This is a genomic window from Kitasatospora sp. NPDC008115 (assembly GCF_042957205.1).
GTDB lineage: Bacteria > Actinomycetota > Actinomycetes > Streptomycetales > Streptomycetaceae > Kitasatospora.
Genome location: NZ_JBIBHU010000012.1, coordinates 95,480 through 151,383, shown reverse-complemented (window position 1 = coordinate 151,383; position 55,904 = coordinate 95,480). Strand labels below are relative to the sequence as shown.

Sequence of the window (55,904 nt, the reverse complement as noted above, 5' to 3'; positions counted from 1 at the left end):
GGCGGCGACGAACTCGGCGGCCGTGGCGTTCTTGGTGCCCCAGTCGTACCAGGTGCCGTTGAACTCGTGGGCGAAGCTGATCGCGACCGGCACGTTGGTGTTGCGGACGGCCGCCGCGTAGCGCTTGACGTAGTCGTCGTGCTTGCCCGCCGCGATGTCGGCGAGCGGCGTCTTGTAGGGCTCCCAGGCGATGAACGGCAGCGCGCCGCCCTGCCAGGCGTTGGTCACGCCCTGGACGTCGTACTCGTCGCCCCAGCCCGAGTAGTACTCGACGATGTTCGGCCGCTTGCCGATCCGGCCGGCGAACTCGTCGACGCCGGCCATCGAGGCCGGGGCGCCGTCGACGGCCACGCCCAGGTACTTGTTGGCCGGCTTGAGCAGCGGGCGGACGTCGTACGGCAGCGCGGCGTCGGGGGTGGCGGTCTTCGTCGGGGCGGCCGTCGCGGTGCCGGTCCCCGTGGCGGTGGCCCCGGCGGACGGCGCGGCGGCGGGGCCGGCCGCGGCCGCGGGGCCCAGCGGCTTCTCCCCGAGCAGGTCGCAGGCGGCCAGCGGCAGCACCAGCAGGGCCGCCGCGAAGGCGCGGAACAGGGCGGCACGCACCCGGCGGCCGGCGCCGGCGGTGCGGGTGGGGAGGCTCATGCCACGGCGTCCTGGGATCGGGGCTGGATGAGGATGCGGCCGACCGTCACCGCGTAGAACAGGCCCGAGGAGAGCACCAGGGCGAAGTCCAGCGGGTACAGCGTGAACATCCGGTAGACCGCCGCGACCACCCAGACCAGCGCGGTGCCGCCGCCCCAGACGATGACGCCGGTCCAGAACCGCCGCTGGCGGTTCTTGGCCTTGTTGGAGCCGGTCGGCTGCCAGCCGCGCTGGCGGCCCCGGACCAGGTCCCAGACCGCGAAGAAGTGTGCCCAGCCGTACATCATCCGGCCCGCCCAGGCCTCCAGCCGGTACGGCGCCCGGTGCCAGAGCGGGAAGATCACGGTCGCGTACACCAGGCTGGGCAGCACCAGGACCAGGTGCTGCACCTGCAGCAGGTCCGGCCGCCAGAGCAGCAGCATGATCGGCAGCATCGGCAGCGCGAAGGTCAGCAGCGCGGTGTGGATGTAGTAGAGGAACCCGGAGATGTAGCAGAGCCGGGTGGTGAAGTCGAGCTTGGTGTGCCAGAACTTGCGGCTGGTCATCAGCGACATCGAGCCCATGCACCAGCGGTACTGCTGGTTCTGGAACGCGGCGGCGTTGTCCGGGCAGACGCCGGTGGACAGGGCCACCGGGACGTACTGCAGGTCCCAGCCCAGCGCCCGCAGGTCGAAGCCGGTGTGCACGTCCTCGGAGTGGGCGATCAGCGTGGTGCCGCCGTTCTCCACCAGTGCGGCCCGCCGGTAGACCGCGCAGCTGCCGACGCAGATCGCGCCGTCGTTGCGCTGCCGGGCGACCTGCACCGAGCGGTAGAAGAGCTCCTGGATGGCACCGGCGCCGCGCTCGACCCAGTTCTGCGAGTCCAGCACCCGGAAGAACTGCGGGGACTGCACGATGCCCAGCTTCGGGTCCCGCTGGAGGTACGGCAGCACCTCGTGCAGCAGGTCGTGCCGGGGCGCGAAGTCGGCGTCCAGGATGAGGATGAACTCGCCGTCCGAGCGGCCGAAGCCGTAGTGCAGGTTGCCGGCCTTCTTGAACCAGCCGCGGTTGTCCCGCACGCCGTACCGGAACCCGAAGTCCGCGGCCATCGCCTCGACCTCCGGGCTCGCCGCGTCGTCCAGGACGTACGGCATGACCAGGCCCGGGTAGTGCTCGGCCATCTTCCGCACGTACGTCCAGGTGTTGTGCAGCACCTCGATCGGCTCGCCGCAGACCGGCAGGAACACGTCCACCGTCGGGTACTCGGCGGGGTCCCACTTCCGCACCAGCCGGCGGTGCTCCTTGACGTCGAAGTTGGGGGTGAAGCTGTTCACCCGCAGCGACACCACGTAGTAGACGACCGTGAAGAACAGGAACGGCACGCAGAGCCAGAACCACGACCCGAGCGAGTACAGCTCGGCCTGGCTGACCACCAGGCACCCGAAGCTCACCATCGAACAGAGGGTCAGCACCCACTGGTGCCGGATGGTGTAGCTGTACTTCTCCTGCGAAGTGGGCGGCGCCGGCAGCAGCATCGCCGGAACGGGCTCGCCCGTTCCGCGTCTGCGGCCCGCCGCTCTGCGCCGTCTGCTGGTCGCATTGACGGCAGCGCTCACCGCGCGGTACCTCCTGCTCGCTGATTCCCCGTCCGGGCGGCCGCGGGGGGGCACATCGCGCGATCCCTCCCCCGAGGGCGGTCATCCTATCCGACCGCCCCGGGCCGCCCGTCGCGGGCCGTCCCCTCCCGGCCGGCGGTCAGCCGGTGCGGCTGCCGCGGGCCAGCAGGACGTCCTTGGTGCGCTCCGCCAGCGGGCCGGCGGCGGCCGCGGCGAGCTGGTCGCTCTGGTCGGTGCCCTGCTTCAGGGAGCCGGCCACCGTGAAGTAGCCGAAGCGGCCGATCGAGGCGTGCGTCTCGGCGCAGCCCGACTTGTCGGTGACGCAGAACATCGCGACACCGGTGCCGGACAGACCCTGGATCAGGCCCGCGTGCCGGCCGATCGCCCGGTCCGCGCCCGCCTTGTTGTCGAAGACGGCGACGCCGACCGTGACGGCGCTCTCGCCGTTGACGTACGTCGCGCGGACCACCGAGCGGCAGGTGTCGTCGCCGAGCGCGAGGCCGAGCCCGCCGGTGGTCGCCTTGGAGCAGGGGGCGGTCGAACCGGTCACCTGACGGGTCCACACCTTGCCGTCGATGGTCCGGGTCTGGTCCGGGAACAGCGTCGCCGCGTCCACCGGCAGCTTGTCGGTGGCGGCGTCGGAGATGACCGCCAGCGCCTGCTCGGTGGGCGTGGCCGTGGCGGACGGGCTGCCGGCCGTGGTCGGGCCCGCGGTCGGCTTCGGGTCGTCGCCCTTGTCCCGGCCGTTGATCCACACGCCGGCCCCGACGACGCCGCCGACCAGGACGGCGGCCGCGACCACGACGCCGATCCACAGCTTCTTGCGGCGGCGCGACTCGTCGGCGTGCCGGTCCGCCATCGCGTTCCAGTCCGGCTCGTTCGCGGAGAGGGGCGGGGGCGTGGACGGCTGCTGGGACCACGCGGCGAACTGGGCCGGCTGCGGAGGCCCGGGCTGCGGCTGCGGAGGCTGAGGTCCCGGCGGGGGCCCCGGCTGCGGGTACGGCACCGCGCCGGACGGCACGTGCGGCGCCACCGGCGGCTGGCCCTGCGGCGGCACCCCGGCCCCCGGCTGGACGTACGGCGTCGCAGGCGGCCCGAACCCGCCGGGCGGCGGCACCGGCGGCTGCCCCGGCTGCGGCACCTGACCCAGCGCGCCAGGCTGCTGACCCTGCTCCGGCGGCACGGCCCGACTGGCCCACTCCCCCGGAGCGCCCGTTCCCTCGCTCATGTGCCGAGATCGTAGGGCATGCACCCGACGAGCGACCGATCCGGTGACCAATCCGTTTCAGAACGGACGCCTCCACGGGCCCCCGCGGCCCCACCCCGGTACCACCGGTCATCGGAGCAACACGCCACGCTGCACAACATGTGGTGTCGCATCGAGCGAGCACCACTAGATGTATGCTCACTCCTGCTGTCGACGCAGGGGAACCCGGTGCGAGTCCGGGACTGCCCCGCAGCGGTGTGCGGCCGCCTCCCCGAGGGGCTCCGCGAGTCCGAGTACCTGCCGACGGCGTGCCGACGCCTCCCCGCAGGGGCCATGGCACCAGCACCACCATCCGGGCCTCGCGGGCGGGCCGGGGACGACACGCGCGCGACGCCTCCGGGCCGCGCGGCGAGTTCCCCTGCCCCGAACGGTCCGGTGCCCCGAGCCACGCCGCCGACCGCCGCCAGGAGAGAGCGCCTTGACCACCGCTGCCTCAGCCACCCTGCCCGCCCAGGGTTCCAGCTCCGCCCCCGCCGACCCGACGGTCTCCGACCCCGGCGGTGCGCTCCTGCGCCTCCTGACCGACCGCAGCGCCGACCTCCCCCAGGTCGACCCCGGCCATGTCGCCGCCGCCGCGCTCCGCGGCCGCCACGCCGGCTCGGACTTCGCCGAGCTGCGCGGCCTGGCCGTCGACGCCGCCGCGTCGATGATCGCCGAGGACCCGCAGTACTCCAAGCTCGCGGCCCGCCTGCTCGCGCTGGAGATCGTGGACGAGGCGGCGAGCCAGGGCGTGGTCTCGTTCTCCACCTCGATCGCGGTCGGCCACGCCGAGGGCCTGATCGGCGACACCACCGCCGACTTCGTCGCCAAGCACACCGCCGCCCTGGACGCCCTGGTCGACCCGAAGGGCGACGACCGCTTCGAGTACTTCGGCCTGCGCACCGTGCAGTCCCGGTACCTGCTGCGCCACCCGATCACCCGCAAGGTCGTCGAGACCCCGCAGTACTTCCTGCTCCGTGTCGCCTGTGGCCTGGCGGTCGGCGACACCGAGCAGTCGGTCGCCGAGGTCGCCGAGCTCTACCGCCTGATGAGCCGGCTGGAGTACCTGACCTCCTCGCCGACCCTCTTCAACTCCGGCACCCGGCACCCCCAGATGTCCAGCTGCTACCTGCTGGACTCCCCGCTGGACAACCTGGACTCGATCTACTCCCGCTACGCGCAGATCGCCCGGCTGTCCAAGCACGCCGGCGGCATCGGCCTGTCCTACTCCCGGATCCGCTCGCGCGGCTCGCTGATCCGCGGCACCAACGGCAAGTCCAACGGCATCGTGCCGTTCCTGCGCACCCTCGACTCCTCGGTCGCCGCCGTCAACCAGGGCGGCCGCCGCAAGGGCGCGGCCTGCGTCTACCTGGAGACCTGGCACGCGGACATCGAGGAGTTCCTGGAGCTGCGCGACAACACCGGTGAGGAGGCGCGCCGCACCCACAACCTCAACCTGGCGCACTGGATCCCGGACGAGTTCATGCGCCGGGTCAACGCCAACGCCGACTGGTCGCTGTTCTCCCCCGCCGACGTCCCCGAGCTGGTCGACCTGTGGGGCGAGGAGTTCGACGAGGCCTACCGCAAGGCCGAGCTGGCCGGCAAGGCCGTGCGCACCATCCCCGCGCAGACCCTCTACGCCCGGATGATGCGCACCCTCGCGCAGACCGGCAACGGCTGGATGACCTTCAAGGACGCCTCCAACCGCGCCGCCAACCAGACCGCGCTGCCCGGCCGCACGGTGCACTCCTCCAACCTCTGCACGGAGATCCTGGAGGTCACCGACGACTCCGAGACCGCCGTCTGCAACCTCGGCTCGGTCAACCTCGGCGCCCACGTCGCCCCTAGCGCGTCGGCCGGCGACCTGCTGAACGCGATGGACTGGGATCGCCTGGACGCCACCGTGCGCACGGCCGTCACCTTCCTCGACCGCGTCGTGGACATCAACTTCTACCCGACCCCCGAGGCCGGCGCCTCCAACTCGCGCTGGCGGCCGGTGGGCCTCGGCGTGATGGGCCTCCAGGACGTCTTCTTCCAGCTGCGGATCGACTTCGACTCCGCCGAGGCCGCGCGGCTGTCCACGCTGATCGCCGAGCGCATCATGCTCACCGCCTACGAGCGCTCCGCCGACCTGGCCGAGCAGCTGGGCCGCCACGAGGCCTACGGCGAGACCCGCGCCGCCCGCGGCGAGCTGCACATCGACCACTTCCCCTCGGCCGCGCCCGAGTGGGCCGGACGCTGGGACGCCCTGCGTTCCCGGATCGCCGTCACCGGCCTGCGCAACTCGCTGCTGCTCGCCATCGCCCCGACCGCGACCATCGCGTCCATCGCCGGCGTGTACGAGTGCATCGAGCCGCAGGTGTCCAACCTGTTCAAGCGCGAGACCCTGAGCGGCGAGTTCCTCCAGGTCAACCCGTACCTGGTGCGCGACCTCAAGGAGCTGGGCGTCTGGGACCAGCAGACCCGCGACGCGCTGCGCGACGCCAACGGCTCGGTGCAGGAGCTCGGCTGGCTGCCCGCCGAGGTCCGCTCGCTGTACCGCACGGCGTGGGAGCTGCCGCAGCGCGCGCTGATCGACCTGGCCGCCGCGCGCATGCCGTACATCGACCAGAGCCAGTCGCTGAACCTCTTCATGGCCGCGCCGACCATCGGCAAGCTCAGCTCGATGTACGCCTACGCGTGGAAGGTCGGTCTGAAGACCACCTACTACCTGCGCTCGCGCCCGGCCACCCGGATCGCCCAGGCCGCGTCGGGCACCGCCCGCGCCGCCGCGCCGGTGCCCGCCAACACGATCCCGGCCGGCACCCCGACCCTCACCCCCGAGGAAGAGGCCGCGCTGGCCTGCTCCCTGGAGAACCCCGAGTCCTGCGAGGCCTGCCAGTAATGAGCTCCGAAGACCGCAAGATGCTGCTCGACCCCGGCTTCGAGCTGACGCTGCGCCCGATGCGTTACCCGTCGTTCTACGACCGGTACCGCGACGCCATCAAGAACACCTGGACGGTGGAGGAGGTGGACCTGCACTCGGACGTCGCCGACCTGGCGAAGCTGAGCGAGGGCGAGCGGCACATGATCGGCCGGCTGGTCGCGTTCTTCGCGACCGGTGACTCGATCGTCGCGAACAACGTGGTGCTGAGCCTCTACAAGCACATCAACTCCCCGGAGGCGCGGCTGTACCTGTCGCGCCAGCTGTTCGAGGAGGCCGTGCACGTCCAGTTCTATCTGACGCTGCTGGACACCTACCTTCCGGACCCGGAGGACCGCAACGCGGCCTTCGCGGCGGTGGAGAACATCCCCTCCATCCACCAGAAGGCCCAGTTCTGCTTCAAGTACATGAACGCGGTCGACCACATCGACTCGCTGCAGACCAAGGAGGACCGCCGCGCGTTCCTCCTCAACCTAATCTGCTTCGCGGCGTGCGTCGAGGGCCTGTTCTTCTACGGCGCGTTCGCGTACGTGTACTGGTTCCGCAGCCGGGGCCTGCTGCACGGTCTCGCGACCGGCACCAACTGGGTGTTCCGCGACGAGTCCATGCACATGGACTTCGCGTTCTCGGTGGTCGACACCGTCCGCGAGGAGGAGCCCGACCTCTTCGACGACGAGATGGCCAAGCAGGTCACGGAGATGCTGGAGGAGGCCGTCGAGGCCGAGCTCCAGTTCGCCCAGGACCTCTGCGGTGACGGCCTCCCCGGCATGAACACCGAGTCGATGCGGGAGTACCTCCAGGCCGTGGCGGACCAGCGCCTGGCCCGCCTCGGCCTCCCGATCCGCTACGGCTCGACGAACCCGTTCGGCTTCATGGAGCTGCAGAACGTCCAGGAGCTGACCAACTTCTTCGAGCGCCGGGTCTCCGCGTACCAGGTCGCCGTGGAGGGCTCGGTCTCCTTCGACGACGACTTCTAAACAAGAGGACAGAGGACGAACGCAGAGGTGCCCCGCCCGGCTTCACGCCGGGCGGGGCACCTCTGTCATGTCAGCCGCCCGGAAACTCCCCACCCTTGACCCCGGCGACGAAGGACGCCCAAGCCTCAGCCGCAAACACCAACGCCGGCCCGCCCGGATCCTTCGAATCCCTCACCGGCACTGCGCCGGACAACCCAACAGCCACCTCGACACAGTCACTCTGGGCGCCAGAGTATGAGGACTTTCGCCAGATCAGGCTGGCAGCGGCCGAGCTCTGGAGGATGCCACTCATCGCCACACTTCCTTTCGCGATGTGCTTGACGAACGCGCCTGTCGCCCTGCCCGGCGATCACGCCGGGCAGGGCGAGCACCCTTCGACGAGCATCCCTGCGAATGAAGCCAGAGGCGGAGGTGCCCCGCACGGCCTGGCCGTGCGGGGCACCTCCGTTGCTTCAGCCGCTCGGGAACTCCCCGCCCTTGACCCCGGCCACGAACGAAGCCCAGGCGTCCTCCGCGAACACCAGCACAGGTCCGTCTGGATCCTTGGAGTCACGAACAGCCATCCCAGCCGATGCGAGGTGGCCAGCCTCCACGCAATCGTTCGCCTGAGCGCTGTAACTGCTCTTGTACCAATTCCGAACAGCGACTTCCGGTACGGTCATTGCGCTCACACCTCTGTTTGGTCTCGTGCTCACATCTCCGTCGCGATCGCGGAGATCATATCCAGCGAGTTCGCAGGGTTCAGGGCTGATGAGCGAAGGTACTCGAAGACCAGGCCATAGCCGTCCAGCTCCGCTTGCTGCTCCATGTAGTGGCTACTCGTCAGCGTCTCCAGGAAGACCGCCCCAGGATTCGGGGAGTCGGTGAACCCAAACATCACAAACGCTCCGCACGCGCCAGCCGTGGCGCCAACCTCCATTGGAACAACCTGCAAGGTGATGTTCGGAAGCTGGGCAGCCTCTGCAAGGTACTCCAGCTGCGCTCGCTGGACACCCCTACCTCCAACAGGGCACCTGAGCGCAGGCTCCCAGATGATCGCCCAGAATCTGGCCGGGTCCGCCCGGGAGAGAACTTCCTTCCGCTCCATCCGAATCTCGACAAGCTGGTCGATGCGTTCCGGACGGACGGCAGCCGGATTGGCTTCCAGTACTGCACGGGCATAGTGCTCGGTCTGCAACAAGCCTGGCACGACCATGGATTGCCAGGTGCGGATGTAGCGGGCATCCCCTTCAAGCCCCAAGAAGTCCGCATAGGCCAGCGGGATCGTATCGCCGTAATCGTGCCACCAACCGCGCTTCTTGCTCTCCCTTGACAGCTTCTCAAGAGCCTCGCGCTCTCTCCCTGCCACCCCGTACAGATCCAGCAGAATCCCAAGGTCCAGCCGGCGAACACCGGACGCCCCGGTCTCTATGCGGCTGATCTTTGCGCGAGAGCAGGCGAGGGCCTGCGCCGCGTCGTCAGTTCCCTTGCCGACAGCTTCACGCAGACGGCGAAGCTCCGATCCAAGTCGGCGGGCACGGACCGTCGGCCTCAGTTCGTCAGCCATGCGCAAGTCCTCTCCCTGGCGAGTCCCAGTCTGCCTTGTGATGATTCGTCAATCCAGCGTAGCGATTTCTGCATCGTTGCAGACGTTCTGCTTGCAGATTGCATCAGCACGGGTGCATGCTACTTGACGTAGTGAGCTGCACCACACGGAGTAGTCGTGGCGGGCTCACCACCCGGGCATCCCCATGCCTTCTTCAGCCGTCTTCACCCCGCACACTCCGGAGGTGGCTCCGCCATGCCTGAAACCGTCTCCCCACCCCCACCGAGCGGACCTGCTGGCTGCCCCGGCACCGCAAGTCGCCCCGCATCGCCCGTCAGGAGCTCCGCTCCTTCCTCCACCCCCATCCCTCCGGCGAACTCCTCCTCCCCTCCGGCGAGCTGCTGGTCAGCGAGCTGGTCACCAACGCCGTCCAGCACGCCCACGCCCCGCGCGACCGGCTGATCTTGATCCGCTTCCACCTCGCCCCGAACCGCATCCTCCGGATCGAGGTGCACGACGCCGACAGCGAGAAGCCCGCTCTCCGCGCCGCCTCCGACTCCGACGAGGCCGGCCGAGGCCTCCTCCTCGTCCACGAGCTGGCCACCGAGTGGGGCTGCTGCCCCCGCATCAACGGCATCGGCAAGTTCGTCTGGTGCCACGTCTCCCCCGACCGCTCCGCCGCCTGAGCACCGCCCCGCCCGGCGGCCCCCGCCGGGCGGGGCGGAAACCAGACAAACGCGCCGGTGCCCCGCACGGCCGCAGCCGTACGGGGAACCAAAAGGAGGTTCAGCCGCTCGAATACTCCCCACTCTTGGCCCCGGCCAGGAACGAGAGCCTCCTATTCGTACGGCCTGCTCAAGGGATCCAGCCAAGGTACGTGCCAAAGGGGCCATGACGTGATCTTGGAAGTGCCGGTCGGCCTGTAGCGGTCCCGCCCCAATGCCCCCATCGGGTGGCTACCATCTGCTTATGGTTGATCACGAGACGGCGTTTCAGTCCCTTGACGGTACCGCGCTGTTCGGCACGGTCTGCTCGGCGGAGACGCCGGCCGGGATGGCGGTGCTGGTCCACGGATCGGGCGCGACCCGGGAGGAGGGCAGCTTCTTCACCCGCCTGGCCGCCGGTCTCGCCACTGCGGGGGTGACCAGCCTGCGGTTCGACCTGCGGGCGCACGGGGCCAGCGGCGGGCGGGAGTCGGAGCTGACGATCGCCTCGGTGACCAACGACATCCGCGCGGCCGGCGACCACCTGCGCGCGGAGACGCGCCGCCCGGGCCCGGTGCACATGATCGCCACCTCGTTCTCCGGCGGGGCCGCAGCCCTGCACGCCGCCCACCGGCCCGACGACGTCGACAAGCTGGTGCTGCTCAACCCGCGGCTGGACTACAAGGAGCGGTACGTCACCTCCCGGCCGGGCTGGTCTGGGGACTACCTGTCCGGGGACATGGCGGTGCGGCTGGAGGAGCAGGGCTTCACCGAGAAGTCGCCGTTCGAGCTGAACCGGGCCCTACTGAACGAGGTCTTCTACCTGGACACCCCAGCGATCCTGGCCGGGGTGCGGGCGCCGGTGCTGATGGTGCACGGCACCGCGGACACCTTCGTACCCATCGAGTCCTCCCGTCGGCACCGGCCGATGTTCGGAGGGCCGGTGGAGCTGGTGGAGCTGGACGGCGCCCAGCACGGCTTCGCCGTCCACGACGACCCGCAGTACCTGCACCCGCAGTCCCAGGCGTGGCAACGCGAGGTCATCGAGCGCGTGAGCGCCTTCCTCGGTTAGGCGGCGGTCAGCTCGCCGAGGCGCTGGCGGAACTCCCGTACGGCCGGGCGCCGGGCGTACGGCGCGAGAACGTCGGCAGTGCGGTGGAGTTCGGCGAGGGCTTGCCCGAATCGGGCGCCCGCGGCCAGGGCGAGGGCTTCGCACGCCGTGGTAGCGGCCTCGTCCGGTTCGCCGGCAGCGACCAGGGCGCCGGAGTACTGGGCGGTGAAGAACGCGCGGTCGCGCGGCGCGAACACCTTGGTGGTGAGGTACTCGCGGAAGAGGCTGACGGCCAGTTCGCTCTGGCCGGCCTCGCGGTAGCAGATCGCGCTCTGCATCATCAACCGCTGCCTGGTGTAGCCGTCGCCGAGCGGGCCGGTGCACGTGGCGGGGCCGATCGCCGGGTCTGCCTGGTCGAGAGCGGCGTGCGCGCGGTCGAGGACGCGGGTCACCTGGTCGGCGCCGGCGCTGGTGAGGGCAAGCGCACGGGCCTCCTGCTGGAGGGCTTCGGCGCGGGGTCGCGGGGGCAGGGTCCAGGGGCCGGTGGTGGCGGCGCGGGCGAGGTCGAGCATCCGGGCCGCGTCGGTGCGCTCGGTGGCCTGGGCCTGGCGGAGCAGGACGTAGGCGTGCATCGCGCCGTCGCCGGTGAACGTCGCCCACTCCTTCGCCTGGTGATGCCAGTACGCGACGGCCTGGGCGGGGGCGCCGGCGTCGCGGTGGAGCCAGGCGGCCAGTTCGGCGCCCCGTGCGCCGAGGGCCAGCAGCTCGCACCGCAGATCCTCACCGGCGGTACGAGCGGCGGAATTGATCGCGGCCAGGATGCCCAGCACGGTGGGCAGCGCCTCGTGCGGGCCGGACAACCCGTCGGATCGGGCGGCGTCGTCCAGCTCGGTCCGCAGATGTCCCAGAAGTTCACGCTCGCCGTGGCGGCGGGCGCCGTGGGCGGCTGCGGTGAGGTGTTCCAGGGCTGTGAGGTCGAGCACCGGCACCACGCCCGCCAAGCCCGGAAACGCCCGGCGCTGCACGTGCTCCTCCATCTGTCGTCCGCTCCCGCCGGGGCGCCGCCCGGTGGGCCGGGCGGGTCGGCGAAAGCCGAGGTCCTCCATCGAGCAGTCGAACATCGCCTCCAGTACGCGCCTCGCGTCCCGGTTGGGCCAGGTCGACTCGCCCGACTCCCACCGCCTCACCTGCCGCACCGAGATCCTGGCCTGCTCGCGCAGCTCGCGGGCCTTGTCCTCGTACGCGGCGGCGAATTCCTCCTGGGTGTGCCAGCCGCGTTCGACGCGGGCGGCGACGATGCGCCAGTTGGCAACGGCGTGTTCGGGCATGGGCACCCCCGGATTCCAGGACCACCACGGTAGCCATCATGGCCACCGTCAGCGAGAGGCCGGTACCTACCCGTCACGGTGTCCGGTGAAGCGTCCGGCGATCCGGCCTCGACCCTGGCGGCGCGCGGCGGTGAACTGTGAGCACCGGACCGGCCCGCTGGCCGAGTTCCCAACACCCCTTCCACACAAGGAGGACTGCGCCATGAAGAAGGCCACCACCCCGGCGAAGACCGCGGTCACGCTCGACCCGAAGAAGGTCGCCGCGCTCCAGGCCAAGGTCAGCCGGTTCGTCGGCACCGGCGCGCTGGCCGCCGCCCCGCACACCTACCACCACTGAGGTACTCCGGGCGGGCGGGGCGGCTGGGGCCGTCCCGCCCGCCCGGGCTCTCCACTCCCCGGTCCCGCACATCAAGGAGGCAACCTGTGGACACCCGCCTGGAGCTGACGTTCTTGGGCCACCAGACCTGGCTGGTCCAGGGCGGCGGCCACCGCGTGCTGATCGACCCCGTCCTCAAGGAGGCGTTCGGCCTGCCCGGCCGGGCCGAGTGCCGGGTGTGGCCGCCGCGCGCCATCGACCACCGCCTGATGCCCCGCCCGGACGCCGTCGTGCTTACCCACGAGCACCTCGACCACTTCCACCTGCCCTCCCTCGACCTGCTTGACCGCGCCGTGCCCGTCTACAGCGGTCCGCTGCTGCCCGCCCCGGTCGAAGAGGCGATCGCCGGGCTCGGGTTCACCGTGCGCCGGATCGACCACACCACCCCGATCGAGCTGGGCGCCCTGCGCGTCACCCTCTACCCGGCCGGGGCCCGGACCCTGTTCTGGGAGGACCGCGTCGTCCAGCCCTGCCTGCGGGTCGGCGACGGCCCGGCCGTGTTCATCGCGGTGGACGCCGACCCCTCCGACCTGTACCTGCAGCAGGTCGCCGAGGGAGCCCAGCCCGGGCCCCGCGTCGCGGTGGTCTCCAACAACTCCCAGATCGTGCCGCCCGGCATGCCCGCCTCCTCGGTCAACCTGCTGCCCGGCGTGGACGGCACCCGGCACAAGACCGGCCTGAGCGTGCTCAACCAGCTGCTGCTCGAAGTCCTCGCCCCGCTGGACGGCATCCAGGACGTGGCGCTGTGCGGCAACGGCTTCCTGCCCCCGGCCTCCCCGCACGGACCGTTCCTCTACTCCGACCACCCGAAGATGGCCGAGGCCGCCAACGGCCTGCAGAACCTCTTCCACGTCCACGGCCCGCGCCCGGGCGAGCGGCTGACCGTCCCGGCCTCACCGGCGGAGAAGGTGACGTCGGACCAGGTGGGCTGGGTGCGGATCGACGACGACTTCGAGTACGAGGCACTGGTCACGCACGCCGCGTTCCTCGCCGACCCCGGCACCGTCGAGCTCTCCCCGCTCGCCGAGCCGTCCGCCGACCTTGACCAGGCCCTCGCGGTCGTGACGGCGGAGCTGCCGCGGCTGGGCCGCGAACTGCTGGCCACCGGCGCCGGCATGCTGGCGTGCAGCATCCACGAGTACCTCTCCGGCCCGCTCGGCCCCCACCGCGCGGTGCTGCGACTCAAGGACGCTCCCGGCGGCGAGCTCCTGCAGTACGCCTGGGACGTCACCACCGCCGACTTCGTCCAGGTCGAGGCGACCGGCCGCGAGGAAGCGATGGCCGCCTACCCGTTCGGCGCCGAGATGTTCTTCCAGGACTACCTCGCCCTGCTCACCGGCCGCCTGCAGGTGTGGGACGTGGCCGGCGGCGCGATGGAGTGCTGGCACATCGGCCGCCCGCTGGACAGCCTCGTCTACGCCTTCTTCGGCATCTACGGCGAGCACCAGCGCCCCGATCTCGCCGCCCGCTCCTACACCACCATGGCCGCCGGCATCACCGCCCCGGCGGGAAGGCGGTGACCACCGCACCGGCCACCGCCGCCGAGGCCCTGACCGGGCTCGCCCGCACCCGTCCGGCCGGATGGCTGGCCACCCCGATGCCCACCGACCCCGTCGACCTCCTCCCCCGAGCCCACCGAGCCCTCGCCGCCGACCACCCCGGCGTGAACGGCAGGCTCAGCGTGATCAGTGCCCGGTACACCGCTGCGGTGTTCGCAGTGCACCGGCCGCCGCCGGAGGGCTCGCTGGTGCTCAAGCTCCACGCCGACCCGGCCGCCTACGCCGGGGAGACGTTGGCGTACGCGCTGCTGGCCGACACCGCGCCGGTCGCCCGGCTGTACGCGGAGGGCGAGGAGTCGCTGTCGCTGCTGCTGGAGTACCTGCCCGAGCCCGCCGACTGGAGCGGGCCGCGGACGCCCGCGGTGCTGGCCGAGCACGTCGCCGCCGTCCACACCGCCTCGCTGCGGCTGGCCGGGGAGGCCGCCGAGGCGATGTCCGGTTTCACCCTCGTCTCCCTGCAGAGCGCCCCGGCGCCGGTCTGGATCGCGGACCCGGGAGCGTACGCCGAGGTGCTGGCCGCGCACGCGGACGCCTTCGGCCCTGGCCTGGTGCCGCTCGGTCACCTCGACCTCAAGCCTGAGCACCTGCGCCGACGCCCGGACGGCGAGGTGGTGCTCCTCGACGTGGAGAGCGTGCGCCCGGACGTGACCGGGCTGATCGACCTGGTCACCCTGCCCGCCGTCCTACGGCAGGCCGGGCACGAGCTCAGCCCCGCTCAGGTGCTGGGCCTGTACCTCGACGCCACCGCGGCCGGGGGCGCCCGCTGGACGGCGGGCTCGTTGAAGTCGGCCCTGCGTGCGTACGCTGCGGCCACCGGGCTGGAGAGCCTGCACGGCCTGGACCGGTGACCGCCGAAGGCCCGGTGCCCCCGCTGACCTCCAAGGTTCAGCGGGGGCACCGGACGTTCCGCGCGTTCTACGGGCCTTCGATGCCGACGATGGTGCCGAACGGGTCGCGCAGCTGGGCAATCCGCCGCCCCGGCTCGATGGCCAGCGGGCCTCGGTGGTGCTCGCAGCCGGCCGCCAGCAGCCGCTCCCGGACCTGGTCGACGTCGTCCACGCCCCAGTACACGACCGGGCTGCCGCCCCTGGGGTTGCGCTCGTCGTCCACCGGGTGGAAGCCGACCTCGACCCCGCCGACCTCCACCCAGGCGTAGACGGCCCCGGTGTCGCTGACGTCCACTTTCACGAGGACGTCCAGGAGCTCACCCCACCACCGGGCCGACGCCTCGGGATCCACGGCGAAGGTCATCACGGTACGAACGGTGCTGAACACGGCCTACCTCCACAGGGGTTGCCTTCTGAGTTCCGGATCTTGGTTCCTGCGCTCCGCGCGGGGTCCTGGAGCATGACGTGAAGGCGTCATACCGCCGGTAGCCCCCTGATTTCCGCAACGGCTTGACGTCACGCTGCGAGCTTGGCCCGGCGGGCAGCACCCTCCGACTCTCGACCTGCCGTCACCCTAGTGGCAACCAATGGCCTCGGCGCGGAAGTTGAGGCATGTCGGACAGGGTCGCTCCGGTACTCCGGCTCGGTCGACATGACGGTCATGTGGTGCTCCTCTCGATGGCGTCGAGTGGTGTGGACGCTGCCCCGGCCGCCTGTGCGGGCGGGGCAGCGGTGGCCTGGAACGGGGTACCGGAGAGCCGGGCCCGCTGACCACATGAACGACGCTAGGGACCGCCGCCCTGCCGGAACAGACGAACCCGGTATGGACGCACGGCGCGTGCGGGGCACGCACAACGTGTGCGAGCCAAAGCCGTCCCGACACCGTCTCGTCGCGCGTGCCGACGAGCGTGCGATGGCCTCGCCGGACTCGGCGGTCGGCGCACTCACCCCTGGTGTGCCGTGGACTGCCCGGTGACGGCGTCGATGAACTCGACCGTGCCCGAGCTCTGGGTCTCGCCCGGCTTGATGAGGTTGACCGCCCAGCAGGGCCGCCACTGTCCGTCGATCTGCTTCGCCAGGAGGAAGGTGGTGTCCGCGCGGGATCCCGGCACGGCGGCGGCTGCCCGGCGCTTGGCCGTGTCGGCGGTGACGGTGGGGTGCGGCAACTGGGGGTCGGTGTCCCACCGCGCGGAGGACGCCATGACCCGGCCGGAGGTGGAAACGGTGATGTCCACGCGCATGGGCATCAGGACGTTGTCGGCGTTGTACCGGCGGTAGGTGAGCAGGTAGGCGCCGCCCGCCGTGTCCGTGGAGGTCAGGGTCGGTGTCAGGGCCCGCGTGAGGTCCAAGAACCAGGTCGTCGCGAAGTCGGTGCCGACCTTGAGGACTTGGTCCCGGGTGAGCGGCCCGGGGTCGATCTGGCTGTTGGCCGAGGCACTGAGGAGAAGGCGCCCGGCGGGCCACTCGATCCGGAACCGGCCGCGGTCGGTGGTGGCGTCGAGGATCGACTGGGAGGGCTCCTCGGGGATGGTCGCCACGTGGGTGGTCTGCAACAAGGTTCCGGGACCGAAGAGCTGAGCGGCGATGCGCTGGGGCGTCTCGGTATCCTCGGCCGCGGCGTGTGCGTTGAAGCCTGCCGCGTCGTGATGGAGCGGTACGAACAGCCAGATGGCGGCCGTGACGGCGGCGAGGCCGGTGCCGGTTGTGGCGAGGCCGTGGAGGACGTCCCGACGTCCGAACAGCGGCTTGTGGCGGCGGAGCCACAACCAGACGACCGCGGCCACCGTGCCGATGAGCGCGCCGGCACCATTGTCGACGAGATCCGCGGCGTCGCAGGAGCGGCCGGTTCCCAGCATGGTCTGGCCGACCTCGGTCACGGCGGAGAGCACCGCGCACGCCGCGAGTACGGTCAGCGGCCGACGCAGGACCAGCGTGGCGAAGAAGGCGAGCGGCACGTACAGGGCGATGTTCATCAGTCCCTGCGGAGTGGCGGCCGTCTCCCACACCCCGGTACCGATCGAACACGTCGGCTTCCCTGACGACCCGGAGCTGGTCGGCGTGAGCGTCGCCGCGACCTCTCCCGCCAGCGACAGCCCCCAGAGCACTGCGGCGACCACCGGCCACTGCCTGGGCCGGGCTTGCCATAACGCCAGGCTTCCGAGAACCAGGCCGAGCGCGGCGAAGACGGGGAAGAGAGCTGGAGCTGAGGAGAGAATCGCTTCGATCATCGGTCTTCCGGGATCCGGTCGGGCAGTGAGCAGGGGTGGTCCGGCGTGGTCTGCGGAGACCCACATCTGGCCGACCGCACCGCAGTTCGCCGGCAGCGGGACGAAGCCCAGCTGTGGCACGGCCCGGCAGACCGAAAGCCTTCCCTACACCCCTGATCCGGGCAAGGGGCGTGCTCTTCCCCCTCCTGGCCCGGCGGGGCGGGTGGTGCAGGTGGTGCGGGCGGGGCGGGTGGGGGCGTCCGGGTGAAATCGGGGGGTGGTGGGGCGGGATGGGGCTGTAGGTGATGCGTTCCCGAATACGGTCCGGCCACGACCGATCGGAAGGGGACACGGTATGAGCAGGGTGCTGGACTACGAGGCCGACGAGATCGTCCGGCTGATGAGCATGGCCGAGGACGACTGGAGCGAGCAGGAACTGAAGGACGCGCTGCAGCGCGCCATCATGCTGGAGCTGTCGACGATCCCGCCGTACGCGACCGCGCTGTGGTCGATCACCGATCCGGACAACAGCAAGCCGGTGCGGCACACCTTCCGGGAGATCGTGTTCGACGAGATGTCGCACTTCGGGCTGGTGTGCAACATGCTCACCAGCATCGGCGGCACCGTCGTCCTCACCGATCCGCTCACCGTGCCGAAGTACCCCGGGGAGCTGCCCGGTGGGGTCAACCCCGGTCTGGAGGTGTTCCTCAGCGGGCTGACCCGGGAGTCCGCCGAGCTGTTCGCCGCCATCGAGAAGCCGGAGTTCCCGCTCGGCTTCGCGGCGGACGGCAACACCATCGGCGCCTTCTACCAGCGGATCGCCGACGTCTTCCCCAAGTTCGCCCATCTGCTCACCGGCGAGCGGCAGGTGGAGTTCCCGCTCGGCTCCAGCCACGGGGCCGGCAACGACATCGTCCCGATGAACGCCCTCGGCGACGTCCTGAGCGCCATCCACATCATCCAGGCCCAGGGCGAGGGCACCACCGCCTCACCGGAGAACCCCTTCCCCGGCGCCCCGGGTGAACTCGCCCACTACTACGCCTTCAAGGAGATCGCCGTCGGCAAGAAATTCATCCAGGACCCGCAGACCGGGAAGTTCGACTTCGTCGGCCCCGACGTGCCGCTGCCGGACACCTTCCCGGTCGCCCGCGTCCCCCAGGGCGGCTGGGCCAACTCGCCCGGCAACGAGCCCGACGCGGCCACCGCCGAACTCCTGCGCACCTTCAACCAGGACTACAGCGACATGCTGCGCGCCCTGGAGGCGGCGTGGGGCCCCGGCGGGGAGGACATCTTCCCGGCCATCGGCCTGATGGGCGACCTGCGCCGCACCGCCCAGAAGATCAACGCCGTCAAGCTCCCCGCCAACCCCCACTTCACCTACGGCCCGGAGTGGCTGTTCGTCGCCTGACGCCGCGGGCCCGCCGCCGGCTCAGCCCTTGACGGAGCCGGCGGTGAGCCCCTGGGCGAGGTAGCGCTGGAGGAACTGGTAGACCACGATCACCGGCAGCGAGGTCACCAGCGCCCCGGCCGCGAAGAGGCCGTAGTTCTGGTCCTGCTGGCCGGAGATGATCCCGTAGAGGCCGACCGCCACCGTCTTGGACTCGTTGGAGGTCAGGAAGATGCCGGCCAGGATGACGTCGTTGAGCGCGGTGGTCAGCGAGAGGATCCCGACCACCACCAGCATCGGCGCGGCCAGCGGCAGGATGATCCGGAAGAAGATCTGCGCGTGCCCGGCCCCGTCCACCTTGGCGGCCTCGTCGATCTCCTTCGGGATGGTGTCCAGGTACCCCTTCATCAGCCAGGTGTTCACGCCCATCGCCCCGCCGAGGTAGACCAGGAGCAGCCCCCAGGGCGTGTCCAGGCCGATCGCGGGCAGGACGTCGCCGATCCCGGCGAACAGCAAGTAGAGCGAGACGACCGCGAGGAACTGCGGGAACATCTGCGCCAGCAGGACGGTGAGCAGTCCCACCCGCCGACCCCGGAAGCGGAAGCGGGAGAACGCGTACGCCGAGCAGACCCCGAGCAGCACGTTGAGGACGGCGAAGCTGCCGCAGATCAGCGCCGTGTTGGCCAGCCAGCGGCCGAACGGGTACTGCTCGTCGGTGAACAGCGCAGTGAAGTTGGCGAACGAGGCGTGCTCCGGCACCAGCGTGGAGGACTGCAGGGTGCCGAGCGGGTTGAGCGCGGCGGAGAACACGAACAGCAGCGGGAACAGCGCGAAGCCGACGGCGAGGAGGGCGACCAGGTGCCGCCAGCCGAACCGGCGCAGCCATCGGACGGCCGGGGCAGTCGTGGTGGTGGTCATGCGTTCAGCTCCTCCAGGGCGCGGGTGCGGCGGTAGCCCACCAGGGTGATCAGGCCGACCAGCAGGAAGATGAGGATCGACAGGGCGGCGGCGAAGCCGTACTGGGCGCCCTGCCCGCCGAAGGCCACCCGGTAGGTGTAGCTGATCAGGATGTCGGTGGCGCCGGCCGTGCCGCCCGCGCCGTCGAACGGGCCTCCGCCGGTGAGCAGTTGGACGGCGTTGAAGTTGTTGAAGTTGAAGGCGAAGGAGGAGATCAGCACCGGCGAGGCGGCCACCAGCAGCAGCGGGAAGGTCACCGCCCGGAAGGCCGTCCACGGGCCCGCGCCGTCGATCCGCGCGGACTCGTTCAGTTCGGCGGGCATCGACTGCAGCACCCCGGTGCAGATGAGCAGCATGTTGGGGAAGCCGAGCCACAGACTGGTCAGGACGACCGCGAAGCGCGCGCTCCACACGTCGCCGAGCCAGTCGATCCGGGTGTGCAGCAGCTGGTTGAGCAGCCCGAAGTCCCGGTTGTACATGCTCTGCCAGATCAGGATGCCGATGAACGCGGGCATCGCGTACGGCAGCAGCAGGAGCGAGCGGTAGGCCCGCTGACCGCGCAGCCGGGGGTGGTGCAGGGTGAAGGCGAGGCCGAGGCCCAGCGCGAAGGAGGCGCCGGTGGAGAGCGCGGCGAAGCCGAAGGTCCAGGCGAGCACGGAGAGGAAGGGGCCGCGGACGGCCGGACTGGTGAGCACGGCGGTGAAGTTGGCGAAGCCGACGGTGCGCTGCCAGCCCGTGGGCAGGGTCCGCCCGGAGCCGTCGGTGGCGGTGAAGCGGCCGTCCTCGGCGCGGTAGACGGTGCCGCCGCGGGAGTCGGTGAGGGTGTCGGCCCGGCCGTCGTACGTCAGGGTGGGCCGGGCGGTGGTGGCCGAGGAGAGTCCCTGGCCGATCACGAAGCCGCCGTCCACCGGGACCCGCAGCTCCTTCAGCTCCTGGGCCCGGGCGTTGACCTGGCCGATGGTGAGGATCCGCAGGCCCGGTGCCGCGGTCACCCGGCCGTCGGGGGCGGTCGCCGTCCCGGCCGGGGCGGGGGCCAGGCCGCGTGCGGTGCCGGCCTCGGTCCGGCCGGTCGCCGGGTCGGTGAGCAGCAGGACGAGCGGGCCGCCGGCCGCCTCGGTGGCGACGGTGAGCGTGTAGGAGGCGCCGTCGGGGACGGGTTCCACGGAGTTGTCGACCAGGGTGCGGACGGCCTGCTCCTTGGTGAGCAGGTGTCCGTCGCCGTAGTCGGTGAAGGAGACGGCGACGATGTGGAGCACGGGGTAGACCACGAAGGCCAGGAAGAGCACGGTGGCTGGCAGCAGGTACTTGGCGGCGAGCCGGCGCGGCGAGAGGTAGACCCAGAAGGTCGCGCCGGTGCCCGCGGCGAGGACGCCGAGGCCGGCCCAGTGGCCGTCCTGGTAGAGCTTGGGCGCGGCGAAGAGGGCGAGTGCGGTGACCCCGGACAGCAGGGCGATCTTCACCAGCTGCGCGGTCAGGGCACCGGCCCGGCGGGGCCGGCGCCCCGGGGGCCCGGCGGCGGGGGCGGCCGGGCGCCTGCTGCCTTGAAGGGTGGGGGAGGTCATGGGGATGGTCCCTGGTCCGTCCGGGAGGGGCGCGGGGCGCCGGGGGTGTCAGTGGCCGGTGCCGAGGGCGGCGCGGATGGCCTCGCCGGCCTGGCGCATGGTCTCGGCCGGGTCGGCGCCGGCGACGATGCTCGCCTCGGCCTGGCCGAGCGGGCCCCAGATCGCGTTCATCGCGGGGATGGTCGGCAGCGGCTGCCCGGCCTCGCCCGCGGCCGCGAAGGCGCCGATGTCCGGGTCGCCGGCGGTGACCTTGGCGAGGGCGGAGCTCAGCGCGGGCGGCTCCGGCGAGGCCTGGTAGAGCGCCAGCTGGCCCTCCTCCGAGCCGATGGCGCGCAGCAGGAACTCCTGGGCGAGCGGCTGGTTCTTCGTCTTGGCGGAGAGGTAGAAGGCCTGGACGCCGATGAAGGGGCGGGCCGGTCCCTTGCCGGCCCAGCCGGGCACCGGGGAGATGGCGTACGGCAGGCCGGCCTGCTTGACCTGGCCGAGCGCCCACGGCCCGGCCACCAGGTACGGCGACTTGCGTCCGGTGAACAGCGAGATGGCGTTGGTGTCGACCGAGCGGTTGAGGAGTCCGGTGCCCTTCTCCCCGTGCTGCTTGAACAGCTCGCCGGCCGCGATCGAGCCCGGGCCGCCGACCCCGAGGTCCGCGGTGTCCCAGCCGCCGTCCGGCTTGGCGCCGAACAGGTAGCCGCCGGCCGAGGTGAACAGCGGCTGCAGGGCGTAGGCGTTGCCCTGCTGGCCGACCGGCAGCGCCAGCGGGACCTCCGCCTTGCCGGAGCGGACGGCCTCGGCGGCGGCGGTGGCGAGGTCCTCGAAGGTGGCGGGCGCGGCCGGGGCCAGTTCGGTGTTGCGGAACAGCACCAGGGTCTCGGTCGCGTACGGCAGGCCGTACTGCTGGCCGTCCTGGGCGACGGCGGCCAGGGCGGCGGGCTGGAACAGCGCCTTCTGCTGCGCGGTCAGCGGGACGGGGGCGACCGTGCCGTTCTGCACCAGGTTGCCGAGCCAGTCGGAGGCGCCGACGACGAGGTCGGGGCCCTTGCCCGCGTTGGTGGCCGTGACGTAGGCCTGCTGGGTGTTGACGGACTGCGGGGCGACGGTGACCTTGACGCCGTGCTCCTTGCCGAAGCGTTCGGCGAGCGGCTGCAGGGCGGCGGCCTGCTGGGTCTGGGCCCAGATCACCAGGTCGCCCTCCGCGGCGCCGATCGGCGGGGCGGTCGTCGGCCCGTCCGCGGCGGCGGTGCCGGCGGACGCGGGGCCGGCCGAGGGGGAGGTGCCGCCGCAGGCCGTGACCAGCAGGGCGAGCAGGCCGAGCGCGGCGGTTCTGCGGTGGATGGTCCGGTGGCGGGTGATCCGGTGGCGCATGGTCCGAGACTCCTTCGTCCGGGAGGGGTGCGGGGGGTGGGCCGTCGTCGGGAGGGGGCGGGTCAGATGCCGTCGGCCGGCCGGTGCCAGCGCTCGACGGTGAGGTCGAGCCGGGTGTCGCGGTCGACCCGCAGCGGGTGCAGCACCCGCCGGCCGTCGGCGTCGACGGCGTCCAGGCCCCAGCCGCGCGAGACGCCGCCGTCGAAACCGGTGCCGCGCGGGACGGCGATCCGGCCGCGGAACCGCCCCGGGCCGGCCGGGGCGCAGGGCAGCGGGCCGAACATCACGGGGGCGTCGTCGGGGGTTCCGGGCGGGACGGTCACGGTGACCTCCAGGACCGGGTGGGCGGGCAGCTCCGGGTCGACGGCGACCTCGGTGCGCCCGGCCAGCCCGTGCGCCCGGACGGTGACCGCCGTGCGCCCGGCGGTGAGCGGCAGCAGCCCGCCGTGCGGCGAGACGGCCGCCACCTCGGGGTGCTCGACCCGGTAGCCGGCCTCCAGCGCGGTGTACCGGACGCCGTCGGCGCGGTCCGCGACCGGGTTGACGGCGCTCCAGGTCTCCCCGGGCGCGAGCGTGATCTCGGGCTCGACGGTGAGGGCGCGCACCGGCGAGGGCGCGCCGAACAGGTGGAGCAGCGCGTGCCGGGCGCGCGGGCGCCAGGCGTTCTCGTGGTGCGGCGCGTCCGGGTCCTCGTAGTAGAGCAGGTCGGCGCCGGAGGTGTAGCCGGCCTCGTCGACCAGTCGGGCGGCCAGTTCGCGGGCGGGCCGGGCCATGATCAGCCCCTCCCGGCCGCCGATGTCCAGCCAGATCCGCCGCGGCCCGCGCCGCCGGTAGTGCTCGTGCACCACCTTCTCGCCGAGGTCGTCCGGATCGACGTGGGTGAGGAACGGGGAGAGGACGGCGGCCAGGCCGAAGACCTCGGGGCGGCGGAAGGCGATGTGGTAGGTGACCAGGCCGCCCATCGAGGAGCCCATCAGCGCGGTGTGCTCCGGGCCGGTCCTGGTGCGGTAGCGGGCGTCGACGAACGGCTTGACCTCGTCGGTCAGGAAGGCCTCGTAGCGGTGGCCCTTCAGCGGGGTGCCGGGGGTGCGCCAGTACTCGGCGACGTGCGAGTACTCCACGCCCCGGTCGGCGCCGGCGTTGGGCACGGCGACCGCGATCAGCTCCGGGACCAGGCCCTCGGCGTAGAGCGCCTCCAGCGTCCGGTCCACCGCCCAGGTGGGCTGCTGTCCCTGGTCGAAGACCTGCCCGCCGTCGTGGAGGTAGAGCACCGGGTAGTGGGCGTCCGGCCGGTCGTCGTAGCCGGGCGGCAGGTGGACCAGCAGGTCCCGTTCGTTGCCGAGCAGTTCGGAGCGGAAGGCGGGGATCCGTTCGATCCGGCCGCGGCGCACGGTGGTCGCGCTCATCGGGCCACCGACCAGACGTGCACGGCCGGGCCCTCGCAGGGCAGGTCGCGGCCGGGGACCAGCTGCGGCCCGCCGAGCAGGTGGGTGGCGTGCCACTCGCCGGCCACCGGTGGGTGGTCGGCCCGGCTGATCTGCACCAGGATCCGCTCCCGCTCGTCCTCCCGCTCGAACAGCAGGACGTCGCCCTCGGCGATCAGCCAGCGCAGCCCGCCGCCGGTCAGCGCGCTGTGGCCGCGGCGCAGCCGGACCAGGTCGCGGTAGGTGCGCCAGGTGTGCTGGTCCCAGGCGGACTCGTCCCAGGGGAACGGCTTGCGCCCCTCCTCCAGGCCCTCGCCCAGCACGCCGACCTCGTCGCCGGAGAACACCATGGGGATGCCGGGCAGGGTGAACAGCAGGGCCGCGCCGAGCAGTTGGCGCTCCGGACCGGCGAAGGTGCGGAACCGGGCGGTGTCGTGCGAGTCCAGCAGGGTCAGGTTGTGGGCGCGGCTGCGCCAGGGCAGCGCGGCACCGAAGGCCGTCATGGTGGCGCGCAGCCGGGCGCCGTCGTAGTCGGGGATCGGGCCGGGGACGGCCCAGAAGTCCTTCTGGTCGTGCTTCTCGACGAGCCAGCTCCAGACCGGGCGGGTGAAGCCGGCGTAGCTCATGGTGCCCTGCCAGCCGTCGCCGGCCAGGGCGAGCGAGGCGTCGTGCTGGTGCTCGGCGAGCAGGACGGCGTCGGGGTTGGCGGCCCGGACGGTGGCGGCGGCGGTGGTGGCGACCAGGCGGTTGAGCTCGACGTCGCCGCGGCGGCCGGCCATCTGGGCCACGTCGACCCGCCAGCCGTCCAGGTGGAAGGGTGCGCCGAGGTACTTGGCGATCACCGAGTCGGGGCCCTCGTAGAGGCGGCGGCGCAGTTCGGCGGAGCGGTGGTCGAAGGTCGGCAGGGTGCGCACGCCGAGGAAGGTCGCGTAGTCGTCCGGGCCGCCTTCGCCGAAGAAGTAGAAGCCGGCCTCGGGGCTCCGCGGGTCGGCCCGGGCGGCGCGGAACCAGTCGTGCCGGTCGCCGGAGTGGTTGAGGGTGATGTCGCCGATCACCTTGATGCCGCGCCGGTGCGCCTCGGTGGTGAGGGCGATCAGCGCCTCGTCGCCGCCGAGCGCGGGGTCGACCCGGTCGAAGGAGACGGCGTCGTAGCGGTGGTTGGAGCGGCCCTCGAAGAACGGGGTCAGGTAGATCACCGTGGCGCCGAGCCGCTGGATGTGGTCGATCTTGCGCACCACGCCCCAGAGGTCGCCGCCGTACATCTGCTGGAGGGCCTCGGCGTCGCCGGTGTGCAGCGGGGTGTCCCAGTCGGCGGGGCGGGCCCAGGCGGCGAGCGGGGAGTCGCCGGAGCGGTGGTAGCGGTCCGGGAAGATCTGGTAGACCACCGCGCCGGCGGCCCAGGTTGGCGGGGCGGGGTGGGTGGTGAGGCGGAAGTCGGTGGCGTCGGGCAGGTCGTGGTCGTGCAGGCCTGCGGCGGTGAGCCAGCGCCCGCCGTCCGGGGTGTGCAGCCAGAACCGGTAGTTCATCTCCGGGTTGACCATCTCCAGGGCGGCCCGCCACCAGGTGGCCCCGGTGTCGTCGACGCGGTCGACGGCGGCGGCCGTGAAGTGCGGCTCGCCGTCCGGGACGGAGCGCAGGAACACCCGCTCGACGTCCTGTCCCGCGGGCACCCGCACCAGCAGGTCGACGTGCTGCCCGAGGCGCGGGGCGAGGTCGCCGACGTAGCGCGCGGACCCGTCGTGGTGCGGCTGGTGGCGGGCGGCGAGGCGGTGGCTGCTGGCCGGGTCCATGGGGCTCCTCGGGGCGGGTGCACAGGTTAACGGATGCCGGCATTCCGCTTTCCGGGGCCGACGAGGGAACCGTAACGACGATGAAACTGTTGCGCAATACGTTGCTAAGATTGTTTCATCCTGGTGTGCGACCCGCCGCGCCGGGCTTTGTAGGATGCAGGCCAGACCAGACCGGAGGACCAATTGAGCGGCCCGTCACTGCGCGACATCGCCGCCCGGGCAGGCGTCAGCGCCGCCTCGGTGAGCAGGGTGATCAACGACCGGCCGGGCGTCTCCGACGACACCAAGGTGAAGGTCGCCGAGGCCATGCGGGAGCTCGGCTGGCAGCCCGACCAGGGCTACGACCCGCACCAGGGCGCGCTGATCGGCATCATCGTCCCCGAGCTCGACAACCCGGTCTTCCCGCTGCTCGCCTCCGCCGTCGAGGTGCAGCTCGCCAAGCACGGCCTCACCGCCGTGGTCGGCACCTCCACCCGCCAGGGCACCGCCGAACTCGGCTACATCGACATCCTGCTCCGCAAGGGCGTCTCCGGCCTGGTCCTGGTCTCCGGACGGCACGCCAACCCCGACGCCGACCACGGCTTCTACCGGCTGCTGCACGAACGCGGCATCCCGATGGTGCTGGTCAGCGGCCGGGTGGAGGGCCTCGCCGTCCCCACCGTCGCCACCGACGAGGCGCTCGGCGCCAAGATCGCCGTCGCCCACCTGCGCGAACTCGGCCACCGCAGGATCGGCCTGGCCGGCGGCCAGGGCTATCTGCGCCCCTCGCTCAACCGGCTGGACGGCTACCGGCGCGCGATGCGCGAACTGCTCGGCGAGGAGCCCCCCGCCGACTGGTACGCCGAGTCCGCCTACTCGATCGCCGGCGGTGCGGCCGCCGCCCGCCAACTGCTCGACGCGGACGTCACCGCCGTCATCGCCGGCAGCGACCTGATGGCCCTCGGCGTGGTCCGGGCCGCCCGCGAGGCCGGCCTCACCGTCCCCGGCGACCTCTCGGTGATCGGCTACGACGACTGCCAGCTCGCCGCCCACAGCGACCCGCCGCTCACCACCGTCCGCCAGCCGATCGACGAGATGGCCGCCGCCGTCGCCGACGCCCTCTGGCGCCGACTGGAGGGCCACGGCGGCCGGGCCAGGGACTACCTGTTCACCCCCGTCCTGGTCGCCCGCGACTCCACCGCCCGGGCCCGCGGCTGACAGCGGCCGAGGGCCGGGAACCGACGGAGGGCCGGTGCGCTGCTGCGCACCGGCCCTCCGTCAACAACCGCCCGGCCGCTACTCGTTCGGGACGGTCGCGTAACGCGCCGTGCCCTCGGCCATCTGCTTCAGGGCGTCCTTGCGGTCCCGCTTCGACAGCTTGTCGATGTAGAGGAACCCGTACAGGTGGTCGGTCTCGTGCTGGAGGCAGCGGGCGAAGAAGCCGGTGCCCTCGACCCGGACCGGGTTGCCGTCCTTGTCCTGGCCGGTCACCGCCGCGTAGTCCGGGCGCGGCAGCTCGGCGTAGGCGGTCGGCACCGACAGGCAGCCCTCGTTGCCGTCGTCCAGCACCCGCTGGCGGTCCTTCGGGAACTCCTCCAGCACCGGGTTGATCACATGGCCGATGTGGCGCACGCCCTCGTCGTCCGGGCAGTCGTAGACGAAGACCTTCAGGTCCACGCCGATCTGGTTGGCGGCCAGGCCCACACCCTCCGCCGCGTACATCGACTGGAACATGTCGTCGATCAGCGCGGACAGCTCGCCGTCGAAGGCCGTCACGTCCTTCACCTCGCGGTGCAGCACGGGGTTGCCGTAGACGGTGATCGGGCGCGCCGTGCCCTTGGAGAGGTCGGGCTCCTCGCCGACCACCTTCGGGGTCTCGTCGTGCTCGTGCTGGTCCTGCTCCGCCATGTCTTCCGCTTCCATAGGCCTACGCGTACCGCACCAGGGTACTCAGCGCGCTCAGCAGACCTCTTCGAGATCCCGGTACGCCCGGGTTCCCGGCGACGCCGCGGCCCAGCGGTCCAGCAGCACCCGCACCAGGTGCGCCGGGGCGGCGATCCCGCACTCGCGCTCGGCCAGCCAGGACATCCCGCCCACCCCGGGGCTCAGGTGGCTCAGGTGGCCGGGGTGCGCGGCGTCCCCGTCGTCGTGCGGGTCGTGGTGGGCGGTGTGCCCGTCGTCCGAGGCCATCCGGCTCTCCGAACAGGCCCGGCACAGCAGCCGCACCGAGGACGTCCAGTCCTCCGCCGCGTAGCCGGCGTCCGCGACCAGCCGCTCCAGCGCGTCCCGGTCCGCCTCGGTCGCCGCCTGCAGCAGCACCACGTACGTCGGCACCGGGGACGGCGCCCACAGCTCGATCTCGTCGAACACCGGGTAGGCGACCCCGTCGGTCACCCGCTCGCCGTGCGGGGCGCCGTCGTGCAGCACCACCTCGCCCCAGCGTCTGCCGGAGGACGGCAGCGGGATCGACAGCACCTCGATCCGGGCCGGGTCCAGCCGCCGGCCCCACACCACCTCGGACTCGCCGTCCGGGGAGAGCCGCACCGGCGTCGTCCCGAGGTCCAGGCTGACCGGCCCGTCCCCCTGCGCGCCCTGGCCGCCGGGCAGCTTCAGCCCGTACGCCTGCCAGGCCCGCCGGGCCAGCGGCCAGTCCTGCAACGCGGTCGCGGTGATGCCGAGGTTCCACCAGTCCGGGGCGCCCTGCTCGCGGTCCAGCAGCGCCACCGCCCGCAGCCCGGCCGCCCTGGCCTGCTCCCAGTCGCGGCGGAACTTGTGCAGCAGCGCCAGGTTGAACCAGGAGTCCGACAACCACGGCTCCAGGTCGGCCGCCATCACCAGCAGGGCGCCGGCGTCCTCGTACCGGCCGTCACCGATCAACGTGAAAGCCCGGTCGGTCGTCTGCCGCCAGGTGGCGGACGGCCGGTGCCGTGCCCGGTGGAAGATCCTCACGTTCGTCCCTGCCGTCGTCGTCCGCTCAAGTCCCGTGACCGCTCCCGCGTCACGGGCCCGGTGCTCCGGGTCGGTTTTCCACGCTACGACCGCATCCAACCACGACGGCCGCCGCCCGCGCTCCCCGCCGCCGGGGTTGCCCGGTTCCGTCCCGGCCCGTTTCCGGCCCCTCCCCCAGCCTGCCCGCCCGGCCCGGCCGCCTCAACCCCGGACGCCCCCGCGGGCCCCCGGAACCGGCCGCCGCGGCCGGGTCGCGAGCACCGGAGCGCGGTCAGCCGCGCACCCGTACCAGCGCGTCCACCACCCGGGCGTCGTACACCCGGCCCCGGCCCAGCCGCAGCGCCTCCAGCACCTCCAGCCGGCCCACCGCCTCCCCCACCCCGCGCCCGCGGGCCGCCGTCAGCAGGTCGTCGTGGGCGTTCGCCACCCGGATGATCCGCGCCGCCAGCGGCACCCCCCGCCCGCCGCCGTCCGGACCGGGGAACGGGTCGGCCAGCCGGGCGACCTGCTCGGCCACCCGGCGCGGCACCCCGGTGCGCCGGATCACCTCGCTGCCCAGCCGGGCGATCCGCTGCTGCTCCTCGTCCGGCAGCAGCGCCGTCGCCCCGCCCGGCACCGGCTCCACCAGCGACAGCTGCCCGACGTCGTGCATCAGCGCCGCGTACTCCAGCAGGGCCAGCTCACGGGTGCCGAGCCCCAGCTCACGGCCCACCGCGCACGCCGTGTCGGCGACCCGGCGGGCGTGCCCCGGCGGGGTGTACCCGGCCACCTCGGTGGCCATGGCCAGGCTGGCGATGGTCTGCCCGGTGGTGGCCCGCGCCGCCGCCGCCCGCCGGAACGACACCTGCGCCAGCAGCAGCGGCGCGCAGAACAGCGGCAGCGCCCACAGCCCCACCTCCCCGGCGGCCAGGCTGACCAGCATGCCGGTGGCGGCGATCGCGGTGCCGATCCCGAACAGCGAGCGCAGCTCGTCCTCCAGCCCGGCCGGGAAGCGCAGCCCGCTGCGGGCCCGCCGCAGCAGCGCCGCCAGCACCGCGTCGCACAGCACGGCCAGCGCGGCCACCGCCGTCAGGAAGGCGCCGTACGCCGGGCCGTCGGCGGAGAACCGGTCCACCACGCCGCTGTTGTAGAGCGGCTGGAACACCACGGCCGCGAACCCCGCCCCGAGCAGCCGCCGCGCCGCGCCGTCGCGCCGGGCCCGCTCGTGCCACGGCGCGGGCGGCCCGGCTCCGCGCACCCGGCCCGCCCGCGCCGCGGCCGCCCGCACCGCCCCGGGCAGCAGCGCCAGCAGCAGCCCCGCGCCGGTCACCGCCACCACCTGGAGCACCCCGGGCCCGGCCGGCAGTCCGCGCAGCGGCCCGAGCAGCGCGTACGCCAGCGCCCCCGCCGCCCCGATCGGCGCCTGCTCGCGGTCGCCCGGAAGAGTGATCCGCACGCACTCGCCGAGCGCGATCAGCGCGGTGAACGCCAGCGCCACCCCTGGCTGGGCCGGACCGCGCACCGCCACCGCCCCGAAGGAGGCCGCCAGCAGCGCCAGCGCCGCCCCGTGCACCGCGCACACCGCGCCGGTGCAAGCCCGCTGCGCATCCGCGCGCCCGGCGCCCGACACCCGCCGCGCGCCGTCCGGCGAAGCCGACGCGCCCCGCCGGGCGTTCCACCGGGCACCCCGCCGCGCGCTCATGACGCCCCGGCCGTCGGCACGCCGCCGCCACCGCCCTGCCCGGGCACCCCGCCCGGGGCCGGGGCCACCGGAGCCGCCGGGGCCGCCCGGGCCGGTTCGGGGACGCCGAGGGGGATGTCCGGCACCCCCTTGATGCAGTCCGGGGACGACGGCAGCACCGGCTGCCAGTCGTGCACGGCCAGCGCGGCCACCAGCGCCCGCACCATCAGCGGGTCGAACTGGCTGCCCGAGCAGCGTTCCAGTTCCGCCACCGCCTCGCCGACCGGACGGCCGCGCCGGTAGGAGCGGGTGGAGGTCATCGAGTCGAAGGCGTCGGCGACCGAGATGATCCTGGCGAACTCGGGGATCTGCTCACCGGCCAGCCCGGCCGGGTAGCCGCGGCCGTCCACCCGCTCGTGGTGGTGCAGGATCCCGGCGTGCGCCTCGCCGAGGAAGGCGATCCCGCGCACCAGCTCGTAGCCGTGCACCGGGTGCACCTCGACGGCCCGGCGCTCCGCCTCGGTGAGGGGACCGTTTCTGCGCAGCAGTTCGGTGGCCACGCCGAGCTTGCCGACGTCGTGCAGGATGCCCGCGTACCGCAGGGTGCGCAGCCGCTCGGCCTCCATGCCCAGCTGATCGGCGATCAGCACCGCCGCCCGGCCGACCCGTTCGCTGTGCCCCCGGGTGTAGGCGTCCTTGATCTCCACCGCCTGCACCAGCGCCTGGACGGTCGCCTGGTGGGCGTCGCGCTCCCGGTGCCCCTGGGCGAACACCCACGCCGAGATGGACAGCGGCAGCAGCGCCAGCAGCGCCGCGAACGCGCCGTACGGCCCCTGCCACAGCACGGCGAGCATCAGCCCGCCCGCCGCGTGCACCAGCACCGGCACCCCCGGCGACTGCGGCTCGGCGCAGGCCCCGCGCAGCAGCCCGGCCGGCCGCCGGCCCTCCGCCAGCAGCCGCATCCCGCCCACCAGGGCGCCGTTGACCAGGCAGAACGCGCCGAGCGCGGCGAACGCGGGCAGCAGCGCCGCGGGGAAGCGGGAGCCGAGCAGCAGCTGCGGCCCGGCCAGCAGGTGGAACACCGCCGAGGCCGCGAAGGCGGACAGCGCGAGCTGCGCGCCGTTCCACGCCTGCCGCCGCCGGCCGTCCACCGCCGCCCCCGCCCCGAGCAGCGCCGCCGGGACGGCGACCAGCGCGGCGGCGGACGGCGGAAGCATCAGCACCCCGGCGAACAGCACCGGGAAGAACGCGTTGACCTCGGGCCGCACCGGCCTGCGGGCGCGCAGCGGCGGACGGCGCAGCAGCAGCCGCCCCAGCCGCAGGCAGGGCGTCGACAGGCCCTGGGCGAGCGACTCCCAGCAGCCGTGCAGGAAGGCCAGCAGCCCGACCTTCGGCCAGTCCACCGGGGTGCCCAGCCAGTGCGCCGCGGCCGCCGGGGCGGGGAGCGGGAGCAGCGGCAGCAGGCAGCAGAGCGCCAGCACCGGCACGGCCACCAGATAGCGCGCCGCGCCCGGCGGCAGGTCCGCGTCTGCGCTGTCGGTAGCGATATCGACCTCCCCGCGTGCCGGCCGGCGCCGCTCCGGCCCGTTCGTCCCGGACCGCCCGCCCGCCGCCCGGGCACGCCGAAGCGGCGGCGGACGAGCGGTGGTGAGCGTCCGTCAGGAGGATAGGACGCCACTCCGGCGCCGGGACGCGTGATCGCGCAATGCCGCTGCTGGCACACCGCCAACTCACTCGATCGAGTGACGACGGGGCGTGGGCGGAGGGGACGCGGACACACGAAGGCCCCGGAAGCATCCGTTCCGGGGCCGTGCACGCAGGTGGTCCGCCGTGCGCCGTCCGGCGCACCCGGTGTCAGGTCCCGGCCGCCGCCTCCGCGGCCCGGCCCGGACCGGCCGGCTCACCGGCCGCCTCGGCGTGCACCTCGATGGTCGTCTCGACCGCGACCACCACCGCCTCGCCCGACCGCTGCCCGGCCCGGATCGAGTCGATCCTGGCCAGCACCTTGCCGCGCAGGTCCGCCGGGGTGTCGTCGCAGCCGCAGGAACGCTTGATCAGCGCCTTGATCGCCTGCTCGAGTCCGTACTGCTTCAGGCACGGCGAGCACTCCTCGAAGTGCACGCGCAGCTTGGCGCAGTCGCCCTCGGCCATCTCGTTGTCGAGGAATTCGTAGAGGTGGTCGAGGACCTCGCCACACTCGGTGTCGTGCGGATCGCCGCAGCTCATGAGCCCGAGCCCTTCGCTTCCTGCCCTGCCCCGCTGCCGGCCGGGACCAGCCCGCGCTCACGGGCGTAATCCTCCAGCATGCCGCGCAACTGACGGCGGCCGCGGTGCAGCCGGGACATCACCGTACCGATGGGAGTACCCATGATGTCCGCGATCTCCTTGTACGCAAAGCCCTCTACGTCCGCGAGATAGACGGCGATGCGGAACTCCTCCGGGATGGCCTGGAGGGCGTCCTTCACATCGCTGTCCGGGAGGTGGTCCAGCGCCTGGGTCTCCGCCGAGCGCAGACCCGTCGACATGTGCGACTCGGCCCGGGCCAGCTGCCAGTCCTCGATCTCCTCGGCGGCGGTGCGCTGCGGCTCCCGCTGCTTCTTGCGGTACGAGTTGATGAAGGTGTTGGTGAGGATCCGGTACAGCCACGCCTTGAGGTTGGTGCCCTCGCGGAACTGGTGGAACGACGCGTACGCCTTCGCGAACGCCTCCTGGAGGAGGTCCTCCGCGTCGGCCGGGTTGCGGGTCATCCGCAGCGCGGCCGAGTACATCGGATCCAGGTAGCCCAGGGCGTCGCGCTCGAAGCGCTCCCGCCGGGCCTCCTCGGTCTCCTCCGCCGACACCCGGAAGGTGTCCTCACCGATCGCCTCGGCCAGCTCCTCACCGGTGAGCGCCTCGCCCGCGGGCGGACCCTCCTCCGGGCCCCGGCCCGGCTCGGCCTCGTGCTCGGTCCCGACGACCGGACCCACCTCCTCGGCATGACGGACACGGCCCACCGCGGGCCGCCCCGAAAGGGAGGATATCGGGCTGACGGGCTTCTCGCCCGCGACTAGCCAGTCCGACCAGGAAGGAGCGAACGCCGACGCGGCCTCGCGCTCTTCCGGTCGCTCGGGGCACGCGATCGAACCCATCTGCCCTGCCTTCCAACGGGACTCCAGCTGACGACGGTTCCAACCACGCGGGCCCCGCCCGCATTCCCGGTCCCCGGCGGCCCGGCTCACACCACCCGCAGCACCCAGTCCCCCACCGCCGAGACGAGCAGGTCCAGCAGCTCCCGCTGCCCCGTCGCCGCCCGCTTCGCCACCTCGAAGCCGTGGTTGCCGGCCGGCAGCGCCACCAGCTCGTGCGAGGCCGGCAGCTCCGGGAACTCCGCCGGGGCGCCGAACGGGTCCGTCGCCCCCTGCACCACCAGCGTCGGCAGCCCCGAGCCGAGCAGCTCCCCGGCCCGGCTCTTCTCCGGCCTGCCCGGCGGGTGCAGCGGGAACGCCAGCGCCACCACCCCCACCGCCCCGCTCGCCGCCCCGGTCCGGCAGGCCACCCGCGCCCCGGCGCTGCGCCCGCCCACCACCAGCGGCAGGCCCGCCCCGGCCAGCCGCCCGGCCACCGGCTCCCACCCCGCGTCCAGCGTCTTCGTCGCCGGCGCCACCTTGCGCCCCGCCACCCGCCAGGGCTGTTCCACCAGCGCCACCGACACCCCCCGGGCCGGCAGCGCGGCGGCCAGCGCCGCCAGGTCCCGCGCCTCGATCCCGCCGCCGGCGCCGTGCCCCAGCGCCAGCACGGCCCGCGGCGCGGGGGCCGGGTGCAGGGTGATCCGGGCCTCCCCGGCGGGCGTGGGCACCGGCTCGGTGGTGACGGGGGCGGTTCTCGCGGCGGTCACGGCTGTCGTCCTCCGACGGGGGTGGCGGTCAGAACAGGGTGGTCTCGTACTCGGGCTCGGTGTACGGCCCGGTCAGCCCGGCGTGGTCGTTGCGGATGCTGCCGACGTCCGGCGAGACCGGCGTCACCCGCAGCGCGCCCGGCGGCGGCGGTATCAGCAGCCGCCGCAGCTCCTGCGACCCGCTGTCGTCCAGCCCCGGGTCCAGCCACGCGTCGAACGACCCCGGGTCCAGGTACAGCGGCATCCGCTCGTGGATCGGCGCCAGCAGCTCCTCCGCCTCCGTCGTCACGACGGTGAACGTCACCAGCCAGCCCTCCGGGTGGTCCGAGGGCACCGCCCGGTTGCGCCAGAACTCGTACAGCCCCGCCAGCGCCAGCGGCGCACCGTCCGCCCGGGACACGAAGAACGGCTTCTTCCGCGCCCTGCCCCGCTCCCCCGGCACCGTCTGCCACTCGTAGTAGCCGTCCACCGGCAGCACGCACCGGCGCGAGGCGAACGCCTGCCGGTAGGCCGGCTTCTCGTGCACCGTGTCCGCCCGGGCGTTGATCATCTTCACCGCCGTCTCCGGCGACTTCGCCCACTGCGGCACCAGCCCCCAGCGCAGCACCCGCAGCTGGCGCACCGGCCGCGCCGCCCCCTTCGCCAGGCGCTCCAGCACCACGAAGGCGCTCTGCGTCGGCGCGACGTTCCAGCTCGGGTCCAGCGTCTCGGCCGGATCCCACTGTCGGACACCGAACAGCTCGACGATGTCCTCGGGCCTGCTACTCGCGGCGAAGCGACCACACATACCGTCAGCTTGCCACGGCCCGGACCGCCGCCGGGCCCGCGTCCGCTCCCCAGAACCACCCGCCCCCGCCCCGCCGTCCTCCCCATGGCAGGCTGCCGCCCCAGGAGGAACGGCCGGACCGAGACGGAGGAGACCCATGGACGCCAGGACCCTCGACGAGCTGTGGACCGCCGTCACCGGCACCCAGCCCGACCCGCCCGGCTGGCTCGCCCTCGCCACCGGCGCAGCCGCCCTGCTCACCGTCCTGGTCCGCCCGCTGTGGCGGATCGCCCGCAACGCCGTCACCATCGCCCACGAGGGCGGCCACGGCCTCGCCGCCCTCGCCACCAACCGCAGGCTCGTCGGCATCCGGCTGCACTCCGACACCTCCGGCCTCACCCTCTCCTACGGCCGCGCCACCGGCCCCGGCATGCTCCTCACCCTCGCCGCCGGCTACACCGCCCCCGCCCTGCTCGGCCTCGGCTGCGCCGCCCTGCTCGCCGCCGACCGCGTCACCCTGCTGCTCTGGCTCGCCATCGCCCTGCTGCTCGCCCTGCTGGTGCGCATCCGCAACGCCTACGGCTTCCTCAGCGTGCTGCTCACCGGCGGCGCCTTCTTCCTGGTCTCCTGGTTCGGCTCCCCCGAGGTCCAGGCCGGCTTCGCCTACCTCGGCACCTGGTTCCTGCTGCTCGGCGCCGTCCGCCCGGTCCTCGAACTCCAGCGCCAGCGCCGCGACGGCCAGGGCCACGGCTCCGACGCCGACCAGCTCGCCCGCCTCACCGGCGTCCCCGGCCTCGCCTGGACCGCCCTCTTCCTCATCACCGCCCTCGCCGCCCTCGCCCTCGGCGCGAACTGGCTGCTGCGCCCCCTCTGACCGCCCCGCGCGCCGCCCCACCCCGCCCGGGGCCCGCGCATCGGAGGCGAACGGGCGAGCCCCACCACGGCCCCTAGACTTGGGCCCATGACCGAGACCCTGTGGCCCGCCCCCGTCGCGACCACCCCCGTGGACGCCACCGTCACCATCCCCGGCTCCAAGTCGGTCACCAACCGGGCCCTGGTGCTGGCGGCACTCGCCGACGGCCCCGGCTGGGTGCGCCGCCCGCTGCGCAGCCGCGACTCCCAGCTGATGGCCGACGGCCTGCGCGCGCTCGGCGTCACCATCGAGGAGCAGGTCAACAACGACACCGGCGGCACCGGCGGCGGCGAGGCCTGGCGGGTCATCCCCGCCCCCGTGCTGCGCGGCCCCGCCTCGGTCGACGTCGGCAACGCCGGCACGGTCATGCGCTTCCTGCCCCCGCTCGCCGTCCTCGCCGACGGCCCGGTCCACTTCGACGGCGACCCGCGCAGCCACGAGCGCCCCCAGCACGGCGTGATCGACGCCCTGCGCGCGCTCGGCGCCCGGATCGAGGACGACGGCCGCGGCACCTTCCCGCTCACCGTGCACGGCACCGGCGCCCTGGACGGCGGCACCGTCGAGCTCGACGCCTCCGCCTCCTCCCAGTTCGTCTCCGCCCTGCTGCTCTCCGGCGCCCGCTACAACAACGGCGTCGAGGTCCGGCACGTCGGCGGCCCGGTGCCCTCGCTGCCGCACATCCGGATGACGGTCGACATGCTGCGCCTGGCCGGCGTCCAGGTCGACGCCCCCGAGGACGGCGGCGAGAAGGACGTCTGGCGGGTCACCCCCGGCGCCCTGCTCGGCCGCGACCTGGTCGTCGAGCCCGACCTCTCCAACGCCGCGCCGTTCTTCGCCGCCGCCCTGGTCACCGGCGGCCAGGTCACCGTCCGTGACTGGCCGAAGCACACCACCCAGCCCGGCGACCAGCTGCGCGACCTCTACACCCGGATGGGCGGCGAGTGCGCGTTCACCGACGAGGGCCTGCGCTTCACCGGCACCGGCCGGATCCACGGCATCGAGGCCGACCTGCACGACGTCGGCGAGCTCACCCCGGTGATCGCCGCGGTCGCCGCCCTCGCCGACTCCGAGTCCCACCTCTACGGCATCGCCCACCTGCGGCTGCACGAGACCGACCGGCTCGCCGCCCTCGCCAAGGAGATCAACGGCCTCGGCGGCGACGTCAGCGAGACCGAGGACGGCCTGCGGATCCGCCCCCGCAAGCTCACCGGCGGCGTCTTCCACACCTACGAGGACCACCGGCTGGCCACCGCCGCCGCGGTGATCGGCCTCGCCGTGCCCGGCGTCCAGGTGGAGAACGTGGCCACCACCGCCAAGACGCTGCCGGACTTCCCCGCCATGTGGGACGAGCTGCTCGCCGGACCGGTGGCGGGCGGCTGAGCGGAGGACTGGGCACATGCGCCGCTACGGCAAGGACGCCGACGAGGACGACATCCGCAACCGCCCCGCCCGCCGGGGCTCCCGGCCGCGGACCCGGATCCGGCCCAAGCACGAGGACGCCGCCGAGGCGATGGTGCTCACCGTCGACCGCGGCCGGCTGACCTGCCTGGTCGACCCGGGGACGAAGCAGGAGCACGAGGTCGTCGCCATGAAGGCCCGCGAGCTGGGCCGCAAGGGCGTGGTCGTCGGGGACACCGTCTCCCTGGTCGGCGACCTCTCCGGGGACGCCGACACACTGGCCCGGATCGTCCGGGTCGAGGAGCGCACGTCGGTGCTGCGGCGCACCGCGGACGACGACGACCCCTACGAGCGGATCGTGGTCGCCAACGCCGAGCGGCTCGCCATCGTCACCGCGCTGGCCGACCCGGAGCCCCGGCCCCGGCTGATCGACCGCTGCCTGGTCGCCGCCTACGACGCCGGCATGGAGCCGCTGCTCGTCCTCACCAAGGCCGACCTGGCCCCGGCCGAACCGCTGCTGGAGTCCTACGCGCCGCTCGGCATCCAGTACGTCGTCACCCGCCGCGACGAGCTGGAGACGACCGGTGCCGAGGCCGTCCGCGAGCACCTGCGCGGCCTGCGCACCGTGTTCATCGGCCACTCCGGCGTCGGCAAGACCACCCTGGTCAACGCCCTCGTCCCGGAGCGGCAACGGACCACCGGCCGGGTCAACGCCGTCACCGGCCGCGGCCGGCACACCACCGTCTCCGCGCTCGCGCTGCGGCTGCCGCCGCCGCCCGGCGCCAAGCCGGGCTCCAGGAAGGCGCTGGACGCGGGCTGGGTGATCGACACCCCCGGCTTCCGCTCCTTCGGTCTGTCGCACATCGACCCGTCCCGGGTCATCCACGCCTTCCCCGACCTGGAGCCCGGCACCGAGGAGTGCCCGCGCGCGTGCAGCCACGACGAGCCGGACTGCGCACTGGACGCCTGGGTGGCCGACGGGCACGCCGATCCCGCGCGGCTCTACTCGCTGCGCCGGCTGCTGGCGAGCAAGGAGGCCCGCGAGGGCGACTGACCGCCGTCGCCCGGCCGGTTTCGGCGTTCGAGGTGTCGCAGTGCCCTGTCGTGGTGATCATAGGAAGGTCGGGCCGGATCACGGCCCGGCCGCCGACCGATCCCGCCGACCGACAGGGAGAGCACGCGATGGCATGGGCCCTGGTGATCCTGGCCGGCCTGCTGGAGACCGGCTTCGCGATCAACCTCAAGCTCAGCGAGGGCTTCACCAAGCTCTGGCCCACCATCAGCTTCTGCGTCTTCGCCCTCGGCAGCTTCGGCCTGCTGACCCTCTCCCTGAAGACCCTCCCGGTCGGCCCCGCCTACGCGGTCTGGACCGGCATCGGCGCCGCCGGCACCGCGATCTACGGCATGATCTTCCTCGGCGAGTCCAGCTCGGTGCTCAAACTCGTCTCGATCTCCCTGGTCGTCGCGGGCGTCATCGGCCTCCAACTGACCGGATCCCACCACTAGCCGGTCATCGGCCCGTCCGCGGGCCGGCCCGCGCTAGGGTTTCGACCATGGCCGACTACCACGACGACCTCCGACTCGCCCATGTCCTCGCCGACTCGGCCGACTCGGTCACCCTGGAGCGTTTCAAGGCGCTCGACCTGCGGGTCGAGACCAAGCCCGACCTGACCCCCGTCAGCGACGCCGACAAGGCCGCCGAGGAGCTGGTGCGCAGCGTCCTGCAGCGGGCCCGCCCGCGCGACGCGGTGCTCGGCGAGGAGTTCGGCCTTCAGGGCTCGGGCCCGCGCCGCTGGGTGATCGACCCGATCGACGGCACCAAGAACTACATCCGCGGCGTCCCGGTCTGGGCCACCCTGATCGCGCTGCTGGAGGACGGCCCGGACGGCGTGGAGCGCCCCGTCGTCGGCATCGTCTCCGCCCCCGCGCTCAACCGCCGCTGGTGGGCCGCCAAGGACCTCGGCGCGTTCGCCGGCCGCAGCCTCGCCAAGGCGAGCCGGATCCAGGTCTCCGGCGTCTCGCGGATCGAGGACGCCTCCTTCTCCTACTCCTCGCTCACCGGCTGGGAGGAGCGCGGCCGCCTCGACCCGTTCCTCGACCTCACCCGGGCCTGCTGGCGCACCCGCGCCTACGGCGACTTCTGGTCCTACATGATGGTCGCCGAGGGCGCGGTGGACATCGCCGCCGAGCCGGAGCTGTCGCTGTGGGACATGGCGGCGAACTGCGTCATCGTCGAGGAGGCCGGCGGCCGCTTCACCGGTCTGGACGGCGTCCCGGGCCCGGGCGGCGCCGACGCCGTCGCCTCCAACGGCCTGCTCCACGACGAGGCGCTGCGCCGTCTGAGCGTCTGATTCCTTCGCCGTCGACGTGATGGGGACTCTTCGAAGAGTCCCCGTGCACGTGGTGCGGGCCCCGGGTGCCGGTTCTCCGGCGGCACCCGGGGCCCGCTGCTCAGCGGGTCCCCTCACCGGGCCCCGCGTCACGGTGCGTCACTGCTGCTTGCGCAGCTCCCGCACCGCGGTCTCCAGCCGCCGGCCGAAGTCGGCGTCGGCCCTGCGGAAGTTCTCGACCGCCCGCTCGACGATGTCCTCGCGGTCGGAGGAGACCTTGGCGATGAAGCCGGACAGGTTGCCGACCAGCCGCTGCTTCTCGTCCTCGCCCATCAGCCGGTAGAGGTTGCCGGCCTGCACGAAGTCGTTGTCCTCGGCGTGCGAGGGCGCCTCGTGGGTGCCGGTGGCACCGTCGACCGCGGTCGGCGCCCACAGCGGACGGCCGGTCTGCACCGGGCCGCCGAAGCTGTTCGGCTCGTAGTTCTTGCGGCGCCCGTGGCGGCCGTCGTAGAGGTAGCCGTCCCGGTGGTTGTGGAGCGCCTCGGTGGCGTGCGGGCGGTTGACCGGCAGGTGGTCGGCGTTGATGCCGACGCGGTAGCGGTGGGCGTCCGCGTAGGCGAACAGGCGGCCCTGCAGCATCTTGTCCGGGGACGGGCCGATGCCGGGCACGAAGTGCGACGGCGAGAAGATCGACTGCTCGACCTCGGCGAAGACGTTGTCGGGGTTGCGGTTGAGCTCCAGCCTGCCGAACTCGACCAGCGGGTAGTCCGCGTGCGGCCAGACCTTGGTCAGGTCGAACGGGTTGAAGCGGTAGTTCGCCGCGTCGGCGGCCGGCATGATCTGGACGCTGACCGTCCAGCTCGGGAACTCGCCGCGCTCGATGGACTCGCGCAGGTCGCGCTGGTGGCTGTCCGGGTCCTCGCCGGCGAGCCGGTTGGCCTCGTCCTGGGTGAGGTTGCGGATGCCCTGGTCGGTCTTGAAGTGGTACTTCACCCAGAAGTGCTCGCCGGCCTCGTTCTGCCACTGGTAGGTGTGCGAGCCGAAGCCGTCCATGTGCCGGTAGGACGCCGGTATGCCGCGGTCGCCGAACAGCCAGGTCACCTGGTGGGTGGCCTCGGGCGACAGGCCCCAGAAGTCCCAGACGTTGTCCGCCTCCTGCGAGCCGGTGTACGGGTCCCGCTTCTGGGTGTGGATGAAGTCGGGGAACTTGGTGGCGTCCTTGATGAAGAACACCGGGGTGTTGTTGCCGACGAGGTCGTAGTTGCCCTCCTCGGTGTAGAACTTCAGCGCGAAGCCGCGCGGGTCGCGCACCGCGTCCGCCGAGCCGAGGTTCCCGGCGACGGTGGAGAAGCGCAGGAAGGTCTCGGTCTGCTTGCCGACCTCGGAGAGGAACGCGGCCCGGGTGTACGCGGTGACGTCCGCGGTCACCGTGAAGGTGCCGTAGGCCGCGGCGCCGCGGGCGTGCACCACGCGCTCCGGGATGCGCTCGCGGTTGAAGTGCGCGAGCTTCTCGAACAGCTGCTGGTCCTGGATCAGCGCCGGACCGCCGACGCCGGCGGTCTCGGTGTTCTGGTTGTCGGCGACGGGGGCACCCGCCTCCGTGGTGAGGGTGGGGCGCAGCTCGTCCTGGGTAGTCATGTGAGGGTGCCTCCGCGTGATCCGGTCGTGTCGAACCGATCCTAACTTGGACTTTGTCCAAGTCAACACTGGAACCAGACTCGGAGTGTCACTTACCCTGAGTCCATGAGTGACCTGCTGGAGAGACTTCGCGGACGTGGATGGCGGCTGACCTCGCAGCGCCGGGTCGTGGCCGAGGTCCTCGACGGCGAGCACGTCCACCTGACCGCCGACGAGGTGCACGCCCGCGCGGTCGAGCGGCTGCCCGAGATCAGCCGCGCCACCGTCTACAACACCCTCGGCGAACTCGTCTGCCTGGGCGAGGTGCTGGAGGTCGCCACCGACGGCCGCGCCAAGCGCTACGACCCCAACGCGCACCACGCGCACCAGCACCTGGTCTGCTACGGCTGCGGCGCCATCCGCGACGTCCACCCCCAGGGCGACCCGCTGGCCGCCCTGCCCGCCTCCGAGCGCTTCGGCTTCACCCTCTCCGGCGCCGAGATCACCTACCGCGGGCTGTGCCCGGACTGTTCCGCCGGTTCCTGAACCCCACCGCCGCGGGTCCGGCTACGCGCTCAGCTCCGCGTGCAGCGCGCCCAGCAGCCGGCCCGCCCGCTCAGCGACCTCCGCCGGACCGTAGTCCGCGGCCCGCCGGCACCAGCCCTCGGCCAGCACCGGCTCGCCCCGGCGCAGCGCCAGCAGCGCCAGGCGCAGCGCCGCCCGCCCGTGCCCGGCGTCCGCCGCCCGGGTGTACCAGAGCATCGCCTCGGCCTCGCTGTCCTGCCGGGCCAGCAGCAGCCCCAGGTTGAACGCCGCGCTGCGGCTGCCCGCCCCGGCCGCCCGCCGGTACCAGCTCTCGGCGATCTCCAGCGCCCCCCGCTCGGCCGCCCGCACCCCCATCCGCACCTGCGCCCGGCGGTGCCCGGCGTCGGCCGCCACCGCGTACCAGTGCTCGGCCTCCGCGTCCGCGTCCCCCCGCCGGTCCAGCACCGACGCCAGCCGGAACGCGCCCTCCGTCGAACCGCCCGCCGCCGCCTGCCGGTAGCGCTCCAGCGCGCCCGCCGCGTTGCCGCGCTGCTCCTGCACCACCGCCAGTTGCAGCGCCGCCTCGCCGTGGCCCTCCGCGGCGGCGCGCGCGTACCACTCCTGCGCCTGCCGGTGCTCACCGCGCCCGGCGTGCAGCACGCCCAGGTTGAACGCGCCGTCCACGCTGCCCGCCTCGGCGGCCTTGGAGAACCACGGCTCGGCGCCCGACTCGTCGCCGCGCTGCAGCAGCACCACGGCCAGCGCGTTGCACGCCTCCCGGTGCCCGGCGTACGCGGCCCGGCGGTACCACTGCTCGGCCTGCTGGTCGCGGCCCGCGCCGGCGCAGAGCAGGCCCAGGTTGAAGGCGCCGTTCTGGTCGCCGGCCTCCAGCGCGCTGCGGTACCAGCGCTCCGCCTCGGCGGCCTCGCCGCGCGAGGCGTGCAGCGCGCCGAGCGCGTTGGCGGCGTTGCCGTCGCCCGCCTCGGCCGCCTCCTGCCACCACTCGGCGGCCGCGGTGAGGTCCCCGCCGTCGCGCAGCAGGTAGCCGAGCGCGCACGCGGCCCGCGGCTCGCCGTTCTGCGCCGACTGCCGGTACCAGCGGGCCGCCTCCTCCAGCAGCGACTGCTCGCCGCCGGCCCGGTCCTCCAGCAGCACGCCCAGGCGCAGCGCGGCGCGGGCGTGGCTGCGGGCGGCCGCGATCCGGTACCAGGCCTCGGCGGTCTCCTTGTCCCCGGCGGCCTCGCGCATCCGGGCCAGCCGGTAGGCGGCCTCCCGGTGCCCGGCGTCGGCGGACACCTTGAACCAGCGCTCGGCGCGCACGTCCCGGCGGTGCTCCATGAGGTCGCCCAGCGCGTAGGCGCCCAGCGGGTGGCCGTGGTCGGCGGCGAAGTGCAGCCAGTACTCGGCGGCCTCCTCCTCGCCCTGGTCGCGCAGTTGCAGGCCGAGCGCGTGGGCGGCGGGCGCGCTGCCGGCCACCGCCGCCTGCCGCCACCACTGGGCGGCCTCGGCCCGGTGGCCGCGCTGGTGCAGCAGCACGCCGAGGTTGTTGGCGGCGGCGCGCAGCCCGGCGGCGGCGGCGCCGCGCAGGTACGGTTCGGCGTCCTCCAGGTCGCCGCGGCGCAGCAGCAGGGTGCCGAGCCGGGCGGCGGCGTCCGGGTCGCCGTCGTCGGCGGCGCGCCGGTGCCGGGCCTCCAGGGCGGCCTGCTCGCGGGCGGCGAGCGCGGTCTCGAAGCTGGCCGAGTCGAAGCCGGTGTCGCTCTCGACGCCGGGGCCGGAGCCGTCGGACGGCGCGCCGCGGGCGCCGGGCGCGGCGGCGAGTCCGCCGGCCGGGACGTGCACCAGGGAGTCCGGGCCCCAGCCGCCTGCGGGGCGGCGCTCGGCCAGGCCGCTGGTGCGCTGGGCGGGCAGGGCGCCGGGCCGCCGTTCGGCGCTCTCCGCCCAGGCCTCGGTGTCCGCCTCGGTGGTCGCCGGCTTCGCCCCTGCCCCGTTCTTGCCGATCAGCCTCATGCCGACTCCCACTCCCCCCGAGTGTCGCGGCGTCTTCCTCCGGCCCGGGGCCGGGGGGACCCCACGGGGAGCGCGCGGACCCGACGGCCGGTCAGCAGCCGGGCAGCGTCCCCCATGTGTCCCATCGTCGCATCACCCGCAACCCGCGTACACCTGCCCCGGCCGATTTCGGCGGGGCGGACCCGAAGCCGACGAAATTGCTTCGGCGCTTTGTCGATTTCCCGACACTCGCCCCCCACAAACCCCGCTGCCGTCGTCCTTGGCGACGCTCGATGGTACCGGAGCGGCCCCGCCCGCCCGCGCGCGCAAACGCCGAAGGCCCGGAGGAAGAATCCTCCGGGCCTTCGTGCTACTGAGTAGCGGGGACAGGATTTGAACCTGCGACCTCTGGGTTATGAGCCCAGCGAGCTACCGAGCTGCTCCACCCCGCGTCGGTGGTTAAACCATAGCACGGGCGCGGGGTGGAGCCGAAATCGGTCAGCGCGGGATCGCCGCAGCTCAGGGGCCGCTGCTCGGGGCGGGCGAGGCCGCCCCGGTCGCCGGCGGGGTGGCCGGCGGGGTGGCCGGAGCCGTCTCCGCCGGCGCCGGGGCCGGGGTGATCCCGGCCTTCTGCTCGGCCGCCTCGACCGCCTTGAGCGCGTCGTTGAGCGCCTTCTGGGCCTGGCCCCAGGCCACCCAGTCACCGTTCTTGAACGCGGCCTGGCTGTCGTTGTTGGCCTTCACCGCGTCCGCGATCGCCTTCTGCAGCTCCGGCGAGACCGTGGCCCCCGGCACCGGAGTGGTCGGGGTCGTCGGCGTGGTCGGCGTCGTCGGGTTCGTCGGGCTGGGCGGCGTGGTGGTGCCCGGCGCCGTGGGCGTGACCGGCGCGCCCGGCGCCGCCCCGCCGAGCACCTTGGCCAGCGCCTTCTCCAGGTTGTCCTCCACCGCGACGACCGCGTTCTCGTTCCCGTACGTCGCCAGCACCTTCTTCAGCACCGGCACCTTGGCGCTGCGCCCGATCAGGTAGACCGGCTCGACGTTCAGCAGGCCGCCGCCGACCGGCAGGGTCAGCAGGTTGCCGTACTCGATGTCGGAGTCGGTGCCGGTCTTCAGCAGGGTCAGCTGGTTGGCGACCAGCGGGTCCGAGTTGAACTTCGCCTGCACCTGCTTGGGGCCGAGCGCCCCCGATCCGGTCGGGATCTTGGCGATCCGGATCTTCCCGTAGTCCGGGCCGGGGTCGGCGCTGACCGACATGAACGCGGCCAGGTTGTCACGGCCCTGCGGCGCGAAGGTCGTGGTGAGCGAGAACGACGCCTCCTTCGCGTCCGGCATCCGGACGGTCAGGTAGTACGGCGGCTGCACCTCGTTGCTGTTGGTCGTCGGGTCGGTCGGCACCTGCCAGATGTCGGTGCCGTTGAAGAAGCCGCCGGCGTCGGTCATGTGGTACTCGGCGAGCAGGTCGCGCTGCACCTTGAACATGTCCTGCGGGTAGCGCAGGTGCGGCGCCAGCTCCGACGGGATGTCGGCCTTCGCCTTCACCGTGCCGGGGAACGCCTTCATCCAGGTCTTCAGCACCGGGTCGTTCTCGTCCCACTGATAGAGCGTCACCTCGCCGGTGTACGCGTCCACGGTGGCCTTGACCGAGTTGCGGATGTAGTTGACCTGGTTCGCGGCGGTCAGCAGCTCACCGCGCTGGTTGGTCAGCGAGTCCTTGGTGACGTCGCCCAGCGTCGTCTTCGACGAGAACGGGTAGCCGTCCGAGGTGGTGTAGCCGTCCAGCACCCACACCACGCGGCCGTTCTCCACCACCGGGTACGGGTCGGCGTCGATCGACAGCCACGGCGCGACCTTCTCCACCCGCTCCTTGGGCGTGCGGTCGTAGATGATCTTCGCGCCGTCGCGGATCGCGCTGGAGTAGAGGATCTGCGGCTCGGCGAACTTCACCGCGTACGCGGCCCGGGTCAGCGGGTTGCCCAGGCCGACACCGCTGTCGCCGTCGTAGGAGAAGTGCACCGGGGTGCCGTTCTCCGCGGTGTAGTCGATGTCCTGGTAGCCGCCGCCGACGATCGAGTACGTCGTCGTCTTCTCGCCGTAGTAGATCCGCTGCTGGTAGTCGCCGAACGCGCCCTTCGTCGGCAGCGCCGACTCGGTGTAGACGGGGTTGCCGTTGGCGTCCACCTGGTTGCCCTTGGCCGCGATCACGCCGTAGCCGTGGGTGTAGTTGAAGTGGTCGTTGATCCAGTTCCGCTGGATGCCGTTGAGGTCCAGCTCGCGCACGCCCAGCACGGTGTCCTGGTCGCCGTACCGGTCCACGTCCAGCGACTTCGGGAACGCGTAGTACTTGCGCAGCGCCTCGTTCTGCTGGAAGGTCGGGCCGACCACGTTCGGGTCCAGCAGGCGGATGTCCGAGATGGTCTGCGAGTCCGGCTTCAGCGCCTCCGCGCTGGTGCCGTTCGCCGGCTCGTACTGGACCACTTCGCTGTCGGCGATCCCGTACGCCTCACGTGTCGCGTCGATGTTCTTCTGGATGTACGGCGTCTCCTTGGCCTGCTCGTTCGGCTTGACCTGGAACTGCTGCACGATCGCCGGGTACACCCCGCCGATCAGCACCGCCGACAGCACCATCAGGCCCAGGCCGATCAGGGCCGGCGCCCAGGTGCGGCGCACCGGGGTCAGGAAGAACAGCACCGCGCAGATCACCGCGACGAAGAACAGGATCGTCTTCGCCGGCAGGAACGCGTTCGCGTCCACGTACCGCAGGCCCGTCCAGCCGGACACGCCCTTGTAGGAGCCGGTCTTCACCGCCAGCGCGTACCGGTCCAGCCAGTACGCCACCGCCTTCAGCAGCACGAACACGCCCAGCAGCACCGCCAGGTGCCCCTGCGCGCCGGTGCTCGCCCGCCGCCCGGGGCCCTGCAGCCGCAGCCCCCCGTACAGGTAGTGCACCAGCACCGAGGTCAGCAGCGAGACGATCACCGCGCTGAACGCGAAGCCCAGCAGGAACTCGTAGAACGGCAGGTCGAAGGCGTAGAACGAGATGTCCTTGCCGAACTGCGGGTCCTTGGTGCCGAACGGCGTGCCGTTCGTCCACAGCAGCCAGGTCCGCCACTGGCCCGAGGCCGCGGCGCCCGCCACCAGCCCGATCACCAGCGAGACGCCGAGCAGCGCCCAGCGCTTGAACGGCGCCAGGCCCGAGCGGTAGCGGTCCAGGCTCTGCTGCTCCACCGACATCGCCGACAGCGGCGGGCGCAGCCGGTGCGCCAGCCAGACGTTGAAGCCGACGATCACCGCCATCAGCAGCCCGAACACCGCGAACAGGCCGATCTTCGTCCACAACTGGGTGGTGAAGACCGAGGTGTAGCGGACCGACCTGAACCAGAGCCAGTCCGTCCAGAACCCGGCGAACATGACGAACAGGAGGAACAGCACCGCGAGCACGCCCAGGGTCAGCAGGAGCACCCGCGCTCGCCTTGAGGGCGGGCCTACTCTGCGCCGGAACCCCGGCCCTGAGCGTTCCGGCATCTGGAATACCACGGTGGCACCTCAGCTGTGTCGTCTTGAGTCGGTCGGTCTTCAGTGCAACTTAACCAGTCTTTGGCCGAGTTCCCACCGTTAGCAGACGGTTACGACAACCTCCCCCCGGCCCTCCCCCGTCCGTCCCTTCCCCTGCCCACGAGCGGCGGGCGCGACGCACCGGTCGCCCGACGTGTGAGGATTGAGACATGTCCGATGGATCCAACCTCCCCGACGACGTCTCCACCCTCCCGGCCGGCAGCCCGCTGACCCGGGCCGCCCTGGAGATCGACGAGTACGCCGCCACCCTCGGCTGGGACCTCCCGGCCCGCCTCTTCGCCCTGGTGGACAGCGCCGCCCTGCGCAAGGCCGACCCCCGCATCGCCGAGCAGCTCGGCCTCGCCGACGGCAACGAGCCCGGCCTCACCCCGGTCGAGCAGGACGAGCTGCCCGCCGGCATGGAGCTGGACAAGTTCCTCGGCACCATCGCCTGGCCCGGCGCGGTGGCCGGCTGCGCCCTGGTCGTCGAGCGCCTGATGCTGCCGCCGGGCGCCGAGCAGTCCCGCCCGCGCAACGCCAGCGACGCCCAGCTCGCCGAGTGGGTGGCCAACCACCCCAAGCGCGAGGAGGTGCGGATCACCGCCGCCGTGCTGCGCGACGGCAGCAAGGAGATCGCGCTGCGGCTGCGCTCCAAGGACACCGCCCGCGAGGTGCTGACCGGCCCCGACCTGGTGCCGGGCCTCACCGAAGCGCTGCTGGCGACCTTCTCGTAGGCGCCGGGCCCCGGGTCTCGGGTCTGCCCCGGGCCCCGGGTCTCGGGCCCGCCCCGGGCCTGCTCGGGGCCTCGGGAGCGGCTAGGACGTGCAGGACGGCAGCGCGGAGGTCTGCCCGGAGCGGATCTGCTCCAGCGCCTTCAGCGCGCCGTCCAGCGTCTCCACCTTGACCAGGTCCAGCCCGGACGGGGTGTTCTTGGCGGCCTCGGCGCAGTTCGCCGCCGGGGCGAGGAAGTACTCGGCGCCCGCGTCCCGGGCGGCGATCAGCTTCATCGCTATGCCGCCGATCGGGCCGACCTCGCCCTCGTCGGTGATGGTGCCGGTGCCGGCCACGAACCGTCCGCCGGTCAGGTCGCCCGGGGTCAGCTTGTCGATGATGCCGAGCGAGAACATCAGGCCGGCGCTGGGCCCGCCGACGTCCTGCAGCCCGATGTCGATCCGGAACGGGTAGGTGTGCCGCAGGCCCGGGCGGATGCCGACCATCGCGGAGCCGGTGTCCGGCGACTTCACGGTCGGGACGCTGATGTCGGTGCGCACACCCGGCTCGGCCGAGCCGTCCTTGACCCGCGGCACCACGGTGAAGACCGCCGCTTCGCCGGGCTGGTGCCGGGTGACGGCCTTGGCGACCGCGTCCGCGTCGGCGACCGGGGTGCCGTCCACCGCGACGATCTGGTCCCCGGCGTGCAGCCGGCCCTCGGCCGGGGCGCCGGCGGTGACGCTCTGGACGATCAGCTCGCTGCCCATCGGGATGCCGAGCTGGCTCAGCGCCGCGGTCCGGGCGTGGTCCTCGGAGAGCGCGAACTCCTCGGCGTTCTGCCGCTTCGCGTCGGCGTCGCTCTGGCCCTTCGGGTAGACGTTGTCGTGCGGCACCACCAACACGTCGTCGCGCAGCCAGCCGACCACCGCGTTGACCAGGCTCGGCTCGTACTTGGCGCCGGTGACCTGGACGGTCGTCATATTGAGGTGCCCGCTCGCCGGGAACGACTCGTGGCCGGTGATGGTGATCACCGGGGTCCCCGTCTTCTCCTGCACCCCGAGCGTGTTGTACGTCGGGCCCGGGCTCATCTCGGTGTACGGCACCTTCATCAGCACCGAGGCGCAGAGCAGCGCTATGAGCAGCAGGGTGGCGGCGAGCATCGTCGCAGAGCGGCGTGGCATGCCTCGACAGTACGGGACGCCGATGACGGCGCGCCCGGCGGGCCGGGCCCGGTGGGGCCCCGGCCCCCGGGACACGTCCTACCGTTCGGGGCGCTCCTGCGGGGCGCCGGTGGCCGTGGTGCGTTCCATCGCGGCCATGAACCGCTGGTGCTCGGCCAGCGAGGCCGGGTCCCCCGTCGCTCTCGGGGCCCGCTGGGCCCAACCCGCCCACACGGCGGCGACCACCGCGGCGACGCAGGGAATGATCAACCAGGCGAGCGCAGCCATCTCAGTACTCCCAGCTCGTCGTGTCTATGAGCAGATTAACCATCCCGGCGGACAACGCCACGGGCGCCGTCCGGGTTACGGCACGGCCGATCGGCTCACTGCCAGGGAGTACCGGGCCCGCCGGGCCACACCCGTTCGAGTGAGCGACCGGCGCGTCGCGCGACGAGGGAGCCCGACGGGTGCTCAGCAGTCGCCGGCGCCGACCCACTCCTCGCCGCCGTCCGCGAACACCTGGTGCTTCCAGATCGGCACCTCGTGCTTGAGGTCGTCGATCAGCCGGCGGGCCGCGGCGAACGCCTCACCGCGGTGCGCACAGGACACCGCCACGATCACGGCCTTGTCGGTGATCCCCAGCCGGCCGACCCGGTGCACCGCGGCCAGCGCCCGCACCGGGAAGTCGGCCACGACCTTCTCGGCGACCCGGCGCAGCTCCCGCTCCGCCGACGGGTGGCAGCTGTACTCCAGCACGGAGACCGGCCGGCCGCCGTCGTGGTCGCGGACCGTCCCGACGAAGACGGTCGTGCCGCCGGCCGCGTCGTCACCGACCGCCTCGTACACCTCGTCGAGCGAGAGCGGGGTGTCGCGGATTGCGAGCAGGCGGACCGGGTCGTGGTTCTCGGACATGGCCCCATGATTGCCCATCCCCGGGGCGCCCCGGACCACCGCCCGGGGCCGCCGCCGGGAACCGGTCAGAACCGGCGCCGCTTGCGCGCCCTGCGCACCAGCGCCGCCGTACCCACCAGCGCCACCGTCGCCCCCGCCGCGCCCAGGCTCGTCGCCGCCTCCTTGCCGCCCAGGCGGCGCCCCGCCACCGCGTGCTTGCCCGCCACCTGCTCCAGCAGCTCCGCCAGCACCTCCTCGTTGGTGTGCGCCGGACGCCAGCCCGCCTCGTGCAGCCGGCTGCCCGACACCACCCACGGGTACATCGTGTACGCCAGGTCCCCGGCCGGCGCCGGCGTCAGCCCCAGCCGGTGCAGCCGCGCCGCCGTCCCCAGCGCCAGCGAGGCCGGCAGCTCCATCCGCCGGATCCCCGACAGCCGCTCCACGTCCTCCTGCTCCAGCCAGCCGTCGCAGCCGACCGTCACCTCGCCCTCGACCAGGCCCAGCACCGCGTACTCCAGCGCCGCCGCCAGGTCGTCCACGTGGCAGAACTGCCAGCACGGGCGCGAGCCCGCCACCACCAGCAGCCGCGGCGCCTCGAAGTGCCGGGTCAGCACCGTGTCCACCCCGGGGCCGACCACCACCGCCGGGCGCAGCACCGTCACCTGCAGCCCCGGGTGCGCCCGCGGCGCGCGGCGCGCCAGGCGCTCGATCTCCAGCAGGTCCCCGACCAGCGAGGCCTCCTCGGTCGCCCGCAGCTCCGAGTCCTCCGCGAGCGGCACCTCGTTGTCCGCCAGCGCGCCGTAGACCATCGCCGACGTGCAGAGCACCACCCGGGGCACCCCGGCCGCCGCGGCCGCCGTCAGCACCGTCTGCGCGCCGCGCACGTTGTAGGCGCTGCGCGCCCGCGGGTCCGACTCCATGCCCAGGTCCATCGCCAGGTGGACCACGACGTCCACCCCGGCCAGCCGCTCGGCGACCGCCGGGTCCCGCACGTCCAGGACCCGCCACTGCACCCCGGGCACCTCGCCGCGCCGGTCGTCGACCGCGAGGACGCGTTTCACCCCCGGCGAGGCGACCAGCCGGGCCGAGACCCGCTCGCCGAGCACCCCGGCGGCACCCGTGACCGCCACGGTCAGCGGCCTTCCGGCATAGGCTGGAGGCGGCGACGCCGTGATGTCCGGGGCGTCCTCTCCTCCGGTCAGCCCAGAGCGAACGTCCGAGGGCGGGGAACTCACCGGCCATCCTCCACGGTTAGCTTATGTGCGTACGTACGTGTGTCACGTACGTCCATCCTGCCCGAGGCGGAGGCCCGGCGGTGCACCCGGCGCGGGCCAGCCGCGCGGGAGCCGCCCACCGGCCGGGAGTCCCCCACTCCGCCGACCGCCCCGGGCACGCAGATTCACCGCCACCACCCGTATGACGGCCGACCGGATCGAGGACCCCGTGAGCGACCTTCCCTTCGGATTCGGCGTTCCGCCCGAGGAGCCCGAGGACGGCAAGGCCAAGCCCGACGACGACCAGAAGAAGAAGGACGAGGGCGGCGCCCAGTCCGGCGGCCCGCAGCCCTTCGGCTTCTCCGGCGGCAACCCGCTCGGCGCCCTGTTCGGCATGGGCCTGCCCGGCATGCCCGGGATGCCCGGCGCGGGCGGGCCCGGCGCCGGCGACAACCCCTTCGCCGCGATGTTCGGCGGCCTCAACCCCAACGACCTCGGCGCCGCCTTCCAGCAGCTCGGCCAGATGCTCTCCTTCGAGGGCGGCCCGGTCAACTGGGACCTCGCCAAGGACATCGCCCGGCAGACCGTCGTCGCCGAGCCCGCCGAGGGCAAGAGCAAGGACCGCTCGGTCAGCGCCGCCGAGCGCTCCGCCGTCGCCGAGGCCGTCCGCCTCGCCGACCTGTGGCTCGACGGCGTCACCACCTTCCCCTCCGGCGCCGGCACCGCCGTCGCCTGGAGCCGCGCCGAGTGGATCGAGGCCACCCTCCCCGTCTGGAAGGACCTCGTCGACCCGGTCGCCGAGCGGGTCGGCAACGCCATGGGCGGCGTCCTGCCCGAGGAGATGCAGGCCATGGCCGGCCCGCTGCTCGGCATGATGCGCTCCATGGGCGGCGCCATGTTCGGCACCCAGATCGGCCAGGCGCTCGGCGCCCTCGCCGCCGAGGTGGTCGGCTCCGCCGACGTCGGCCTGCCGCTCGCCCCGGCCGGCAAGGCCGCGCTGCTGCCGCAGAACGTCGCCGAGTTCGGCGAGGGCCTCAGCGTGCCCGCCGAGGAGGTCCGCCTCTACCTGGCCCTGCGCGAGGCCGCCCACCAGCGGCTCTTCGCCCATGTGCCGTGGCTGCGCGCCCACCTGCTCGGCGCCGTCGAGGCCTACGCCCGCGGCATCAAGGTCGACAGCTCCCGCATGGAGGAGCTCGTCGGCCAGCTCGACCCGAGCAACCCCGAGGCCCTCCAGGAGGCCCTCGCCGGCGGCCTGCTCCAGCCCGAGGACACCCCCGAGCAGAAGGCCGCGCTCGCCCGCCTGGAGACCGCGCTCGCCCTCGTCGAGGGGTGGGTCGACGCCGTCGTGCACGCCGCCGCCGAGCCCCATCTGCCGCAGGCGGTCGCGCTGCGCGAGACCGTCCGGCGCCGCCGCGCCGCCGGCGGGCCCGCGGAGCAGACCTTCGCCACCCTGGTCGGCCTCGAACTGCGCCCGCGCCGGCTGCGCGACGCCGCCCGGCTCTGGGCGCTGCTCGCCGACGCCCGCGGCACCGAGGGCCGCGACGACCTCTGGCAGCACCCGGACATGCTCCCCACCGCCGCCGACCTCGACGACCCGGACGCCTTCGTGCACCGGGGCAGCGGCGACCTGGAGGGCGGCATCGACTTCGACGCCCTCGACAAGCTGCTCGGCGAGGCCGCCGCGGGCGGCGCCGCCGACCGGGGCCCCGGCTCCGCGAAGCCCGACCTGACGAAGGACGACGACGGGTCCGGAGACGACGAGCAGGGGAAGGGCGAGCCCACCGCATGACGGCCACCGAGACGGACCGCGCCGACGGCCTGCACGCCGACGCGGTCCGCGCCCTGGACGAGTGGCGGCCCGCCGACCCCGAGCAGGACCGGCTGCGCCTCGCGTACCTGCGGCACCTCGCCGAGCAGCCGGACGGCCTCTACCGCTCCTGCCTGCCCGCCCACATCACCGCCAGCGCCGCCGTGGTCGACCCCGGTGCCGGGCGCGTGCTGCTGACCCTGCACCCCAAGGTCGGCCGGTGGCTGCAGATGGGCGGGCACTGCGAGCCCGGTGACCGCGACCTCGCCTCGGCCGCCCTGCGGGAGGCCACCGAGGAGTCCGGCATCCCCGACCTCGTCCTGCTCACCCGCGACGGCGTGCCCGTCCCCGCCAAGCTGGACCGCCACCAGGTCCGCTGCACCGGCAAGGACCGGCCCGAGAACACCCACCTCGACGTCCAGTACATCGCGGTGGCCCCGCCCGGCGCCCAGGCGCTGATCAGCGAGGAGTCGCTCGACCTGCGCTGGTTCGACTACGACCGCCTGCCCGAGCTCACGGACCACTCCGTGCGCGAGCTGGTGGCGCGCGCCCGCGAACTCACCGGCTGAAGCACCCGGGAGCGCCCGGACAACGGAAGGGGCGCGGGCCGCATCGGCCCGCGCCCCTCCCGTTTGTCCTTCCCGACGACCTCCGACGGCCGCTCAGCCGCAGGACTCCGCCGGGCCGGCCTCCGCCGGCGCCCCGTGCCGGGCCCCCGGGATGTGCGGCAGCCGGGCCGCCGACACCACGCCCTCCAGATAGCCGCGCGCCCGCTCCGTCCGCGGATACGCCTCCAACAGCGCCCAGAAGTCCGGGCCGTGGTCCGGCACCAGCAGGTGCGCCAGCTCGTGCAGCAGCACGTAGTCGACCACGTACTCCGGCATCCCCTGCAAGCGGTGCGAGAGCCGGATCGTCCGCTCGCTCGGGGTGCACGACCCCCAGCGCGAATTCTGATTGGTCACCCAGCGGACCTGGGAGGGCCGGGCGCGACCGCCCAGATAGGCCGTCGACAGCTCCCGCGCCCGCGCCACCAGCGCGTCGTCACCCAGCACCCGGCGGCTCTCCTGCGCGGCCAGCTTCTCCAGCATCTGCGCGACCCAGCGCTGCTCCTCCGCGTGCGACATCCGGGCCGGGATCAGCACGATGGTGCGGTCGCCCTCGCGGTAGGCGGACACCGTCCGGCTGCGGCGGGCGCTGCGCCGCACCTCCACCCGGGACCGGTCGAGCGGCTCGCGGGCGGCTCCTGGCTGCGGCTCCGGGCGCTGCTCGGAGCGTTGGTCGGGCCGCTGATCAGGGCGTTGATCAGGACGCTGCTCCGGACGCCCGCGCGTACTCGGCGCCGCCACGTGCGACCCGGACGCTGCACGGGCACGCCGAGGCGACGCCGAGGGATGGGAGTCCCGTTCGGCTGCCATGGCACACGACGTTACCCGCTCCCCCTGGCAGAAGTCCGCTGCCATGGCCGAAATGTTTCGTGGAGCGATCGGGAACGAAAGGCCGACGGCAGGTGTCCGGAATCCGACGCCGGGCCGGACGCCAAGTTATCCACAGGGTGTGCAAACGGATCATCCGATGATGCGCCCGTGCCTGTGGACAACGCGGCGCACCCCGTCGCCCCGATCGGGCATGCTGCCGTCAGCCGTCCGGAAACCATCGGAAGGAAGACCGCCGTGCGCCTCGCCCTCAAGCCCGCCCTCTCCCGCAGCTGGCGGGACTCGGACACCCTCCAGTTCGGCACCATCCCGCAGCACGCGGGGGTGCTCGGCCACGCCGCCGACAAGGCCCTGCGCGAGTTCCTCGGCCTCGTCGACGGGACCCGCGACCGGCCCGCGCTCCTCGCCGAGGGCGAGCGGATCGGCTTCGGGCGCGACCCCGCCGACTCCCTGCTCGACCTGCTGGAGGAGGCCGGGGTGCTCGACGACGCCCAGGCCTCGGCCGAGGCCCTGGCCCGCTTCCCCCAGCCGCACCGCGACCTGCTCGGCCCCGACCTCGCGTCGCTGTCACTGATCCACGCGCCCCCGGGCGCCGCCCCCGCCGTCCTGGCCCGGCGGCCCGAGCACGCGGTCGAGGTCCGCGGCGCGGGGCGGATCGGCGCCGCCGTCGCCGCCGTCCTCGCGGCGGGCGGCATCGGCACGGTCTCCGTGGTGGACTCCGGCCGGGTCACCCCCGCGGACTGCTCCCCCGCCGGACTGCCCCCGGCCGACGTCGGCCGGCTCCGGGCCACCGCCTCCCGCGAGGCCGTCGACCGCGCCACCGCGCGCCGCCCCGGCCGGCGCAGCCGGCAGCCGAGACCGGGGCTGCCCGACCTGGTGGTGCTCGCACCCCGGGACGGCAGCGGCGCGTTCGCCGGCGGCACGCCCCAGGCCCGCGAGCTGCTCCGGGCCGGGGTCCCGCACCTGTACGTCGGGGTGGTGGAGGAGTACGGGGTGGTCGGGCCCCTGGTCCTGCCGGGCGTCTCGGCCTGCGGCCACTGCCTGGTCCTGACCCGGGAGGACGAGGACGCCGCCTGGCCCCGGATCCTCGCCCAGCTCGCCGAAGGCGGCCCTGGGCGGGCGCCCACCCCGGCCTGCGACACCGCCCTGGCGACCTCGGTCGCCGGCCTCGCGGCACTGCACGTCCAGGTCCACCTGGACGGCGGCCGACCGCCCAGCGTGGACGGCTGGTGCGAACTGTCCGCCGTGGACGGCATGGTCCGCCGCCTACGGCTCAAGGGCCACCCGGACTGCGGCTGCCTCTGGCAGCCGACACCACCGCACTGAGGCCCGCCTCCGGCGGCTGCCGGAGGCGGGTCCGTCAAGCGATTGGAGAGGCAGTGGCGACACCCGGTCGGGACGCCACGGGAGCGGCAACTGCGGCACCGCGCAGGTTGCCACCCCGGGGCGGCCTCGGGCAAGGACGACGAAACCGCGAGACAGGCACGGGCGGCCCGGCCCCGGCAACCGGTCGGGCAACCACCCAGGACGGCTTCGGGTCGATGACTTCGGCACCGCTCCGGCGGGTGGCCGCCGGAGCGGTGCCAGGTCGACGGTCGGCGTGCCCGGGTGATGGTGGCAATGTGCCTCAGGCTTGGCGG

Annotated in this window: 49 protein-coding genes, 1 tRNA gene and 1 riboswitch (1 of these 51 cut by a window edge); of the genes, 19 read left to right on the top strand and 31 right to left on the bottom strand. The window is 73.2% G+C overall.

The window, feature by feature from the left end; all coding sequences use genetic code 11:
• From ACFZBX_RS17455 to ACFZBX_RS17445, 3 genes are all read right to left on the bottom strand, one after another.
• A protein-coding gene (locus ACFZBX_RS17455; protein WP_391534606.1) for a glycoside hydrolase family 26 protein crosses the window boundary here: on the bottom strand, window positions 1–639 show its 5' portion. The gene continues 456 nt to the left of window position 1, outside the view; 639 of the gene's 1,095 nt are visible here — the first part of the coding sequence; the start codon lies at window positions 637–639; its stop codon lies off the left edge, out of view.
• On the bottom strand, window positions 636–2,072 hold the full coding sequence (locus ACFZBX_RS17450) for a glycosyltransferase family 2 protein (protein ID WP_391534681.1): 1,437 nt from the start codon (window positions 2,070–2,072) through the stop codon (window positions 636–638). The genes ACFZBX_RS17455 and ACFZBX_RS17450 overlap by 4 nt, the downstream gene beginning before the upstream one ends.
• Window positions 2,073–2,373: 301 nt before the next feature.
• Entirely contained in the window at window positions 2,374–3,462 is a 1,089-nt protein-coding gene (locus tag ACFZBX_RS17445) for a hypothetical protein (RefSeq protein WP_391534605.1), read from the bottom strand.
• Window positions 3,463–3,618: 156 nt separating this feature from the next.
• A riboswitch (cobalamin riboswitch) is annotated at window positions 3,619–3,761 on the top strand.
• Between the two features lie 182 nt (window positions 3,762–3,943).
• On the opposite strand from ACFZBX_RS17445, the gene ACFZBX_RS17440 reads away from it, so the two are divergent.
• Complete coding sequence (locus ACFZBX_RS17440) at window positions 3,944–6,364, top strand: ribonucleoside-diphosphate reductase subunit alpha (RefSeq protein WP_391534680.1); 2,421 nt, start codon at window positions 3,944–3,946, stop codon at window positions 6,362–6,364.
• Window positions 6,364–7,380 carry a ribonucleotide-diphosphate reductase subunit beta gene (locus tag ACFZBX_RS17435; RefSeq protein WP_350549819.1) on the top strand — a complete coding sequence of 339 codons (1,017 nt, stop codon included), beginning with the start codon at window positions 6,364–6,366 and terminating at the stop codon, window positions 7,378–7,380. The genes ACFZBX_RS17440 and ACFZBX_RS17435 overlap by 1 nt, the downstream gene beginning before the upstream one ends.
• A gap of 70 nt (window positions 7,381–7,450) precedes the next feature.
• Here ACFZBX_RS17435 and ACFZBX_RS17430 read toward each other — a convergent pair whose 3' ends face one another.
• From ACFZBX_RS17430 to ACFZBX_RS17420, 3 genes are all read right to left on the bottom strand, one after another.
• The gene (locus ACFZBX_RS17430) at window positions 7,451–7,672 is read right to left on the bottom strand and encodes a DUF397 domain-containing protein (protein ID WP_391534604.1); all 222 of its coding nucleotides are present in this window, start codon (window positions 7,670–7,672) and stop codon (window positions 7,451–7,453) included.
• Between the two features lie 160 nt (window positions 7,673–7,832).
• On the bottom strand, window positions 7,833–8,042 hold the full coding sequence (locus ACFZBX_RS17425) for a DUF397 domain-containing protein (RefSeq protein ID WP_391534603.1): 210 nt from the start codon (window positions 8,040–8,042) through the stop codon (window positions 7,833–7,835).
• A gap of 29 nt (window positions 8,043–8,071) precedes the next feature.
• Entirely contained in the window at window positions 8,072–8,926 is an 855-nt protein-coding gene (locus ACFZBX_RS17420) for a helix-turn-helix domain-containing protein (RefSeq protein ID WP_391534602.1), read from the bottom strand.
• A gap of 278 nt (window positions 8,927–9,204) precedes the next feature.
• On the opposite strand from ACFZBX_RS17420, the gene ACFZBX_RS17415 reads away from it, so the two are divergent.
• Together ACFZBX_RS17415 and ACFZBX_RS17410 are read left to right on the top strand one after the other, a co-directional pair.
• Window positions 9,205–9,591, top strand: coding sequence for an ATP-binding protein (locus ACFZBX_RS17415; protein ID WP_391534679.1), 387 nt, complete (start codon window positions 9,205–9,207; stop codon window positions 9,589–9,591).
• A gap of 283 nt (window positions 9,592–9,874) precedes the next feature.
• Entirely contained in the window at window positions 9,875–10,681 is an 807-nt protein-coding gene (locus tag ACFZBX_RS17410; protein WP_391534601.1) for an alpha/beta hydrolase, read from the top strand.
• Here the strand turns inward: ACFZBX_RS17410 and ACFZBX_RS17405 are convergent.
• Entirely contained in the window at window positions 10,678–11,988 is a 1,311-nt protein-coding gene (locus ACFZBX_RS17405) for a multiprotein-bridging factor 1 family protein (RefSeq protein WP_391534600.1), read from the bottom strand. The genes ACFZBX_RS17410 and ACFZBX_RS17405 overlap by 4 nt on opposite strands.
• A gap of 202 nt (window positions 11,989–12,190) precedes the next feature.
• Between ACFZBX_RS17405 and ACFZBX_RS17400 the strand changes: the two genes are divergently transcribed.
• The 3 genes from ACFZBX_RS17400 to ACFZBX_RS17390 all read left to right on the top strand — a co-directional run bounded on the left by ACFZBX_RS17400 (window position 12,191) and on the right by ACFZBX_RS17390 (window position 14,771).
• The gene (locus ACFZBX_RS17400; RefSeq protein ID WP_391534599.1) at window positions 12,191–12,325 is read left to right on the top strand and encodes a hypothetical protein; all 135 of its coding nucleotides are present in this window, start codon (window positions 12,191–12,193) and stop codon (window positions 12,323–12,325) included.
• A gap of 86 nt (window positions 12,326–12,411) precedes the next feature.
• Window positions 12,412–13,884: an MBL fold metallo-hydrolase gene (locus tag ACFZBX_RS17395; protein WP_391534598.1), complete on the top strand. Its 1,473-nt coding sequence runs from the start codon at window positions 12,412–12,414 to the stop codon at window positions 13,882–13,884.
• A complete protein-coding gene (locus tag ACFZBX_RS17390; RefSeq protein WP_391534597.1) occupies window positions 13,881–14,771 on the top strand; it encodes a hypothetical protein in 891 nt (296 codons plus the stop codon). The genes ACFZBX_RS17395 and ACFZBX_RS17390 overlap by 4 nt, the downstream gene beginning before the upstream one ends.
• Before the next feature lie 67 nt (window positions 14,772–14,838).
• On the opposite strand, the gene ACFZBX_RS17385 is transcribed toward ACFZBX_RS17390, so the two are convergent.
• Window positions 14,839–15,198: a VOC family protein gene (locus tag ACFZBX_RS17385; RefSeq protein ID WP_391534596.1), complete on the bottom strand. Its 360-nt coding sequence runs from the start codon at window positions 15,196–15,198 to the stop codon at window positions 14,839–14,841.
• A 556-nt stretch (window positions 15,199–15,754) separates the two neighbouring features.
• Window positions 15,755–17,038 (bottom strand): VanZ family protein, encoded by a 1,284-nt coding sequence (locus ACFZBX_RS17380; protein WP_391534595.1) that lies wholly within the window; start codon window positions 17,036–17,038, stop codon window positions 15,755–15,757.
• A gap of 334 nt (window positions 17,039–17,372) precedes the next feature.
• Between ACFZBX_RS17380 and ACFZBX_RS17375 the strand changes: the two genes are divergently transcribed.
• Window positions 17,373–18,425, top strand: a complete 1,053-nt coding sequence (locus ACFZBX_RS17375; protein ID WP_391534594.1) for a ferritin-like protein — start codon at window positions 17,373–17,375, stop codon at window positions 18,423–18,425.
• 21 nt (window positions 18,426–18,446) lie between these two features.
• Here the strand turns inward: ACFZBX_RS17375 and ACFZBX_RS17370 are convergent, their stop codons facing one another.
• The 5 genes from ACFZBX_RS17370 to ACFZBX_RS17350 all read right to left on the bottom strand — a co-directional run bounded on the left by ACFZBX_RS17370 (window position 18,447) and on the right by ACFZBX_RS17350 (window position 25,499).
• Complete coding sequence (locus tag ACFZBX_RS17370; protein WP_391534593.1) at window positions 18,447–19,322, bottom strand: sugar ABC transporter permease; 876 nt, start codon at window positions 19,320–19,322, stop codon at window positions 18,447–18,449.
• Complete coding sequence (locus ACFZBX_RS17365; RefSeq protein WP_391534592.1) at window positions 19,319–20,923, bottom strand: ABC transporter permease subunit; 1,605 nt, start codon at window positions 20,921–20,923, stop codon at window positions 19,319–19,321. Before ACFZBX_RS17365 ends, ACFZBX_RS17370 begins: the two co-directional genes overlap by 4 nt.
• A 48-nt stretch (window positions 20,924–20,971) precedes the next feature.
• A complete protein-coding gene (locus ACFZBX_RS17360; protein ID WP_391534591.1) occupies window positions 20,972–22,285 on the bottom strand; it encodes an extracellular solute-binding protein in 1,314 nt (437 codons plus the stop codon).
• A 62-nt stretch (window positions 22,286–22,347) separates the two neighbouring features.
• Window positions 22,348–23,691: an alpha/beta hydrolase gene (locus ACFZBX_RS17355; protein WP_391534590.1), complete on the bottom strand. Its 1,344-nt coding sequence runs from the start codon at window positions 23,689–23,691 to the stop codon at window positions 22,348–22,350.
• Window positions 23,688–25,499 carry a glycoside hydrolase family 13 protein gene (locus ACFZBX_RS17350; protein WP_391534589.1) on the bottom strand — a complete coding sequence of 604 codons (1,812 nt, stop codon included), beginning with the start codon at window positions 25,497–25,499 and terminating at the stop codon, window positions 23,688–23,690. The genes ACFZBX_RS17355 and ACFZBX_RS17350 overlap by 4 nt, the downstream gene beginning before the upstream one ends.
• Before the next feature lie 183 nt (window positions 25,500–25,682).
• On the opposite strand from ACFZBX_RS17350, the gene ACFZBX_RS17345 reads away from it, so the two are divergent.
• Window positions 25,683–26,696: a LacI family DNA-binding transcriptional regulator gene (locus ACFZBX_RS17345; protein WP_391534588.1), complete on the top strand. Its 1,014-nt coding sequence runs from the start codon at window positions 25,683–25,685 to the stop codon at window positions 26,694–26,696.
• Window positions 26,697–26,774: 78 nt separating this feature from the next.
• Here the strand turns inward: ACFZBX_RS17345 and def are convergent, their stop codons facing one another.
• The 8 genes from def to ACFZBX_RS17305 form a co-directional block, all read right to left on the bottom strand.
• Entirely contained in the window at window positions 26,775–27,386 is a 612-nt protein-coding gene (gene def / locus ACFZBX_RS17340) for a peptide deformylase (RefSeq protein ID WP_391534587.1), read from the bottom strand.
• 51 nt (window positions 27,387–27,437) lie between these two features.
• A complete protein-coding gene (locus ACFZBX_RS17335; protein ID WP_380759763.1) occupies window positions 27,438–28,427 on the bottom strand; it encodes a tetratricopeptide repeat protein in 990 nt (329 codons plus the stop codon).
• Between the two features lie 271 nt (window positions 28,428–28,698).
• Entirely contained in the window at window positions 28,699–29,988 is a 1,290-nt protein-coding gene (locus tag ACFZBX_RS17330; protein ID WP_391534586.1) for an HD-GYP domain-containing protein, read from the bottom strand.
• Between the two features lie 116 nt (window positions 29,989–30,104).
• Window positions 30,105–31,574, bottom strand: a complete 1,470-nt coding sequence (locus tag ACFZBX_RS17325) for an HD-GYP domain-containing protein (RefSeq protein WP_391534585.1) — start codon at window positions 31,572–31,574, stop codon at window positions 30,105–30,107.
• A 367-nt stretch (window positions 31,575–31,941) separates the two neighbouring features.
• Window positions 31,942–32,313, bottom strand: a complete 372-nt coding sequence (rsrA, locus tag ACFZBX_RS17320) for a mycothiol system anti-sigma-R factor (RefSeq protein ID WP_391534584.1) — start codon at window positions 32,311–32,313, stop codon at window positions 31,942–31,944.
• Window positions 32,310–33,053 (bottom strand): sigma-70 family RNA polymerase sigma factor, encoded by a 744-nt coding sequence (locus ACFZBX_RS17315; protein WP_391534583.1) that lies wholly within the window; start codon window positions 33,051–33,053, stop codon window positions 32,310–32,312. Before ACFZBX_RS17315 ends, rsrA begins: the two co-directional genes overlap by 4 nt.
• Window positions 33,054–33,301: 248 nt before the next feature.
• A complete protein-coding gene (locus ACFZBX_RS17310) occupies window positions 33,302–33,961 on the bottom strand; it encodes an alpha/beta family hydrolase (protein ID WP_391534582.1) in 660 nt (219 codons plus the stop codon).
• A 28-nt stretch (window positions 33,962–33,989) separates the two neighbouring features.
• A complete protein-coding gene (locus ACFZBX_RS17305) occupies window positions 33,990–34,748 on the bottom strand; it encodes an SOS response-associated peptidase (RefSeq protein WP_391534581.1) in 759 nt (252 codons plus the stop codon).
• Window positions 34,749–34,884: 136 nt separating this feature from the next.
• On the opposite strand from ACFZBX_RS17305, the gene ACFZBX_RS17300 reads away from it, so the two are divergent.
• From ACFZBX_RS17300 to hisN, 5 genes are all read left to right on the top strand, one after another.
• On the top strand, window positions 34,885–35,601 hold the full coding sequence (locus tag ACFZBX_RS17300) for a M50 family metallopeptidase (protein WP_391534580.1): 717 nt from the start codon (window positions 34,885–34,887) through the stop codon (window positions 35,599–35,601).
• A gap of 87 nt (window positions 35,602–35,688) precedes the next feature.
• Window positions 35,689–37,020 carry a 3-phosphoshikimate 1-carboxyvinyltransferase gene (gene aroA / locus ACFZBX_RS17295; protein WP_391534579.1) on the top strand — a complete coding sequence of 444 codons (1,332 nt, stop codon included), beginning with the start codon at window positions 35,689–35,691 and terminating at the stop codon, window positions 37,018–37,020.
• Window positions 37,021–37,036: 16 nt separating this feature from the next.
• Entirely contained in the window at window positions 37,037–38,092 is a 1,056-nt protein-coding gene (rsgA, locus tag ACFZBX_RS17290; RefSeq protein ID WP_391534578.1) for a ribosome small subunit-dependent GTPase A, read from the top strand.
• A 128-nt stretch (window positions 38,093–38,220) separates the two neighbouring features.
• Complete coding sequence (locus ACFZBX_RS17285) at window positions 38,221–38,544, top strand: DMT family transporter (protein ID WP_391534577.1); 324 nt, start codon at window positions 38,221–38,223, stop codon at window positions 38,542–38,544.
• Between the two features lie 47 nt (window positions 38,545–38,591).
• Window positions 38,592–39,389, top strand: a complete 798-nt coding sequence (gene hisN, locus ACFZBX_RS17280; protein WP_391534576.1) for a histidinol-phosphatase — start codon at window positions 38,592–38,594, stop codon at window positions 39,387–39,389.
• 138 nt (window positions 39,390–39,527) lie between these two features.
• On the opposite strand, the gene ACFZBX_RS17275 is transcribed toward hisN, so the two are convergent.
• A complete protein-coding gene (locus ACFZBX_RS17275; protein ID WP_391534575.1) occupies window positions 39,528–41,006 on the bottom strand; it encodes a catalase in 1,479 nt (492 codons plus the stop codon).
• A gap of 105 nt (window positions 41,007–41,111) precedes the next feature.
• Here ACFZBX_RS17275 and ACFZBX_RS17270 point away from each other — a divergent pair, with 105 nt between their 5' ends.
• The gene (locus ACFZBX_RS17270) at window positions 41,112–41,531 is read left to right on the top strand and encodes a Fur family transcriptional regulator (protein ID WP_380764422.1); all 420 of its coding nucleotides are present in this window, start codon (window positions 41,112–41,114) and stop codon (window positions 41,529–41,531) included.
• 21 nt (window positions 41,532–41,552) lie between these two features.
• Here ACFZBX_RS17270 and ACFZBX_RS17265 read toward each other — a convergent pair whose 3' ends face one another.
• The 3 genes from ACFZBX_RS17265 to ACFZBX_RS17255 form a co-directional block, all read right to left on the bottom strand.
• Window positions 41,553–43,517, bottom strand: coding sequence for a sel1 repeat family protein (locus ACFZBX_RS17265; protein ID WP_391534574.1), 1,965 nt, complete (start codon window positions 43,515–43,517; stop codon window positions 41,553–41,555).
• A gap of 357 nt (window positions 43,518–43,874) precedes the next feature.
• Window positions 43,875–43,948, bottom strand: a tRNA-Met gene (locus ACFZBX_RS17260).
• 67 nt (window positions 43,949–44,015) lie between these two features.
• On the bottom strand, window positions 44,016–47,018 hold the full coding sequence (locus ACFZBX_RS17255; RefSeq protein ID WP_391534678.1) for a UPF0182 family protein: 3,003 nt from the start codon (window positions 47,016–47,018) through the stop codon (window positions 44,016–44,018).
• Between the two features lie 200 nt (window positions 47,019–47,218).
• On the opposite strand from ACFZBX_RS17255, the gene ACFZBX_RS17250 reads away from it, so the two are divergent.
• Window positions 47,219–47,782, top strand: coding sequence for a PPA1309 family protein (locus ACFZBX_RS17250; protein ID WP_380763572.1), 564 nt, complete (start codon window positions 47,219–47,221; stop codon window positions 47,780–47,782).
• Window positions 47,783–47,863: 81 nt separating this feature from the next.
• Here ACFZBX_RS17250 and ACFZBX_RS17245 read toward each other — a convergent pair whose 3' ends face one another.
• The 4 genes from ACFZBX_RS17245 to ACFZBX_RS17230 all read right to left on the bottom strand — a co-directional run bounded on the left by ACFZBX_RS17245 (window position 47,864) and on the right by ACFZBX_RS17230 (window position 51,045).
• On the bottom strand, window positions 47,864–48,940 hold the full coding sequence (locus ACFZBX_RS17245; RefSeq protein ID WP_380763574.1) for a PDZ domain-containing protein: 1,077 nt from the start codon (window positions 48,938–48,940) through the stop codon (window positions 47,864–47,866).
• A 78-nt stretch (window positions 48,941–49,018) separates the two neighbouring features.
• Window positions 49,019–49,207: a hypothetical protein gene (locus ACFZBX_RS17240; RefSeq protein WP_391534573.1), complete on the bottom strand. Its 189-nt coding sequence runs from the start codon at window positions 49,205–49,207 to the stop codon at window positions 49,019–49,021.
• 183 nt (window positions 49,208–49,390) lie between these two features.
• Window positions 49,391–49,849, bottom strand: a complete 459-nt coding sequence (locus tag ACFZBX_RS17235) for a molybdenum cofactor biosynthesis protein MoaE (RefSeq protein ID WP_391534572.1) — start codon at window positions 49,847–49,849, stop codon at window positions 49,391–49,393.
• A 47-nt stretch (window positions 49,850–49,896) separates the two neighbouring features.
• A complete protein-coding gene (locus ACFZBX_RS17230) occupies window positions 49,897–51,045 on the bottom strand; it encodes an NAD-dependent epimerase/dehydratase family protein (protein ID WP_391534571.1) in 1,149 nt (382 codons plus the stop codon).
• 208 nt (window positions 51,046–51,253) lie between these two features.
• On the opposite strand from ACFZBX_RS17230, the gene ACFZBX_RS17225 reads away from it, so the two are divergent.
• Both ACFZBX_RS17225 and ACFZBX_RS17220 read left to right on the top strand, forming a co-directional pair.
• Window positions 51,254–52,813, top strand: a complete 1,560-nt coding sequence (locus ACFZBX_RS17225) for a zinc-dependent metalloprotease (protein ID WP_391534570.1) — start codon at window positions 51,254–51,256, stop codon at window positions 52,811–52,813.
• Window positions 52,810–53,400 carry an NUDIX hydrolase gene (locus ACFZBX_RS17220; protein WP_391534569.1) on the top strand — a complete coding sequence of 197 codons (591 nt, stop codon included), beginning with the start codon at window positions 52,810–52,812 and terminating at the stop codon, window positions 53,398–53,400. Before ACFZBX_RS17225 ends, ACFZBX_RS17220 begins: the two co-directional genes overlap by 4 nt.
• 93 nt (window positions 53,401–53,493) lie before the next feature.
• On the opposite strand, the gene ACFZBX_RS17215 is transcribed toward ACFZBX_RS17220, so the two are convergent.
• The gene (locus tag ACFZBX_RS17215) at window positions 53,494–54,246 is read right to left on the bottom strand and encodes a M48 family metallopeptidase (protein WP_391534568.1); all 753 of its coding nucleotides are present in this window, start codon (window positions 54,244–54,246) and stop codon (window positions 53,494–53,496) included.
• Window positions 54,247–54,501: 255 nt separating this feature from the next.
• Between ACFZBX_RS17215 and ACFZBX_RS17210 the strand changes: the two genes are divergently transcribed.
• A complete protein-coding gene (locus ACFZBX_RS17210; protein WP_391534567.1) occupies window positions 54,502–55,590 on the top strand; it encodes a ThiF family adenylyltransferase in 1,089 nt (362 codons plus the stop codon).
• Window positions 55,591–55,904: the final 314 nt, after the last annotated feature.

Coding starts and splice junctions, on each gene's coding strand:
- ACFZBX_RS17235 (WP_391534572.1), bottom strand. CDS start 49,849: ATGGGCAATCATGGGGCCATGTCCGAGAACCACGACCCGGTCCGCCTG.
- ACFZBX_RS17305 (WP_391534581.1), bottom strand. CDS start 34,748: ATGTGTGGTCGCTTCGCCGCGAGTAGCAGGCCCGAGGACATCGTCGAG.
- ACFZBX_RS17430 (WP_391534604.1), bottom strand. CDS start 7,672: ATGAGTGGCATCCTCCAGAGCTCGGCCGCTGCCAGCCTGATCTGGCGA.
- ACFZBX_RS17380 (WP_391534595.1), bottom strand. CDS start 17,038: ATGATCGAAGCGATTCTCTCCTCAGCTCCAGCTCTCTTCCCCGTCTTC.
- ACFZBX_RS17410 (WP_391534601.1), top strand. CDS start 9,875: ATGGTTGATCACGAGACGGCGTTTCAGTCCCTTGACGGTACCGCGCTG.
- ACFZBX_RS17400 (WP_391534599.1), top strand. CDS start 12,191: ATGAAGAAGGCCACCACCCCGGCGAAGACCGCGGTCACGCTCGACCCG.
- ACFZBX_RS17220 (WP_391534569.1), top strand. CDS start 52,810: ATGACGGCCACCGAGACGGACCGCGCCGACGGCCTGCACGCCGACGCG.
- ACFZBX_RS17350 (WP_391534589.1), bottom strand. CDS start 25,499: ATGGACCCGGCCAGCAGCCACCGCCTCGCCGCCCGCCACCAGCCGCAC.
- ACFZBX_RS17275 (WP_391534575.1), bottom strand. CDS start 41,006: ATGACTACCCAGGACGAGCTGCGCCCCACCCTCACCACGGAGGCGGGT.
- ACFZBX_RS17250 (WP_380763572.1), top strand. CDS start 47,219: ATGTCCGATGGATCCAACCTCCCCGACGACGTCTCCACCCTCCCGGCC.
- ACFZBX_RS17365 (WP_391534592.1), bottom strand. CDS start 20,923: ATGACCTCCCCCACCCTTCAAGGCAGCAGGCGCCCGGCCGCCCCCGCC.
- ACFZBX_RS17245 (WP_380763574.1), bottom strand. CDS start 48,940: ATGCCACGCCGCTCTGCGACGATGCTCGCCGCCACCCTGCTGCTCATA.
- ACFZBX_RS17255 (WP_391534678.1), bottom strand. CDS start 47,018: ATGCCGGAACGCTCAGGGCCGGGGTTCCGGCGCAGAGTAGGCCCGCCC.
- ACFZBX_RS17425 (WP_391534603.1), bottom strand. CDS start 8,042: ATGACCGTACCGGAAGTCGCTGTTCGGAATTGGTACAAGAGCAGTTAC.
- ACFZBX_RS17435 (WP_350549819.1), top strand. CDS start 6,364: ATGAGCTCCGAAGACCGCAAGATGCTGCTCGACCCCGGCTTCGAGCTG.
- ACFZBX_RS17360 (WP_391534591.1), bottom strand. CDS start 22,285: ATGCGCCACCGGATCACCCGCCACCGGACCATCCACCGCAGAACCGCC.
- ACFZBX_RS17265 (WP_391534574.1), bottom strand. CDS start 43,517: ATGAGGCTGATCGGCAAGAACGGGGCAGGGGCGAAGCCGGCGACCACC.
- ACFZBX_RS17420 (WP_391534602.1), bottom strand. CDS start 8,926: ATGGCTGACGAACTGAGGCCGACGGTCCGTGCCCGCCGACTTGGATCG.
- def (WP_391534587.1), bottom strand. CDS start 27,386: ATGGCGGAGCAGGACCAGCACGAGCACGACGAGACCCCGAAGGTGGTC.
- ACFZBX_RS17445 (WP_391534605.1), bottom strand. CDS start 3,462: ATGAGCGAGGGAACGGGCGCTCCGGGGGAGTGGGCCAGTCGGGCCGTG.
- ACFZBX_RS17240 (WP_391534573.1), bottom strand. CDS start 49,207: ATGGCTGCGCTCGCCTGGTTGATCATTCCCTGCGTCGCCGCGGTGGTC.
- ACFZBX_RS17215 (WP_391534568.1), bottom strand. CDS start 54,246: ATGGCAGCCGAACGGGACTCCCATCCCTCGGCGTCGCCTCGGCGTGCC.
- ACFZBX_RS17285 (WP_391534577.1), top strand. CDS start 38,221: ATGGCATGGGCCCTGGTGATCCTGGCCGGCCTGCTGGAGACCGGCTTC.
- hisN (WP_391534576.1), top strand. CDS start 38,592: ATGGCCGACTACCACGACGACCTCCGACTCGCCCATGTCCTCGCCGAC.
- aroA (WP_391534579.1), top strand. CDS start 35,689: ATGACCGAGACCCTGTGGCCCGCCCCCGTCGCGACCACCCCCGTGGAC.
- ACFZBX_RS17300 (WP_391534580.1), top strand. CDS start 34,885: ATGGACGCCAGGACCCTCGACGAGCTGTGGACCGCCGTCACCGGCACC.
- ACFZBX_RS17375 (WP_391534594.1), top strand. CDS start 17,373: ATGAGCAGGGTGCTGGACTACGAGGCCGACGAGATCGTCCGGCTGATG.
- ACFZBX_RS17355 (WP_391534590.1), bottom strand. CDS start 23,691: ATGAGCGCGACCACCGTGCGCCGCGGCCGGATCGAACGGATCCCCGCC.
- rsgA (WP_391534578.1), top strand. CDS start 37,037: ATGCGCCGCTACGGCAAGGACGCCGACGAGGACGACATCCGCAACCGC.
- ACFZBX_RS17450 (WP_391534681.1), bottom strand. CDS start 2,072: ATGGTGAGCTTCGGGTGCCTGGTGGTCAGCCAGGCCGAGCTGTACTCG.
- ACFZBX_RS17370 (WP_391534593.1), bottom strand. CDS start 19,322: ATGACCACCACCACGACTGCCCCGGCCGTCCGATGGCTGCGCCGGTTC.
- rsrA (WP_391534584.1), bottom strand. CDS start 32,313: ATGAGCTGCGGCGATCCGCACGACACCGAGTGTGGCGAGGTCCTCGAC.
- ACFZBX_RS17270 (WP_380764422.1), top strand. CDS start 41,112: ATGAGTGACCTGCTGGAGAGACTTCGCGGACGTGGATGGCGGCTGACC.
- ACFZBX_RS17405 (WP_391534600.1), bottom strand. CDS start 11,988: ATGCCCGAACACGCCGTTGCCAACTGGCGCATCGTCGCCGCCCGCGTC.